Raw genomic sequence first — 54,869 nt, forward strand, 5'->3', positions numbered from 1 at the left:
CCAGAACTCGATCTCGCCGAAGAGCTTGACCGAGATCAGGTTGGCGACGAAGAGCACGACCAGGAAGACCAGCGCCGAGAGCCACTGCGCGTATCAGCGCGTACGCAAGGGACTGGGGCGGGTTACTGGCCGTCCTGCCCCGCCGCCTGCTGCTCGGCGACCGACTTGTGGACCTCGTCCATGTCCAGGTTGCGGGCCTGCCCGATCACGTCCGTGAGGGCGGCCTCGGGCAGCGCGCCCGGCTGGGCGAAGACCGCGACCCGGTCGCGGACGATCATCAGCGTGGGGATCGACTGGATACCGAAGGCCGCGGCCAGCTCGGGCTGCGCCTCGGTGTCGATCTTGCCGAAGACGAGATCGGGGTTCTCGTCGGCGGCCTTCTCGTAGACCGGGGCGAACTGACGGCACGGCCCGCACCACGACGCCCAGAAGTCGATCAGGACGAAGTCGTTGTCCGTGACCGTCTGGTCGAAGTTCTCCTTGGTGAGCTCCACGGTGCTGCTCATGGCGTGATTCCCTCTTCCTCGGGTGCGGGGGTGAGCCGTCCCGCACAACACGGTCGTCCGGTCACGTATTCCGCGCGCATACCCGTGTGGCCTCCCCGCACACCACCCACCACACTGTTCCCATGACGGAAACGGAATCCATCGCGTACGACGTCGTGGTGCTCGGGGCCGGGCCCGTGGGGGAGAACGTCGCCGACCGCACCCGTGCGGCCGGTCTCTCCACCGCGATCGTGGAGAACGAGCTGGTCGGCGGAGAGTGCTCCTACTGGGCGTGCATGCCCAGCAAGGCCCTCCTGCGCCCGGTCATCGCCCGCGCCGACGCCCGCCGCGTACCGGGCCTGGCCCACCTGGTGCAGGGCCACCTCGACACCGCCGCGGTGCTCGCCCACCGCGACTACGAGACCTCGGGCTGGAAGGACGACGGCCAGATCCAGTGGCTCGACGGCATCGGCGCCGATCTCTACCGCGGCCACGGCCGCCTCGCCGGACCCCGCACGGTCACGGTGACCGGCCCCGACGGCGGACAGCGGGTGCTCACCGCCCGGCACGCCGTCGCCGTGTGCACTGGCACCAGGGCCGTCCTGCCCGACCTGCCGGGCCTCGCCGATGTACGGCCCTGGACCAGCCGCGAGGCGACCAGCGCCAAGGCGGCGCCCGGCCGGCTGATCGTGGTCGGCGGCGGGGTCGTCGCCGTGGAGATGGCCACCGCCTGGCAGGCCCTCGGCTCCCGGGTCACGCTCCTGGTACGGGGCAAGGGACTGCTGCCCCGCATGGAGCCCTTCGCCGGTGAACTGGTCGCCGGCGCGCTCACCGAGGCCGGCGTCGATCTGCGCACCGGTACGTCCGTCGCGTCGGTCACGCGCGAGAACGGCACCGTCGTGGCCGTCACCGAGGGCGGCGACCGGATCGAGGCCGACGAGATCCTCTTCGCCACCGGACGCGCCCCGCAGACCGACGACATCGGACTCGACACGGTAGGCCTGAAGCCCGGCTCCTGGATCTCGGTCGACGACAGCCTGCGGGCGCCCGACAGCGACTGGCTGTACGCGGTCGGCGACGTCAACCACCGCGCCCTCCTCACCCATCAGGGCAAGTACCAGGCGCGGATCGCGGGCGCCGCGATCGCCGCCCGCGCCGCCGGTGTGCCGCTGCTGGAGACCGATCCGTGGGGCGCGCACGCCGCCACGGCCGACCACGCCGCCGTGCCCCAGGTCGTGTTCACCGACCCCGAGGCGGCGTCCGTGGGCCTCTCGCTCGCCGAGGCGGAAGCGGCCGGGCACCATGTCCGCGCCGTGGACGTCGAGTTGTCCTCGGTCGCCGGCGCCGGACTGTACGCCGACGGCTACCAGGGCCGCGCCCGCATGATCGTCGACCTGGACGACGAGACCCTGCGCGGCGTCACCTTCGTCGGCCCCGGAGTCGGCGAACTGATCCACTCGGCGACCATCGCCGTGGCCGGCCAGGTCCCCATCGACCGCCTCTGGCACGCGGTCCCCTCCTACCCCACGATCAGCGAGGTGTGGCTGCGCCTGCTGGAGGCCTACCGGGGCTGAACACCCCTGCCGCCTAAGGCAGTTCGAAGCCGAGCGCGGCCGACGCCAGGACCGGCGTCGGCTGCGTCCAGCGCTCCGCCATCGCCTCGTTCGAGGAGAGCGAGCGCAACTCGGCGCGGTCCAGGTAGAGCAGGCCGTCGAGGTGGTCCGTCTCGTGCTGCACGATGCGGGCGGGCCACCCCGAGAACACCTCGTCCACCGGCCGGCCGTGCTCGTCCTGCCCGGTCAGCCGGACCTCGGCGAACCGCGCCACCACGGCCTGCCAGCCCGGCACGCTGAGACAGCCCTCGAAGAAGGCGGCCCGGCCCGCACCGACGGGCTCGTACGACGGGTTGACCAGCACCCGGAACGGCTGCGGCACCCGTCCGCGCGCCACCCGTACCTCCTCCGGCACCGGCGCCGGATCCTCGATCACCGCGATCCGCAGCCCCACCCCGACCTGCGGAGCGGCGACCCCCACCCCCGGAGCGGCGTGCATCGTCTCCCGCAGCGCCTCGACGAACCGGGCGAGCAGCGCGGGCTCCAACTGGCCCTCGAACGGCTCGGTTCCGCGCCGCAGTACCGGGTCACCGGCCGCGACGATGGGCAACGGGCCGCCGACGGCGAGGAGTTCCTCGACGCGCTCGGCAAGGGGAGTGCGATCACTCGGAGATGACATCGCGCCAGCATGCCACGGCCACCCGCTCCGCCCGCACGTGACGCACGCCACGCGAGCCCCCGGGAACTGGACCCCGCTCGGCCCCGACCACTGGAGCACCACGGCCACGCACCGTCCCCTGCCCCCGGAGAGCCCCGATGTCCACCGCTCCCTCGCCCACCAAGGACGAGGCCCCGCAAGAACCCGCCCCGGCCCCCACCCCGAACCCCTGGGCCGCGCTCCGCCCCCTCGTCCTGCGGCTGCACTTCTACGCCGGAGTGCTCGTCGCCCCGTTCCTCCTCGCCGCCGCCACCACCGGCTTCCTGTACGCCGGCGCCTTCCAGGCCGAACGGATCGTCTACGCCCACGAGTTGACCGTCCCCGCCGGCGACCGTGAACTGCCCGTCTCCGCACAGGTCGCCGCCGCCCGCAAGGCACACCCCGAGGGCACGGTGTCGGCCGTCCGCCCCTCCCCGGAAGCGGGCGCCACCACCCGGGTCATGCTCTCCGGCGTCAAGGGCGTCGACGCCGGCCACACGCTCGCCGTCTTCGTCGACCCGTACACCGGGAAGGTGCGCGGCGCCCTCGAACAGTACGGCTCGACCGGCGCCCTGCCGCTGCGCACCTGGATCGACGAGTTCCACCGCGATCTGCGCCTGGGCGAGACCGGCCGCCTCTACAGCGAGTTCGCGGCGAGCTGGCTGTGGGTGATCGCGGGCGGCGGTCTGGTGCTGTGGTTCTCCCGCCGCCGCGCCCTGCGCAGAGTGCGCGGCACCGGCGGGCGCCGCCGCACCCTGGGCCTGCACGGCACCGCCGGCGTCTGGGCCGCCGCCGGGTTCGTCTTCCTCTCGGCTACCGGGCTGACCTGGTCGACGTATGCCGGCGCCCACATCGACCAACTGCGCACCTCGCTGGGCCAGTCCACACCGTCCGTGTCGGCGGCGGCGGCCGGCGACCACGCGGGCCACGGCGGCTCGGCCCCGACCGGCACCGCAGCCGGCGGCGTCGGCCTGGACACGGTCCTGGCCGCCGCCCGCGCCGAGGGGCTGAGCGACCCCGTCGAGATCGCCCCGCCCGCCGACGCGGAGTCCGCCTACGTCGTCCAGCAGGTAGGGCGCAGCTGGCCGGAGAAGCAGGACGCGGTCGCCGTCGACCCCGCCACCGGGAAGGTGACCGACCAAGTGCGCTTCCAGGACTACCCGTTGCTCGCCAAGCTGACCCGCTGGGGCATCGACCTGCACACCGGCGTCCTCTTCGGAGTGGTCAACCAGCTAGCCCTCATGCTGCTCGCGCTCGCCCTGATCCTGCTGATCCTGTGGGGCTACCGCATGTGGTGGCAGCGCGGCCGGGGCTCCGCCTTCGGCCGCCCGATCCCGCGCGGCGCCTGGCAGCACGTGTCCCCGCTGCTCTTCGTCCCGCTGCTGGCGCTGACCGCCGTCGTCGGCTACTTCGTCCCGCTGCTCGGCCTGCCCCTCGCCGCGTTCATCGCGGTGGACGTCGTCCTGGGCGAGCTCGCCCACCGCCGCGGCAGGCGCACGTACGCCAGGACGGCGCAGGAGAAATAGCGAGGCCGGGGCCCGGTCCCTCCCGGAACCGGGCCCCGGCGCCGCCTCCGGGTGTCGCACCGAGACTGGTGGGTGCCCAGAGCCGTCGTGCCTCAGACGCGCTCGAAGTCACCCGCCAGAGCCGAGGCGATCCGCAGATGGGGAGCCGCCTCCTCGTGCCTGCCCTGCCGCTCCAGCGTGCGGCCCAGCATCAGCCGGGCATACCCCTCCACCGGGTCACGCTCGACGAGGACGCGCAACTCGGCCTCCGCGCGCCGCAGTTGGGCCGAGTGGTAGTAGGAGCGCGCCAACAGCAGCCGCGGTCCGGTCTGTTCCGGCACCTCCTCGACGAGTCCGCCCAGCACCCGCGCCGCGGCGGCGAAGTCCTTGGCGTCGAAGAACAGTCGAGCCCGCTCCCAGCGCTCCGCGGCCGTTCCGTGGTCGTAGTACGTCGTGTCCACTGTTGACCTCCTTCGAGGCCGTCAACCGCACCAGGTAGTTGAATATTCCACTACCTGCTGTCCGGTCACCTGCTGTCCCACCACTCACTGTCCCGCTACATGCTGTTCCACTACTCCGCTACGGCGGCCAGCTCGGCGTCGGCCCGCTCGGTGACGAGCGTCAGCACCCGGCCGGCGGTCACCAGGTCCTCGGCCGGGATGTCGGCGTAGATCCGCGCGGAGATCACGCCCGTCTCGGCGGCGACGCGTTCGTACAGCTCACGACCGGCGTCCGTGATCCGTACGCCGGACGAGTCCACGGCGATCAGCCTCGCCGTCACCAGCCCGTCGAGAACCTCCCGCACGCCGGTCTCATCGGCCCTCAGGGCCGCCGCGACCTCCCCGGCGAGCCGTTCACGCTCGACGGGTCCTCCGGCGACGGCGACGAGCCGCAGGGTGATCTGCTGCTCGAACACGAGGCCGTGCCGGGTCAGCACGCTTTCGAGGACCGCGCGGCCGGCGTAGTGGGCGAGGCCGATGACACGGCCGTCGGCCTGGGGTGCTGACGTAGTCATGACTGCTCCTTCGCGTGCTCGGACAGGGAACGGCTCAGGGGTCGGGCAGCGGATCGAGTACCGCGTCGAGGGGTGCGTCGAGCAGGGCCGCCAGGTCCCGGCCGAACTCCCGGGCGCGCGCGCTGTCGAGACCGCCGAGCGGCGCCAGCAACTGCTGGAGGAGGGCGTGCACCACCTTGATCGCCCGCAGGGTGACGGCACGGCCCTGTTCGGTGAGCGCGAGTTGAACCGCGCGAGGGTCCCGCGGGTCCTTGGCACGCTCGACGAGCCCGGCGGCTTCCAGGGTGCGGGCGAGCTTCGACACGTAGAGCGGTTCGAGTCCGGTGTGGTCCGCGAGGCGTCGCTGGCTGGGCCGCTCCCCGGCGCGCTGCATGCCGTACAACGAGGCCACCAGGGAGTACTGCGCGTGGGTCAGCCCGAGAGGCGCCACCGCGCGGTCCACCGCGACCCGCCACTTCGTCGACAGTCGCCAGACCAGGAAACCGGGCGTCGCACCCTCGGATGTCGTACTCATGGCAATACAGTACATGGCTACTATGTCCATGGCTACTATCCGGTGGGCGACTGACGGACGGTGGGACGGACCTGACGGAACGGAGCGGCGCGGTTAGGTTGGGGGCCATGAGCAATCTTGATCGCGAAGCGGTTCCGGCACTCTGCGGAGGCCGCGGGTTCGTGGTGGCGGAGCCGGTGCGTGAACTCCTCAGCCCGCGCCGGGTCAAGCTCGGCGAGTCCACCGAAGTCCGCCGGCTGCTGCCCAACCTGGGCCGGCGCATGGTGGGCGCCTGGTGCTTCGTCGATCACTACGGCCCGGACGACATCGCCGACGAGCCCGGCATGCAGGTGCCGCCGCATCCGCACATGGGCCTTCAGACGGTGAGCTGGCTGCACGAGGGCGAGGTACTGCACCGCGACTCGACGGGCAGTCTCCAGACCATCCGCCCGCGCGAGTTGGGCCTCATGACCTCCGGCCGGGCGATCAGCCACTCCGAGGAGAGCCCCGCCGCGCACGCGCGTCTCCTGCACGGCGCGCAGCTCTGGGTCGCGCTGCCCGACAGTCACCGTCACACCGACCCGCACTTCGAGCACCACGGCGACCTGCCCGTCGTCACGGCACCCGGCCTGCGGGCCACGGTCGTCCTCGGCGAGATCGACGGCGCCGCCTCGCCCGGCACGACGTACACCCCGATCGTCGGCGCGGACCTGGCCCTCGCCCATGGCGCGGACGTACGCCTGCCGCTGCGACCCGACTTCGAGTACGCCGTCCTCGCCATGTCCGGCGAGGCCCACGTCGACGGCGTACCGGTCCTGCCCGGCTCGATGCTCTACCTCGGCTGCGGCCGCACCGAACTCCCGCTGCGCGCCGAGTCGGACGCGGGCCTGATGCTCCTGGGCGGCGAGCCGTTCGAGGAGGAGCTGATCATGTTCTGGAACTGGATCGGACGGTCCCAGGAGGAGATCACGCAGGCTCGTGCGGACTGGATGACGGGCACGCGGTTCGGTGAGGTGAAGGGGTACGACGGGGCGCCGCTGCCTGCTCCTGAACTGCCTCCGGTGGCATTGAAGCCGCGAGGGAGGGTGCTCTGACCTGCTGAGATGCGCCAACGGGTTGGCTGGCACGGGGGTGCGCGGACGATCGTCTCCGTGGATCATTCGTTGACGTTCAATGTCGCGCAGTCCGCGACCCCCAGCTCGGACAGCACCGCCCGGAGCCGCTCGAGGGCCGCGGTCGTGTCCGGCTCTCCGCGATTTCAAGGTCACGATGGCAACGACCCCATGCCGCTGCCCGCGCCGGTGACCTCGCCGTCGAGCTCGGACGCCGTCTCCAGAGCCCCCTCGACGTCGTCACGATCGATCGGCAGCCCCACGAAGAGGATCTCGACGAACACTCCGGTCCTCCCTCTGACCCCGGCGAACCACAGTGGTCAGAGCACCTGGCTGCTCGCCGGTCGACCGTTCGCCAGCGCCTCGGCCTGCCAGCCGAGAAGGATCGCGCGGAGCGCCAGTTCGGCGAGGCGGCGGGCGCGATCGCTGCCTACGTTGCCGAGGTAACCGAGCGACGCGATGCCGTACAGCGTGCCCCAGAGGATCTCGCAAGCCTGGTCGAAATCGGCCAGGACCACGTCGTGTGCAGCCGACCAGGTGGTGAGCAACTCCTTGAGGACGTCGACGACCGGTTCCGCGAGGCGCCGGCGTTCGTCCGCGTCGACCACCGGGTCGTTCATGACCTGGAAGAGGTGGGGGTGCTCGCCGGCGAACCGGACGTACTGCGACGCGATGCGCATCATGCGCTGGTCCGTATCGGACTCCTGCGCGGCTCGGCGGAACTCGGTCAGCATCAGGCGGTGACCGTACGCGACCAGCTCCAGAACGAGCGCGTCCTTGTTGGCGAAGTGCTGGTAGACGACGGGCGCGGAATATTCGACGTCGGTGGCGATGCGCCGGATCGTCAGAGCCGCGACGCCCTCGGTCTCGAGAACGTGCAGCGCGGCCTCGATGATCCGCTCCCGGGTGTTCGCCCGTTCGCGGGCCCGTCTCGTGCTGGTCGACATGGTCCGTCACTTCGCTTCGATGGTGTCCTCGAACACTAGTCACCGCCTTGACCGCGCCGCCGACGCGCGTCATAGTTAACGCCGTTAGGAATTCTAACGACGTTAGGAACGAGTAGTAAGTCATGATTTACCGCATCAACAGGGTCACGATGAAGGCCACTGCGACGCCCGAGCAGATCGAGGCGGCGCTGGGGAGCTGGCGCAATCAGGGCCGGTCGAACCCCGCCATCAAGTCCTTCGTCGTCGGCCGCGACCACGGCGGCGACTACACGTACAGCGCGGTGTTCGTCGTCGAGGATCTTGACGGGCTGTTCGCCTACCTGACGCACCCGACCACCTACCAGACCGACCACCTCGGGCTGCACCTGGTCGAACGGCTGGAGATCTTCGACGTCAGTGACGACGACGACACTGACCTGAACGCCAAGATCCAGGAACTGCACCGGCGCCGCAACGAGCTCAACCCGCAGATCGCCGGCATGCTCGCCGACGTGCCCACCTATACCGGCTCCGGCGTGGACGACTGACCGAGATCCCGGAGAAGGAGAAACCGTCATGGCCAAGCACGTCATCATCGGTGCCGGTTCCATCGGTACCAACGTCGCTCGTCTGCTCGCCGAGCGCGGCGAGAGCGTCCGGATCGTCACCCGCAGCGGCTCCGGCCCCGAGCACCGGCTGATCGACCGGGTCACCGCGGACGCGTCCGACCCGTCCCGCCTGACCGAGCTGTCCCGCGGCGCGGAAGTGATCTACCACTGCGCCAATCCACCCTCATACACGGGGTGGGAGCGCCTGTTGCCGCCCCTGCAGGCAGCGGCCATCACCGCCGCCAAGGCGAACGACGCCGTCCTCGCGCTGACCGGCAGCCTTTACGCCTACGGTCCGCAGCCCGGTGGCCGGATGAACGAACACACCCCCATGGCCGCCACCGGGCACAAGGGCCGCCTGCGCAGACGCATGTGGGAACGGGCCCTCGCCGGGGGGATCCGCACCGTCGAGGTCCGCGGCTCCGACTACATCGGCAAGGACGCCAACGGCATCTACTCCCTGCTCATCAAGTCGGCCCTGCAGAAGGGGAAAGCGGCCTGGATCACCGGCCACCTGGACATGCCGCACACCTTCACCTTCAACGGCGACATGGCACAGGCCCTCATCACGCTGGCCTCGGAAGAACGCGCGTGGGGCCGACCCTGGCACGTGCCGTCTCCGCCGGCCGTCACCATTCGCGAGCTGGCGCGGCGCTACGCCGTCGCGGCTGGCCGGCCACCGGTCAAACTTATCCAGATACCGCGCTCCGTGACGCGTACGGCCGGGCTGATCGTGCCGATCGCCCGCGAGATGGCCGAGATGGACTACCAGTGGTACGCGCCGTTCCACATGGACGCGACGGAGACCGCCGACACCTTCCGCCTGACCGCCACCGACCTCGACACCGCCGTCCGCAACGAGGTCAACTGAACTCCCACCGCCACACCTGCAGGCCGACGGCGTGGCCGCCGACACCGTGAACGTTCGTGGACACGGCACTGGCAAGCTCGTGTACGACAAGCGGTGAGGCGTCGAGGACCTCGGTGGGGTCTGTGCTCACGTCTGTCGTGTGGAGTGGAGGTCTGCGGTTTGTTGGTGCGACAGCAGGCCGGCGACGGCTTGGACGGTGTCGCTCATGTGCTCGCGGCGGCCGAGCAAGCGGTCGACGAACACCAGAAGATGTTTCGGCCCGCCGCGCACGGCCCGTTTCCGCGGTCGGGAGGCGGGGGTCGAAACGGGTGGGTTCGCATGTTGCGGTGTCGCGTATTCGCGAGCCGCTCGACGCGCCGAACACGTGAGTGATCGCTGGGGGATCGTGGCGGCCGCGGGCGACTACCAGAGCCAGCGGTCGAGGAACTCGGCCCAGATGAACCCGTTGCAGCCGTCGAAGGCAGGTGGATCGATCTTCTGGAGTTCGTCAGCGAGCATGCTGAGCTCGGCCAGGGCTTCGTCCTCGCGGTTATCCGGGCCGCTGAGGATCGTCGGACTCGCTGACGTGCAGGCCGTAGTGGTGCAGGGTCCGCAGCCACAGGTCGATGGAGGAGTTGGCGAACCGTGCCTCGTCTTGCGGAAGGATGTAGTGGACCGTGCGTGTCCCGGGTTCGACGCCGAACGACCATTCCAGAACGATATGTACTCGATCAATCAGTAGTGCCTTCTGATCCTCGGGGATCTGCCAGCCCGACACGCCTGCCGAGTCTGCCCTTGTGGCGTTCCCGGTGCCGGCCCAGGCGGCGAGTTCGTCAGACGTTGTCATGTGATTTTCGGCCGCCGATCACACGGCGACGGCCATTTACTCTGCCGCCGACCTCACTGCTCCGGAACCCCTACCGGGCGAAGACATCGCGAACCGGAGGCGATGCGGGTCCTCGGGACGTGCCGAAGGAGGGCACGCCCCGCAGGGCGACATTCAGGCCTGGACACCGTGCCGCTTCGACCAGTCAAGGACGTACTCGGCAACTTCTCGCCAGCCCTGGTCAATGGTCAGGGAATGACCACGGTCCGGGAACTGCTTGAGCTCGGTGACGGCGGACGAGCCGCGGTACAGGCGGTGGGCGGAACGGGTCACCACGTCCGGGACGGTGTGATCGGCCTGCCCAGAGATCAGCAGCAGCGGACCGCGATCGGAGCGGTCCGTCGCCACCTGCGCGGGTGACCGCCGACTGAAGTTGGCGAAGGCTGCCTCGAAGAGCGGTCGGCCAGGCGACGGAATCGTGTACCGGTCGAACAACGCGTCGGATTCGGCCTGCGGCAACGCGTTCCCGAAGCCGTATCTGAACTGCTCGGCAGTCAGCGAAACCGCTCTGTTCCGGTTGGCAGGATTCCCCAGCACCGGGAAGCCGGCTCGCAACTGAGCGAACGGAAGTGCTTTGACCCCCTTGATCTGGGCCGGATCTATGGCGACCGCGGCGCGGCCGAATCCCTGGCCGAGCAACTTCTGCGCGATCAGCCCGCCGGAGGAGTGACCGATCAGCAACGGTTGTTGGTCCAGGCCGCGTACGACACCGGCGTAGTGTGCCGTGACGTCGTCGATACCGATGCCGGCCACCGTCTCGGGCCGGGCTCTGGCCGCGGCCACGGTCGCGGCCTCGCCGGGCCAGCCCGGCGCGACAGGATCGAAGTCGTGCTCGGAGAACAGGTCCTGCCATGGCTGCCACGATGAGGCGTGCAGCCACAGCCCATGGATGAAGACGACAGGTACGTACGACGCCGACGCGGTCTGCTCCTGAGGAGTGCGGACGGAAACTCGCGGTGCTTACCAATTCGGTCTTGGCTGCCGTCCGTGCTTACTGAATCCGTCAGATGACTCCCGGGACCGGCCACCGGAACGACCACGGGGACCAGTCCGATACGGGCAGTCCACTCGCCCAATGGTCGGCGTGCTTCACCCCGACGTTCCGGGGGAGGTTCCCGGCGACTTCCGCGTCGCGCTCGGTGCCCGCGACCAGGCCCACCAGGGTCAGGGGGCCGGGCTGCTCGCGCCGGTGACCACCGTGGTGCTGCGACGGCCCCGTGCCTCCCTTCCGCAGGTCAACCGGACGACCGACCGGGTCGGCCTGGCGCACCGCGCGAGGGATGATGGTGAGGGAATGACGGAACGTGAAGTCAGGAGGTTCCATGGCGAAGCGGGTGCACCGGCCCCGTGAGGACGCGGAGTTCAATTTCATCATCGGGATGAGCGGAGTTCCGGTCCTCGCATACTTCACCGGGGCGTGGCCCAAGGCAGTCGAACCCTGCCGGGTGATGGACCTCGTCGTGGGTGGCATCGCCGACGACTACGCGGGCCGCCTGACGGTCGTCCGCGCCGACATCACGCGTTGTCCGGCCGCGACCGAGCGATACGGGATCACCGGAGCCCCGTCCTATGTCCTGCTGAAGGAGGGAGAGGCGGTGGCGCACGGCACTGGGTCCATGACCATCGCCGACGCACCGAAGTTCCTGGACGGCCACCTCTGAGCGGCCGGGTCATCTGTGACCCATGGGTTCACCGGAGCACGTCGGGCAGGATTCCGGAATACGGTGTCTCGTACGGCGATCCTCGAAGGCAACCGCTGACAGAGGTGGGGCCGCGCCGTCTGAACGCTCAAAGTCACTCAGTAAGGGTGAGTGAGCGTAGGTCAGCGTCCAGCATGCGGATCAGCTCACCAACCCGTCCGCCTCCACTCGGCGCCGTCGGAAACCGTTTGAGCACGTCAACGACGATCGGAGTCGCACGATGCAGCGTCCGCTCAAGGTGTTCGGCAGCAACGTTCCCGTCGTCATCGGCGACGAGTTCGGCCGCTCTGGCCGCGTGGGCGCCGGCTCCGAGAATGTGCTTGACCTGGGCGGCCTTGGCCAGCGGATGCAGGTAGGCGGCGCCTGCCGCTGACATCGCTGCCCGAGCGGCCTCACGCGCAGCCGCACTGTCCGCGCCGTTGGCTGCCTTGAGTGCCGCCCACGCTCTGTCGCGTAGAGCCTTCCCTCGCTCACCACCTCGAGCGAATGCCCACGCGGCGTCGACAGCGTCGCGAGGCCGCGAGTCGTCCGGCTGACCGCCCTCGAATACCTCGAGCACCACTTCCGCGCACGCTGCGGCGAACGCGGTGACCTCGCGAAGATCTTGCTTACTCAGAGCGACCTCGCTCAGTTCCCCTGTCATGAGCCCATCCTCGACCATCGCGCTGGACAGCCCGGGGGCTGAGGCGGATTTGGGCCGGCCCCATGCCGACCGGCTCCCCGAGCAGCACGCTGCATACGTCGACTCACCACGAGGCACCACAAGATCAATCATCAGACAGGACCTGGATGAGGCGGCCGCCGGCCGCTCGGGTGGCGGCCTGCTTGAGCCTGCTGAGCAGCGGCACCACCTCGACGTGGATCACCCCAGGGCAGACTGCCCAGCTGCTCGGTGACGTAGCTGAAGAGTTCCGCGCTGTCGCGGCAGGTCACTGCGGCCACGATGTTCGCGGAGCCCGTGACCGCAGCGACCCAACTGGTCTGTCGCGGAGATCCTGATCGAGCGCAGTTCGGGTGGATCAACAAGCCGAACGGGCGCTCCCCGGTGGCGCGCTGTGCGACAGCGGATCCGGCTTCGGAGCCTGCCGGGTGAGGACGCTGACCAGCGTCTTCACCCAGCGGGGCGGCTGGCGAACCGGCGCGGGCGGGAGATGGACGTCGATGCGTTTGCGATTGACCCCACTGCGGCTCTTGGACGAGCAGGACACCCCGCACGCGCTCGCTGAGCCCCGGGCGGCGGCCCAGACGGCCGCAGACGCAGTGCCGTACGCAGTGCCGTATGCATGGCAGGGGCGCCACTGTGCCGAGTACCGGCGCAACGCGAAGGAAGACACCTGCCGCAGCCGGCCCCGCACCCGCTGCGCTGCGTTCAGGGCGGCCCCATGCCTGTCTGGCAATGCCAAGGGCCGTATCGGTGGCGTCTATGAGGGCGGTGCGGGACGTGGTCTAGGACGCGCCGTCGCCGGCAGCCTCGCTGCGGTGTGGCTCCAGACGATCGACTGCTTGCTCGCTCCATGCCCGGATGACTGATGCCTGCTCGGGGGTCAGTGAGTCGAGGAAGTGACGCCGGATGTTGCCGCCGTGCACGAGGACGGCACTCTGGGCGGCCCGGCGCCCCTCGGTGGTCAGCCCGATCCCCGCGCGGCGACCATCGGCCCCCTGCTGGGTGCGTCTGACGAAACCGCGTTTCTCCATGCGCGTCAGCTGATGGGAGACACGGCTCTTGTCCCAGTCGAGCGCCTCGGAGAGCTCGCCGACACGCATCTCGCGGCCGGCGGCCTGCCACAGTGTCACCAGCACGCTGAACTCGGCCTTTGAGATGTCGCAGTCACGCTGCAGAGCACGCTCCAGTTCCCTGGTGAGCAGGCGCTGCGCCCGCATCCAGGCATCCCAGAACTCCCATTCCTCGGAGGCCGCCCGTGCTCACGGTGGAGCCGACTATGAACTCATCGACCTCGCCGACCACAAGCTCGGCAACCTCGACGAGCCCGGCAACCCGAACCTCCAGCAGTACCAGCACGACCACACCCGCGACTGGGGCGCACTCATCGACAGCTTCGATGGCTACGTGTTCCTCGTCCCCGAGTACAACCACTCCTACCCCGGAGCCCTGAAGAACGCCCTGGACTACGTCTACCGGGAGTGGAACGACAAGGCCGCCGGAATCATCAGTTACGGCGGCTGGGTCGCCGGGGCCCGGGCCGCCGAGGCGCTGCGGCTCGTCCTCGCCGAACTCCAGGTAGCCACGGTCCGCGCCCAGCCCACCATCTCGACACACCCCTCGTTCCACACCGGCACCTTCGTCCCCCAGGAGGGCCTCGACACCGCCGTGGGCGGCATGCTCGATCAGGTGATCGCCTGGTCCGCCGCGCTGCGCGGGGTGCGCCAGGCCAAGACGCAGACGACCACGGCTGCATGAGGCCCGGTTCGTGGCCCATCACGTGACAGGACGTGGCGGGCTGACGGACGCTGCATGGAAGGCGCTGAAGGCATAAAGGCCGCTGGGCGTCGACGGAGCCCTACTACGCCACCAAGGCGGGGATCCAGGACCGGGTACGGGACGCGGGCTTCGCCCACTACACGCTCATCAAACCCCGTTTCTTCATGGACAACTTCCTGCCGTCCATGGCCTTCCTGTTCCCCCGCGGTGTCGAGGGAGGCCTGGTGAGTCTCGTGAAGCCAGGGACCCGGCTGTCCCTGGTCGCAGTCGACGACATCGGCTCGGCCGCGGCCTTCGCCCGGCCGGAGCGGTTCAACGGGGTCGAACTGGAGCTGGCAAGCGACTACTTGACGATGACGGACATCGCCGCCACCCTCTCCCGCGCCCTGGGTGCGCAGCTCACCGCACCCGACATGAACCTGGAGGAGGCGACCGCCGCCGGGATGCCGCACATGGGCGCGGCGCACGACCGCATGAACGTCATTGGCCAGCCCGCGCGCCCGGAGTTCGCCCGGGCCCTCGGCATCCCCCTCACGACCTTCGAGGGGTGGACCCGGCAACACCTGCGGGCCGCGGCCTGACCCCCGACGCCTCCTCAGCTCCGCGCCCCGCGTGCCGCGACGGCGCTGGACCGGCCGGCCGGGCAGTGGCTGTACAACCCGCGCCGCCCGGGTGCCGCTGGCGGACCGTCACGAAACGCGCCGCAACCGTCCCGCGATCCGGGCTATGACCTGGTCGAACATCGCTTGCCACCGGACAGGGCCTCGGCTACGGCCGTGCGGCCACCGCGCGATCTACGGGAGTCGGCATAACCCTCGAAGGTCACGCGATGGTTGTGCTCGCTCCCCGCCAGGTCCGTAGCAAGATCGCGAACCCGGACTGCGGTATCAGGAGGGATCGAACAGAGTGACTACGCTCTGCGGTGCTTCCCGGCCGAAGAAGTTCTCCAGGTTCTTCGCCGAGCGGGTGGCCTCCGGCCCGGCAGGCCGGGGCGCGCCGCACGTTGTGCCCGCGCCGCGCGAGCCTTGAGAAGGGGGCGTTCTCACACTGGTCGGCGGCTCGGTCCTCTGTCCAGCGGCTGCGCCACAAGCCCGTGCGTGTGGCGGTGTGGCTAGCACTCCGCATCGTGCGGCGCGATGACTTCGCGCTGCGCGGTCTGTGCGACGCGCGCGAGCAGTGTCCGCAGCTGCTCGGTGTCCTTGGGGCCGAGGTCGGTGAGGAGGCGCGCTTCGGCGGCGCCGAGGCTTTGCCGTACTTCCGTGAGGCGGGCGCGTCCGGTGGCGGTGATGAGGACCTGGCGGGCGCGCCGGTCGCGCGGGTCCGGCTTACGGGTCACCAGCTCGTGGGCTTCGAGGTCGTCGAGGAGGTAGGTCATCACGGTGCGATCGAGACTCACCTCTTTGGCCAGAGCGAGTTGTGACGGCGGCTCACTGCCGCCGGCCAGTGCCACCAGGACCAGGTAGCCGCGGGCTCCGCCGGGCAGGTCGGCGACGGAGTCGGTGGCGACGCGGCGGAACGCCGCGGAGACCATGCGGATCGCCCAGCCCAGGTCGGTGTCCAGCGCCAGGGATTCCGCCTCGGCGCGCGGCTTCTTGCTCTCGGACATGGATGCGCTCACCCGCATACCGTACTACATGCGCTCGACGGCAGACGTTCTTGCGAACAGAACATCTGCCATGCATAGTGGATCGTGAAGGACGCCGGGCGTGATCCGTACCGCGCGCTCTGAGCACCCCAACAAGGAAGATCACTATGAGCGCCAGCACCGCTTTGCAGGGCCGTACCGCACTCGTCACCGGAGCAACGTCAGGCATCGGCAAGGCCCTCGCGCGGAACCTTGCCGCCCAGGGCGCGAATGTCGTCCTGCACGGTCGCGATCAGGCCCGTGGCGAGGCCCTGGTCAAGGAGATCGAGAGCGAGGGCGGCGGTGCCCGTTTCATCGCCGCGCCGACCTCACTGACGCCGAAGACACGTTGCGTCTGGCCGCCGAGGCCGGGGCGGTGGACATCCTGGTCAACAGCGCGGGCCTGTACGAGTTCGCCCCGACGGCCGTGAACGACGCCGGGAGCTTCGACCGACAGGTCGCGGTCAATACGCGCGCCCCGTTCCTGCTGGCCGGCGCGCTGGCACCGGGCATGGCCGAACGCGGCCACGGCTCGATCGTGATCGTCGGCTCCAGTGCGGCCCGCATGCCCGCCCCCATCGGCGCCCCCTACGGCGCATCCAAGGCCGGCGCGGAGATCCTCACCCGCTACTGGGCGACCGAGTTCGGCCCGTCCGGCGTGCGGGTCAACACCGTCTCGCCCGGTCCGGTGCACACCGAGGGCACCAAGGCCATGCTCGGCGAGCACACCGCGATGCTGGACAAGACCCACGCTCGCGGCCGCGCCGGAGACCCCAGGGAGATCGCCGACATCGTCTCGTTCCTGGTCAGTGAGGCCAGCTCCTACGTCAACGGCGCCGTCCTGTCCGCCGACGGCGGCGAGCTCAGCGCCATGCCCTCCTGAGGAGCCTCGCCATGAACGTCTTCATCATCGGCGCCACCGGCTTCGTAGGCGGCACCCTGGCCCGGCACCTGTCCGCCGAAGGTCACACGGTCACCGGCCTGGCCCGCACCGGGAGCGCTGCCGCCACTCTCGACTCCCAGGGCATCACCCCCGTGGCAGGCGACCTGGGCGAGCACCGTGCCGCCGTCGTCGAGACGGCTCGGACCGCCGACGCGGTCCTCTATGCCGCCCAGGCGGGACCGGAGCAGGAGACCGCAAGCGTTCAAGATCTCACCCGAGCCCTGTCCGGCACGGACAAGACGCTGATCTTCCTGTCCGGTAACGGAGTGCTGGTACAGCGCACCGCCGGCGCCTGGAGTCCGGATGTCTTCGCCGAGGACGACCCGTTCACGCCCGAACCCCTGGCCGACTACCGTAAGGCCGCCGAGGATGCCGTCCTGGCCGCTGCCCAGGACGGGCTGCGCGCGATGCTCCTCCGGCCCGGTCTGATCTGGGGGCCCGGCGATCACGGGCACGTGTCGATGGTCTACCGGTCGGTGGCCGCGACAGGAGCAGCCTGCTACGTCGGGGAAGGGCTGAACACCTACAGTCACGTCCACGGCGACGACGTGACCCGCCTGTTCTCCCCCGCCCTGGAAAAGGGCCGGCCCGGTGGGCTGTACCACGCCGTGGCCGGAGAGACCCCCAACCGCTGGATAGCCGAACGCGTCGCCGCCGACCTCGGCGTCGAGACACGCAGCCTCCCCCCCGAGGAGGCCACCGGCGTGTGGGGCGAATTCGGGGCCCTCATCATGGCCGTCTCCGGCCGCATCCGCGCTGTCCGCGCACAGCAGGAGCTGGGCTGGCAGCCTCAGCACACCGACATGCTGACGATGATCGGCGAGGAACGCCTGCGTCGGTTGGCCACCCCCACAGGGTGACCACGACTTCGCCACCGCCACGTGTCACCCGTGATGGCGCGGCCTTCCACCTCGAAGCGCCTCGGTACGGCCTTCCCCTCAGCACCCCTGTCGACTACTTGTCTTCGATGAAAGGCCCCTGTCATGAGTACTGTCGACTGGCTTCCCGCCGGCTTCTCCGTGCAGCGGATCGACACCAACGACACCCGCCTGTCGGTCGCGGTCGGCGGCAGCGGTCCTGTCCTGGTCCTGCTCCATGGCTGGCCCCAGACCTCACGCGCCTGGGCCCGCGTCATGCCGGACCTCGCCCAGAACCACACCGTCGGCGTGCCCGACCTGCGCGGCACCGGCAACAGTGACCGGCCCAAGGGCGGCTACGCCAAGACCAACCAGGCCGACGACATACGCGGCATCCTCACCGCCCTGAACCTCACGGGCCTCGTCGCTGTCGCCGGCCACGACATCGGCTCCATGGTCGCCTTCGCCTTCTCGCCGTCGGCTCTACCCACTCCGGCACCTCCACCGCGCAGGCCCTGGCCTCTTACACGGACGACGTGCAGGGCGCGGTCGCCCTGACCGGGCACTTCGTCGCCGAAAAAGACCCCGACTGGTTCACCAAGGCGGTGACCGCGTTCCTCGCATGACGTCCGACCCGCCACCCGGTTGTCCGGTCGACTCCGTGTGCAAGTTTCTTCTACGGATGGGAAATCATGAACATTCTGCTGTGGGTCATCGCCGCACTGCTCGCCGCGGCTTTCCTTTTCTCCGGCCTGTTCAAGCTGGCCCTGCCCCACGAGAAGTACGTCGCCGCCCAGGACTGGGCCGAGGATGCACCGAGCTGGGCTCCCCACGCGATCGGCGCGCTGGAGGTACTGGGCGCGATAGGCGTGGTCCTGCCCGCCATGGCCAACACGGCGCCGCTTCTGGTCCCGATCGCCGCAACCGGACTGGCCCTGGTGATGATCGGCGCCGTGGCGATGCACCTGCGACGCGGAGAGATCCCGGCGCTGGCACCCAGCGGAGTACTGCTGATCCTGGCCGCGATAGTGGCAGGGGGCCGGTTCGGGCCGTACGCATTCTGATCCGGTGAAAGAGCGGCACGGTCCTGGCCGCGCCGCTCCTCGTTCCCGGCGACACCGCACCGCATGCGGTCACTTGTCGCCGAACTCGCCTTGCCCAGAACCGGTGTTCAGACTGTCGATCACCTGACCCTCGGGCGGGGCGACTTCGCCTCTTCCGCTGTCGCGAGCCTCTGAGGATGAGCGGACCGTCCCTGACCATTTGGGTGCGTCTCGTCCAAGTGGTCGCCCGGTGACGGGAGTTGCCACTCAAACCGCTGATGCGCCGGCCCCGCTCAGCCCCGTCGTGGCGTCGCGGCGGTGACAAGGGTGCCGGCCGCGGTGCGTCGCCCCGGCTCGATCTGCTGACTGAACGCCTCCAGGGCGACGGTGCTGTTGGCTCGGGAAGACCGCCATCTTCCCGAGGCTCTGGGCTCTGACGAGGGCTTCACCCGCAGGGCTTCCCTCGGGCGCGTGCATCAGGCGTACGTGTCCGTCGCCCGATCCGCGCCGGTCCACCGGGGCCACAGCGCCGTGGGTACCGTCGGGCAGAGTCACCCACAGCTGGAAGTCGTCGTACCGGACGAAGTCAGCGCCCTTGACGGGCCACGGGTAGTGGTGTTCGCCGGGAACCTTGGGCAGGACGCCCTGGTGGTTGCCATGGCCCATCGGCACGCACGCGTTGAACAGGGAGTCGGTCCACTGCTCGACGCCGTCGGCGTCCGTGATCGGCGTGCGCAGCAGCCTTTCGGTGCTCTCGTAACCCAGTTGCGCCAGGGCGGGCAGGGTGTCCGGGAAGGCACCGACAAGCTCGGCGGCCTCCCGTCGCAGACGGTCCACCTTCGCCGGGTCGGCGCAGAACTGCATGCTCCACTCGATGCCGACCCGCGCGCGGTACATCCGCCAGCCGCCGGCCCCCTTGACCCACAGACTGCCGCCGTGGTGCATCTCCCAGTGTTCGGTGCTGGGGGGCTGGGGCCCGTAGGGGAGGTCGTCCTCGTTCATCTCCGCGAGGATCTTGTGCGCGACCTTCTCCGCGGCCTGGAAGAACGTCGACTCAAAACGCGGGGGATGATCGACCAGCTGTATCTTCCAGGGGTGGTTCTCCGATTCGGTGCCGCCGAGTATCAGTGTTGCCGGGGGTCCAGAACCGGTTGCCGAAGGTGAAGCGGTGTCGGTCATGGTGGGCCTCCTCGCGCCGGTGACGCGGACTTGCGTCAGACCCGCAGTGCTTGCGCCTCTTCTTCCATCGTGCGCCCGCAGTCAAGGCCGGGCCAGTCGGCGGGCAGCTGTCACTTCTGTCCAAGTCCCGCCGTAGGTCGGTCAGTTGGCGTGTCCCAACCGCGGTCCTGGCGGGCACACCTGCCGCGCCCTCGGCTCGTCCCGCAGGCTGGAACACAGCGGCCGCCGGGCACTCTCGGCAACTCGGGGTGCCGCACTCCTGTCGAGCCACTCGCCCGTACCCGGCTGAATGCATGGCGCTCAGGGAAAGGCAGTTGAAGGACGGGCCCGGGCGCGCTGTGGTCAAGTTGAACGAGCAACCGTACGGTTGAGCCGTCAAATGTAATTCTCCGTCAACGACTTGCCCGTAGTCGAATGGCATTCGTGTACATCTCAGGATGCGACAGCGCAACCCAGGGCGGATGATGGAGAAGGCGGAAGTCCGCTCCTCTTCGCTCGCGCAGCCGAGGGCGGCACGGCGCTTGGTGGAGCATCGGCGAAACTCTTGAACGGTTCGTCACCAATATCGTTGTCTCGGCAATCACATGAGGTCGTGCAGAAGTGAAGCACGGTGGTGCACCTCGACATCGCGACCGAAGTGGCCGCGCACGCGGGGGAGTTGGGGCCCTGGGGGGACACCTACCGGGTTCGCGCCATGGTGGGAAGCAGGGCGTCACTCGGGGTGCGGGGCGTCGGCACCGAGCGGATACTCGAAGGAGACTCGGTTTTCGCCTCTTCGGTGATGCGCACGAAGCAGACAAGGAAACCGCCCGCTGCACGGCTGAGCCGGCATCCCGGAATTCCGCCGTCCCAAAGCGCGGAGCAGGTGTTGTCGGGCGCGGCAGACGCGATTGTCGGGGCACAGCGGAATGCGCCCGCTTGGTGATCAACGCCGTCGATGAGCCGTTTTCGGCGTGGACATCCGACGAAGGCGAGCTCCAGCCGGGGCGGCGTGCTTGTCCTGGAACACGGAGAACAATCCACGCACCAACTTCCGATGAGTGAGACTCCATCTCTCTTCCTGTACGCGAGGTGTCACATGATCAGGACCAGCCACCTCAATTGCATCATCCCCCCACACATGCTCGAAAAAATAATGGGCAGCGACGACAGCGACATGCGCCAGGTCGTGCTGAACACCTTGCTGACCACCGCTCGGTTGCGGGGTGAGCGCAGTGTCCGGGCGTCCTTCGCCGGCGTCGCCACCCCCGGCGATGGCCGACGGACCGTCTTCGACTGCACGCACAGCATCCTCCTTCCGTCGGCTGTTCTCGCCCGGTCGGAGGACGCACCGGAACCCGCGGACGCGTCCGTCAACCGTGCGTTCGACGGACTCGGAACGACACGCGACTTCTACAGGACGGTGTTCAACCGCAACTCGATCGACGGCGAGGGGATGCGCCTGGACGCGTTCGTCCACTTCGGCGAGAAGTTCAACAACGCCTTCTGGGACGGGCAGCAGATGATTTTCGGTGACGGGGACGGGAAGCTGTTCTCCGACTTCACCGGATCCACCGACGTGATCGGGCACGAGTTGACGCACGGAGTCACTGAGCTCACTGCGGGCCTCAAGTACCACAACCAGTCCGGGGCGTTGAACGAATCCATGTCGGACGTCTTCGGGTCGCTGGTCAAACAGTGGTCGCTGAAGCAGTCGGTCGATGAGGCGGACTGGCTGATCGGTCCTGACATCTTCACTCCGGGAATCGGCGCCGACGCCCTGCGATCGATGAGGGCGCCGGGGCACGCGTACGACAACGAGCTGTTCGGCAAGGACCCCCAACCCGACCACATGGAGTACTTCGTCAGCCTGCCGGACACCGAGAGGGGCGACCTCGGCGGGGTGCACGTCAACTCCGGCATCCCGAACAAGGCGTTCTTCCTGATGGCGACGCGCCTCGGCGGATACGCGTGGGAGGCTCCCGGGCTCATCTGGTTCGAAGCGCTCAAGGCCTCCAACTCCGAGACCCAGTTCCAGGACTTCGCGAACACCACCTACCGGAAGGCCGCGGAACTGTTCGGCGAGGACAGCGCCGAACAGCTGGCCGTGCTGGCGGCCTGGCAGGACGTAGGCATCCAGATCAGCGGGATCCTGGCAGGCGTCGCCCGGGCCCGAAGCCTCGCCGCCGACCGGAACGGCGGCACCAGCGGGGACGAGGGCCTGACACCGATGAGTCAGCAGATCGGCGCACTCGCCGCTCAGGTGACGGGGCTGGCCAAGGACGTGACCGCGCTGAAGGGCAAGTGACCGACGGCGGTGGACGCGGGCGAAGCCGAGCGGCGACGACACTGCCGGTCGGCCGGCCGGGAGGGTGTGCCCGATGAAGGTGACCTGGGAAACGTACGGAGGTCAGGCGGCTGCTGTCCGCCTGGGCCTCCCGCCCCAGTCGCTGAACTCCGATGCCCTGCCCGAAGACTCGGCGGAGGAGCTGGACCGGCTGGTGGCGGCGGCCGTTCCTGAGGCCGAGGAGAAACGGCCCAGTCGCGCCAGGGACGCCATGAGCTACACGATCACGGTGGAGGACGGCGGCCGCTCGACCGCTGTGACCCGGTCCGACGCCACCATGACCCCGGCATTCGCGGCCCTGCTGAGCTGGCTTGAGCAACACGCCGCGCAGCAGTGACAAGCTGGTGAGCGCCGCCCGCACGCAGCCGGGTGCAACTCCTGTGCGCCGTACGGTGTGTGAGGGGCCCTCATCTTGCTGACGGACCCCCACACGAGTGAGTCGGCAGCGCTGGAACTGAGTGGATTCTGCCGCTCATGGCATTCCGCACCGTCGGCCTCCTGAGATGCGACCAGGTTGTCAGAAAGGCACGATGAAGAGGGGACTCTCTCTTCTTGGAGGTGATGAGGATGCGACGTGTGTTCACCGCCGCAGCGGCCCTGGCTCTTCCGATTGCCCTGGCGGGCGCGCCGTCTGTTGCTGCGTCCAGTGGAACTGCTGCGCCTTCGGCTTCCGGTGTTCAGGTCGTGCACCGGTCGACGAATCAAAGCCATCTTTTCTCCCAGGGCCCGGATGACATCTGCAACTACACCAAGAGCCGCCCGACCCTTCAGCAAGGTTCGTCCGGGCGTGCGGTCCAGCAAGAGCAGTGCTACCTGAATCAGGCCATCGGCGCAGGCCTGGACGAGGACGGGGTCTTCGGGCAGCGCACAAGGTCCGCGACGAAGGAATTCCAGCAATGTTCCCGTATCGTCGTCGACGGGCTCGTCGGAGCACAGACTTGGTCCTTCCTCTCCTTCTGGGCCAACTCACCGGACGCTCCGTTCTGTTGACGGTCCCCACGGTGCGGCTGAGGCGCGGGTTCCTGAGCTGGGGAAGCACCCGAAGGACTGCAACGCAAAGGACTGCAACGGCCTTTTCTGGACCGTGGTTCGGTGACAATCGCCGTAGCACTGATGGCGATGTCGAGATCCCCGGTGCCGGCCTCTGAAGTACTCCGGCCGTGCGTGGCCGACCCTGCGCGAGACGCCCGGCAGGCTTCCTCAGACAGCGTGGTGACAGGTGACACCGCGCTGCCGCTCGGTCGTCCGAGAGCAGTTGCCGGGCCGCCACGGACAGTTAAACCTGTGGTCGCGCGGCCAGGCCGGGAACAGCCGGGTGGGCCGGCACTGTTGCATCGACCGAGGGACCGGCGCCGCAGGTGCGGGTCGCGGTACGCCCACCGCGCACTTGGACTGAACGTATTTCCGCAGGAGGACTGCTTCATGACTGACCGGCCGTTGACGCTCATGGCCGTACACGCCCACCCCGACGACGAGGCCACCGGAACCGGAGGCGTCCTCGCGCGATACGCGGCGGAAGGCGTCCGTACGGTTCTCGTGACGTGTACCGACGGCGGTTGCGGTGACGGACCGGGGGGTGTCAAGCCGGGCGATCCCGGCCACGACCCGGCGACGGTCGCCTCGATGCGCCGAAAGGAACTTGAGGCCAGCTGTGCCGCCCTGGGGGTCAGCGACCTGGAGATGCTGGACTACGCCGACTCCGGGATGGCGGGCTGGCCGAACAACGACGCCCCGGGATCGTTCTGGGGCACCCCCGTGGCGGAAGGCGCGGCCCGGCTCGCGGAACTCATGCGGCACTACCGGCCCGATGTCGTCGTCACCTACGACGAGAACGGCTTCTACGGCCACCCCGACCACATCCAGGCCCACCGCATCACGATGGCGGCGCTGGAGATGACCACGCTGACACCGAAGGTGTACTGGACCACGATGCCCCGCTCATTGATGCGGCGGTTCGGCGAGATCATGCGCGAGTTCGGTGCGGACATCCCGGAGCCGGATTCTGCCGAGGCCGCCGCGTTGGCGGAGATCGGCCTGCCCGACGACGAGATCACCACATGGGTGGAGACCACACCGTTCAGCGGTCAGAAGTACGACGCGCTCGCCGCGCACGCCAGTCAGGGCGAGAACATCTTCTTCCTGAAGATGGGCAAGGAGAAGTTCGGTGAGCTGATGGGCATGGAGACCTTCGTACGGGTCCTGGACCCCACCGGCACGGCGCTGCCCGAGAACGATCTCTTCGCCGGCCTCCGCTGATCCGGCCGCCCGTCCGCCCGTTCGATCGGGAGAGCGCATCGACTGAACAGGGTGATACCGGGTGCCGGTCGGACAGTCGTCCAGATCGACGGAGTCAGTCAGCTCGGGGAAGGTTTCCGGGAGCGGTGCGGGAACGCCTGCCCGAGCGGCCGACCCGCCGCAGGAAGGCGTTCCCCGGTGCGCGATACTCTCCCGATGGGTTCCCGCACTTCCCCGATCAGCCCGCCGGTCACGATACGGAGGGCAGTCGCGCGGGATGCCAAACGGCTCACGCGGCTCGTGCGTCGCTCAGGCGCGTACGAGGGTAAGTACGCGGCCGCAGTGGCGGGCTACCAAGTCGGTCCTGATTACATCGAGACCCACCGGACCTTCGTGGCCGTCAGCGCCGACGGGCAGGAAGGTCCGCAAGGTCCGCTCCTCGGCTTCTACTCGCTCGTTCTCGCTCCGCCGGAGCTCGACCTGCTGTTCGTCGCCGACCATGCGCAGGGACGCGGTATCGGTCGGCTGCTCGTCGCGCACATGCGGTCCGAGGCTCGTGCCGCCGGGCTCGACCGAGTCAAGGTCGTGTCGCACGTTCCCGCCGAGGACTTCTACCACCGCGTCGGTGCGGTGCGGACCGGGACCGCGTTCGCGAACCCGCCGGCCGTGCCGTGGGACCGTCCCGAATTCGAATTCCGTATTCCTTCGGAATGACGCGGTGGGCCGGTTCGCAAGGCGTCGGCTTCGGCTGCGTGGTGGCCGGCATGCGCGAGCCGCTGGACGCCGCGCGCTCCGTGTGTGCCGCCGTCTCTGCCACGGCGGGGGAGTCGCCGGCGGCCTCTCCTGGCGACTCCCTCCCGTCCGGCACGCCCACCGTGACACCGCGCCCGGCAGACCGACGCCGGGCTGATGATGGCCCGCGCTGGGGATATCCCCAGTTCGATCCCGGGGGTGCGCCGGATCGGCCCCGTTGAGGGGCGAATCTAGCGTTCAGTCATGGCTCTGACTCTGCGAAAGCACCTCGCCATGGCGGCCGGCGTCGCCACGCTGCTCGCCACCGGGGTGGCCCCCGCCGTCGCCCAGCCCGCTGATCCCTCCCGTGGGGGGCAGTTACGCCGCGACACCGAGGCGATCCGGACCCTCGGCATCAGCGGTGTGCAGGCCCGCGTGATCGAGCCTGACGGCAGGCAGTCGGTCGCTACCACGGGCACCGCCGACCTGAACACGGGCCGCCCAGTTCCCGCCGACGGTTACTTCCGTATGGCCAGCACCTCCAAGACGCTGGTCGCCACCGTGGTCCTCCAACTGGAGGCCGAGGGCAGGCTGTCCCTGAACGACACCGTCGACCGATGGCTGCCCGGAGTGGTGCGGGGCAACGGCAACGACGGCAGCCGGATCTCCGTCCGCCAACTGCTCCAGCACACCAGCGGCATCCGTGACGACCTGCCCGGATACGCCACGCCGCAGGAGTACTACCAGCAGCGCCACACCGTCTACGAACCCGAGCAGCTGGTCGACCTCGCCATGGCCCACGAGCCGGAGGACTTCCTTCCCGGCGACGGCTGGGCGTACTCCAACACCGGCTACGTCCTGCTCGACATGATCATCCAGAAGGCCACCGGTCAACCCGCCCACCAGGAGATCGAGAACCGCGTCCTGCGCCCGCTCCACCTCGACCACACCAGGTGGATGGGCACCTCGCCCACCCTGCCCCGGCCCCACGCCCAGGCCTACCAGCTCTTCGGCCCCGGTTCCCGGACGGACGTCACCGACCAGATACCAGTGGACTACGAGAACCTCTCCTGGGTCACGACCACGCGGGACGAGAACCGCTTCCTCCGCGCGCTGCTCGACGGCCGCCTGCTACCGGCACGGCAGCTGGCCCAGATGAAGCAGACTGTCCCGGTGAGCGCGGAGGTCCAACAGCTGTGGCCCGGCGGCCGTTACGGGCTCGGTCTGGTCGAACGCCCCCTGAGTTGCGGAGGAACCTACTGGAGCCATGAGGGCGGGGACGGCGGCTACATCACCCTCAACGGCGTCACCGACAACGGCGGGCGAAGCGTCGTGGTCTCCATGTCCGAGGCGCGTGGCGACAGCCTGGAACACATACTGGACCAGGAGAACGCGGCCAGCGCCCTGATCGACCACGCACTGTGCGCCGGGGCTCCAGCACGTGAGTGATCGCGTCGGTGCGGCCAGTGGGTGGTGCACTCGGCGCTGCGCTCCCTGGTGTTGCGCATCAGCGTTGCGCAACCCTTCGTCTTTCATGGCTGTCGGGCTCACCTCGGCGACACCTCGTCTTCGCCGCCAGCCTCGCCCCGCCCACAAGCGAGTCACCTCCAACAGGGGATCACGTTGTTGGCCGGGTGCTGGACTTGACGGCCCGCGGCTGGTGACGACACGGGCTCCCCGCTGCGCCGCTGCCTGCGCCCCATCACGCTCGGCGAGCGGATCGCCCTGGTCTCGTACGCTCCGTTGCGTCGCTGGGCCGCTACGAGAGGTGCGGATCCGGGCGCGTACGACGAACAGGGTCCCGCCTTCATCCATGCCGAGGACTGCGGCGGGTTCACCCCCGGCGAGAACTACCCCTTCGCTCGGCCAGGCGCACTGCGTACCGTGCGCCGCTATGACGCCCGGGGTCATAGCGCGGGTGGCCGCCTTCTGGAGATCGCAGCCGACGCCACGACTGGCTTCGATGCGGCCTTCGACGACGCGTTCCACGATCCGGACGGGGTGCTCCGGCACGTCAGAGCAGTGGAATACGGATGCTTCCACTTCGAGGTACGACGGCCCTCCGCCAAGGAGCAGTAGCAGCCGCACCATTCCCGCGGCCAGACCAAGGACCACCCAAGCCGCCACATGATCAACGGCTTCTGTCAGGACCACCGAGGCGATCGTTCAGGTTCGGCGCCGACACCTGGACCCTGGAAGCCGCCGCACGTGGCATTCGCCACGAGAGGAGGCAGGTGGCGTGGCGACTCCCCCGCATGCTTCTGCACGGCTCCACATGCGCCGGGCAAGGGACTGCGGTACTCCTCGAAGGAGAGACGTACCGCACTCGGTATCTCGGCGACGTTCGGAGCATGCGTGCTATAGAACTCGTTCGCCGTGATCCACCGTCGTATCCAGCTCGTACGAGACGGAGGCCGCCGCCATGCAACAAGCCGTCACCGTGGGCCTCGACGGTTCACCCCAGAGCCTCGCCGCCGCCCGTTGGGCCGCCGACGAGGCCGAGAAGCGCAGACTCACGCTGCGTCTGCTGCACGCGTGGCCCCTGCTGGCGCCGGAGCCCGCGCACGCTTCCCCCCAGGTCGACCAGAACTACTGGGCGAAGCGTCTCGTGCACACCGCGAAAGCCGAACTGCAAGCCCGCCACCCGGGCCTGAGCATCGTCGGAAGTCTGGTGGCCGACGATGCCGAGGAGGCGCTGCTCCAGGCGGCGTCGGAGTCCGAGTTGCTGGTGCTGGGTTCCCAGGGGCTGGAGGGCGTCGAGAGCTACTTCCTGGGCGATGTCAGCATGCCGGTCGTGGCCCGCGCGGCGCGACCGGTCGTACTCGTCCGCGCCGAAACTCCCGTACAGGAGGCACATCCCGCGCCTGCGAGCCGCGTGGTCGTCGCCCTGAAACTGAACGGACCCGCCGACGGCCTGCTCGACTTCGCGTTCCACACCGCCGCGGCCAGAGGAGTATCGGTGCTGGCCGTCCACGGCCGAAGCGTGCCGCTGCACGCACGCGTGCCCTGGGGAGTGGACCACGCCGCCACCGACGAGATGACGCGGGACGCGCAGCGCGAGCTGAGCAGGGTCCTCCGCCCCTGGCGCGAGAAGTACCCGCAGGTGGACGTGGCCGACAGCATCCGTCTGGCGAGCCCCGCCAAGGCCGTGGTGCGGGCTGCCGAAGGCGCCGTACTGCTGGTCCTCGGCCGGCGGGCACACCGGCACGGTGCCGCGCCCCACCTCGGTCCCCTCACCCATGGCGCCATCCACCACGGACGCTGCCCCGTCGCCGTCGTACCCCATGACTGAGCCCGGCCACCCCGGTCCGCCGCCCGCGCGCGCGGAGGTGTGCGAGACCCACACCGCGATCGTGTTCTTCGCTGGGGACCGCGCCTACAAGGTCAAGAAACCGGTGGATCTGGGGTTCCTGGACTACACCACGTGGGCGGCGCGCAGGCTCGCGTGCGAACGCGAAGTCGCCCTCAACCGCCGTTTCGCCCCCGACGTCTACCTGGGCCTGGGGGGATTCACCGGCCCGGACGGTCAAGCACCGGAACCTCTCGTGGTGATGCGACGCATGCCCGCGGACCGGCGTCTCTCCCGCCTCGTACGGGGAGGGGCCGTCCTGGACGACGTCCTGCGGAACGTGGCCCGGCACCTCGCCACATGGCACGCGGACGCGCCCCGCGGACCCGAAGTGGACGAGCAGGGCTCGCGAGACGCCCTTTCATCGCGCTGGGAGGCCAGTTTCGCCGAGATCCACGCGTCGGCCGACGACGGCTCCGTACCGGCGGGCATGACGGAGACCGAACATCTGGTGCGCCGGTATCTCGCGGGCCGTGAGCGGTTGTTCGCGGCCCGGATCGCACAACGGCGGGTGGTCGACGGCCACGGTGACCTGCTCGCCCAGGACATCTTCTGCCTCGACGACGGCCCCCGCGTCCTGGACTGCCTGGAGTTCGACGACCGGCTGCGCTACGTCGACGGCCTGGACGACGCCGCCTTCCTCGCCATGGACCTGGAGCAACTGGGAGCCCCGGAAGCCGCCGCGTACTTCCTCGCGGCGTACGGGCAGTACTCCGGCGATCCCGCTCCGGCGTCACTGTGGCACCACTACGTCGCCTACCGCGCGTTCGTCCGCGCCAAGGTCTCGCTGATCCAGGCCCGCCAGGGCGCACCGGGCGCGGAGGCGGCGACCCGCGGGCTGGTCTCCACGACGCTGCGCCACCTGCGCACCTCCGCCGTCGGCCTGACACTCGTCGGCGGGCTGCCGGGCAGCGGGAAGTCCACCCTCTCCGGCGCGCTGGCCGACCGGCTCGGGGTCACTCTGCTCAGCAGCGACCGGGTCCGCAAGGAACTGGCGGGCATTCCGCCGGAGCAGTCCGCGGCGGCCGGCTACGGCGAAGGGCTGTACACACCCGAGTGGACCGCCAGGACCTACGCCACCCTGCTCGACCGGGCGGACACGCTGCTGTCCGCGGGCGAGTCCGTCGTGCTGGACGCCACCTGGTCGGACCTGGCGCAGCGTGAAGCGGCACGGCAGGTGGCCGAACGCACCAGCGCCGAGCTGGTCGCCCTGCGCTGTCACGTCCCGGACGACGTGTCGGCGGCCCGCCTGAGCAGCCGCGCCTCCGGCCCCTCCGACGCCGATCTCGACATCGCCACCACCATGGCGGCCCGGGAACCCGCGTGGCCCGAAGCCGTCGCCGTCGACACCAGCGGCCCGTTGGAGTCCGCGGTCGCCCGGTCGCTGGCCGCCGTACGTCCCTGGGGCACCGGCCAGGCCCCGGTCTTCCGCCGCCCGTACATGGAGCCGGACTGACGGGGACCCATGGCGGCGCGGGGTCGGGTTGCGAGAGCTGCCCCCTGGCGAGCCGGAGCACGTGCGTGGTCGCGTCGGCGGACGCGGTGGCGCACCGGCGGCCGGTCTGCGGTGTCGGGCGCAGTCTTACGGCCGCGGCAGCGGCGGCGCGGAACCCGTCTCGTCGTGTACGACGAAGCCGCCGCGAGCAAGGGCGGCGACGCGGCCGCTGGCGCGGCGGACGGACGCGTCGCCGTGCAGACCTGGCTGGGCCGCAGTGCAGTTCGTCGTCGCCGGTAGGGCCGCTCACCGAGATCGCGTACTTCCCACCCGCGAGTCTTGCTCAGCCGGTCTTGCGACCCCAGCTCGGCCCCACCGAGTTCCACTCCTTGCCCCAGGAGTCGACGCGCCGTTGGTCCAGCCGGTACCGCAAGGCCGCTCCGGTGCCCAGCCCCGTCCCGGCGAAGGCGAGCGCGGCTGTCAGGCCGAGGACGAGAGATTCGAGCCTCGCGGCGGTCGGGCTCGGCGGCTCGGTGGTGAGACGGCCGGCGCCGTCCAACCAGACCACGACCCCGCCCCCGGCTTTCTGCCCCGTCTCCACCAGTGTGCTGCCGGTGCGGCGGGTGCCGTCGCCGGCCGTCCAGCCGATCCTGGCCTCGATCCGGTCGCGCTCTCCGCCGGCCGTCGTGGTGGATGGCGCGACGTCCGTGAGGAGTACGGCCCGTACGGAGTGCCGGTCGGCGCGCTGTCCGGCGAACACCTCGTCGGCGGCGTGGAATGTCACCAGACCGGCGAGTGCGCCGCCCACCGCGATGACCGTCCACATGACCAGGACGATCCAGGCTTCGACGATGTCGTCGCGTCGGCGCAACGGGTTGCTCCGCAACCGCCACAGCCGCTTCTTCGTCCGCTTGCCCCTGCCCATGGTCCGCACCTCCTCCTCGTGGTCACCATCACGACGGTGTCAGCCAGGAACATGGAGTGGCTTGGGCCGAACAGGTGCTGTCGGGTGCCGGTCGGTACGGTGCCGGGCCCTGACGGGCCGTTCAGGCCGCTCCAGCGACGACGCCGCCGGAGTTCGGCGAACGTCCACCGCGTGCCCCCGCGCCGACAGCGGCGAAGTCGTGAGGAGGCCGACCGCACAGCGCGGCTACCTGACACAGCGCGCCTCCATGACGGTTGTCCCGGCGATCACACGCGCCGAGGAGCGCGGGCCGCCGAGGGTGTGACTCTCGGCTTGGCCCGAGCCGACTGGACGGGCGGGCCGCGCATAAGGGCTGATCGGACCCGCCCAACCCGTTCGGGCCTGGTCACTCGGCCCGAGCGAGGACTTGGCCGCCATCCCGGACGTACGTGCCGTGCCGGCTGAGCGATCGAGAGAGCGAACGCCAGGAGGACTTCCACTTCCACGGTACGGGACAGTCCTCCTCGGAGGAGGGCCCGGAGAGACGGCGGTGGGACACGGTGCACCTCCGGTCCCGGGGCGATGGGCGGGTGCGCGGCGGTCGCCCCGGTATCTCCACCCTCGGCCTCGCGGCCCGGCACCTGCCGTGCCGAGGGCCGGTGTGCGATGAGGGGTCCGGTAGTCGTGGCAGTGGACGGTTCGCGGACGGATCTCGCGGTGGTGCAAGTCGCCGCGCGCGAGGCCCAACAGCGAGGGGTGGAGGGGGAGTTGGCCGGCCGTGCGGTCTGCCTGCCCTGGCCCGCCCTACGGCACGATGGCCACCGGGCACCGCACCTTCTCCAGTACGGCCCGGACCGTGGAGCCGGGCGACGCGTGCCGTCCCACGACCACCAGGGCGGAGCTCTCCGCGGCATGGGCCAGCGCCTGGGCCGGGCTGAACAGCAGCACATCCTCCAGCACGTCCACGTCGGGATACTTCGCGCGCCACGGACGCAGCGCCTCGGACAGCTGGGCCACCTCCTCGTCCTCCCACGTGGCCCGCTCCTCCTCCGGCACGCCGAAGGGCCACTGCGCGGCGCTCGCGGGCAGCGCCCAGGCGTGTACGGCGTGCAGTCGCACGCCTCGTAGCCGCGCCTCCTCGAAGGCGAAACCGAGTGCGCCGCCTGCGGCATCCCGGGCATCGACGCCCACCGTCACGGTTCCGGCCGGGGGCGTGGTGGTGGGTGCCCGGGGCACCAGTACCAGCGGCCCGGTGCAGCCCTCGATCAGGTCCGACGCGGTCGAGCCCAGCCGGCTTCCGCTCGGCCGGCTCTCTCCGCACAGCCCGAGCACGACCAGCGCCGCCCCCGCGCACGCCGCCCGCAGGGTCGGAGCGGGCGCCCCGGCGACGCTCACGGGCCGGACCTCCAGCCCGGGGTGGTGCGAGCGGAGTTCGGCGACCACGTGGTCCGCCACCGTGTCCGGGTGGGACGGCCAGTGCTCCACGGGGTCCAGGTTCTCCGGCGGCGCCGCGTGCACCACCTTCAGGGGCAGCCCGCGCCGCAGTGCTTCACGGGCTGCCCAGGCCGCAGCGACATGGCTGCGGGCCGACCGGTCGACACCGACGATGATCGCTTGTTCCATGACGAACCGCCTTCCAGTTCCGATCCCCTCCCCACCCTGACCGGCGAAGACAGAGGCCCGCTGGGGCCGAACGGTCCCCAGAGCAAGACCTTGCGGCCCCCATCCGCCGGCCGCCCCTCGAACCGCGCGCCCCGCACGGGCCAGTTGCTCGCCCGGGTCCTGCGGGAACTCCTCGCCCGCCCGTCTCGCCGCTCGGGCCAGGCTGACCGAGCGCACTTTCTGCCATCCTTTCGCCGAACCCGGCGTCCGGCTCATCGCCGAGACCCCCGCCCTTCAAGAGCGCTCCCATGCCAAGCGCGCCTCCCTGCTGAACGCGCTGCATGGACACCCTCGCTACTCGCTACTCGCCGCTGGATGCAGGAACCGTCCGTTCCCCTTCACGACCCTCTGTCCGGTTCGGCGACCGGCGGGTACGGTCGGGCGGTCGGGGCCTCAGCGGAACAGCGAAGCCAGTTCGACGCGGGAGCGCACCCCGAGGCGGACGAAGATGTTCCGCAGGTGGTACTCGACCGTGCGGGTGCTGAGCACCAGGAGGTCGGCGATCTCCCGGTTGGTCGCGCCGCGGCTGACGAGGTCGCAGATGCGTGCCTGCTGCGCGGTCAGTTCCGTGCCGCCGCGCGGCGGTGGCCGGTCCGCGCCGTCGCCGGCCGCCCGTGACTCCCCGGCCGCCCGGAGCTCGTCGGCGGCCCGTTCGGCCCAGACCCGTGCCTCCGCCTGCCGGAAGACGGCCAGCGCGTCCCGTAGCAGCCCGCGGGCGGCGCCCGGGCGGCGTGCCTGGCGCAGCCGGTGGGCGAAGAAGAGCTCGGTCTTGGCCCGTTCCAGCGCCGCGTCGCCGCGGTCGTGCAGCCGCAGCGCCTCGCGGAAGTGCTCCTCGGCCGCTGCGTGGCCCTCGGCGAGCAGCCCGTGGCAGCGGTGCGCCAGGGCCCGCCGGGTGGTGCTGCCCGAGGCCACGGCCCAGTTCTCGAACCCCCGCAGCGCTCCTGCCGCCTTGTCGCGCTCGCTGCACCGGACGGCGGCCTCCACGAACTGCGGCGCCGCCATGCCCCTGATCGCCAGGTTGATCTGGCCGGCCCCCGCCGTCATGTGGCGGAAGCGGTCCAGCGCGTCCGCGGGCCTGCCCTCGACGAGGTCCACGACGGCCGCCACCCAGCAGTTGAACGCGCTCGGCCGGCCCAGTTCCCGGGCCGCGACGTCATGTGCGGCCGTCCGCAGCCGCAGGGCCGCCGAGATGCCGTCCCCCTGGAGCGCGGAGAGCAGGGCCAGCACCGCGAGGTGGTCCACCGCTACGTTGCGCTGCCCCAGGGAGCGGGCGAGCCGCAGCCCTTCCGTAGCGGCGTTCTCCGCGGCGGCGTGCCGGTCGAGCATCAGCGACGAGAGTGCCTGGTAGACCAGCACGCCCGGCACCAGCGAGACGGCGCCGGCCTCCCGGGCCTGGTGCTCGGCGGTCAGGGCCAGGGTGTGCGCCCGGTGCGCGTCACCGAGGGTGTACGCCGCCTGGCTGGCCCACGTCGTGGCCTCGGGGTCGCGGACCGCGCCGGCCAGCCGCACCACCCGCCGCAGCGCCCGGCTCGCCTCGTCGTGGTGGCCCCGGAAGGTCGCCGCCATCCCCGCGAAGTGGGCCGAGACGAGGCGGACGGCCGGAGGGTCGTCGGGTGTGCCCAGCCGGCGGGCGCGCTCAGCGAGCGAGAAGTAGCCGGCGAAGTCCCCGGCGAGGCAGGCCGCCTCGCCGGCGAGTATCAGGGCCCGCGCCGTCAGTTCCGGCCGTGAGCGGGGGAGTGCGCCCACCGCCGAGGACAGGTCCGTCCGGGCGCGGGCGGGCAGCCCGTCGCGCAGCTCGATCTCGCCGCGCACCATCATGCGCAGGCCCCGGGTGACGGGGTCCGGATCGCGCGGCAGGACGCGGTGCAGCAGGCCGCCGGCGTACGCGGACTCGCCGGCGGCCAGCCGGTCGGCCGCCGCGGTGACGAGCCAGCGGGACCGGGTCTCCGGGCGTACGGCCACCTCCGCGGCCCGCTCCAGCGCGGCTGCCGCCGCCCGTTGGTCGCCGGTGCCGCGGGCGGCGGCCGCGGCCTCGTCCAGCTCCCTGACCAGTCGCGGCGACGGCCTGGAGGCCGCCGCGAGCCGGTGCACCGCTCGGGGGAGCCGGGGGGCGGTGTCGGTGAGGACGTGCGCGAGGGCGGTGTGGGCGGCCTGGCGGTCGGCGAAGGCGGTCTCCGCCGACAGGCAGTTCATCAGGAGGCGCCCCGGCACCGTCACGGTGTCCCCGTCCACGGCGACCAGTCCCGACGCGCGGGCCTCGTCGAGCGCCCCGGGGCCCGTGCCGGCTCGCGCCGCGGCGGCCAGCAGCACCCGGGCGGGCAGCCCGTCCCCGACCAGCGCCAGGCACACCACCGTGCGCGCTCCGTCGCTCAGCAGCCGCAACCGCCGTCGGTGGCGGGTCCGCAGGCGGCCCCAGGCCGGCAGCGCGGGCGCCGCGTCGGCGGGCGCGTCCGCCAGCGCGGCGGCCAACTCCACCAGGGCGAGCGGGTTGCCTGCCGCGAGGTCCAGCGCGCAGGCCGCCGCCCGCGCCGCGGGCTCGACGCGGCACCGGTCCCGGAGCAGCCGTAGGGCGCCGGACCGGTCGAGCGGCGTCGGGCGGAGGAGGGTGGCGACACCGTCCAGCGCCTCCTCGGCGGTCGAGCCGGGGTCGGCGGCGAGCACCACCGCCACCGCTCCGCTTTCCAGCCGGGCCAGCGCGAATTCCAGCGCGCGCAGTGACGCCTCGTCCAGCCAGTGCGCGTCGTCCACGCACCACAGCAGCGGCCGGTTCGCGGAGGCGGCCGTGAGCACGCGCAGCAGCGTGAGCCCGGCCCCGTACGCCTGCTCGGGGGAGGGGAGGCGGCCGGTGAGGATCCGTTCCAGCGCGCCCGTCTCGGCGGCCGGCAGCGCGCCCGCCCGGTTTGCCAGCGGGGGGAGCGACCGGTGCAGTGCGGACAGGGGGAGGCGGGCCTCGGACTCCGCGCAGTCGGTGCGGCAGACGGTGAAGCCGTCGGCCGTCCGGGCGGCCTCGGCCAGCAGCGCGGACCGTCCCGACCCGGGCTCGCCGACGACCAGGACGGCTCCCGGATGCCCGGCGCGCGCCTCCGCCATGGCACCGGCCAGCACCGCGCGCTCGGCCTCCCGCCCGTACAACGGACGCGGGAGCGCGCCGTGTTGGTCCGGCTCCGCCCTCATGACGTCAGTGTTACGCGCAGGTTGCCCGGCGCGGAAGAGGGTTCGCGCTTGTTCGGTCCATGACATTTCTGCCGACCGGCGGGCGCGGCGGTTACGCGACGGACGAGGCGGTGGACCGAGCCGCGTCACAAGACCGGTGATTCCACCGGTCCGTGCCCACCGGCCTCCCCCCGACACTCCAGAAGTCCCCACTCCAGGAGCCCCCACTCCAGAAGGAAACCCCATGCGACGGATCCTCACTGTCCTGCTCAGCCTGCTGGCCGCGGTCGGCCTGGGCACTGTCGTGCAGGTGGGCAGCGCCAGCGCCGCCACCACGCACACCCCGGTCGTCTTCGTCCACGGCTACAGCGGCAGCGCCAGCAACTGGACCACCGCCGAGGCGCTGTTCCAGGCCAACGGCTACAGCGGCAACGAGCTCTACGCCTTCCAGTACGACTGGAGCCAGTCCAACAAGACCAGCGCGGCCAACCTCGCCACCTACGTCCAGCAGGTCCTGGCCAAGACCGGCGCCCAGCAGGTCGACATCGTCAACCACTCCATGGGCGGCCTGGTCAGCGACTGGTACGTCAAGCAGCTCGGCGGCCAGCCCTACGTCCGCCACCTCGCCTCGATCGCCGGCGCCAACCACGGCACCACCTTCGCCGGGGCCTGCCTGATCAACACGTCCTGTGTCGAGATGTACCCCGGCTCCAGCTTCCTGGCCACGGTCAACGCGGGTGACGAGACCCCCGGCACCACCAAGTACGCCACCTGGTACTCGCCGTGCGACGGCGTGATCATCCCCTACACCAGCACCGAGCTGAGCGGCGCCACCAACAACCTGGTCGCCTGCCAGACGCACATCGGCTACCTCACCGACACGGCGACTCTCACCGCCGTCGAGCACTTCCTCGCCACCTGACCCACCACGGACCGACGGGAGTCCGGCGCCCGGCCCACACGGCCGGCCGCCGGACTCCCGCATGCGAACCGCCCGGGGGCGGAACGGCACATCGCGGCGCTCGGCCTGACCGCGACGATCCAGCTGGCCGGCCCGCAGACGGCCGGGGTCTTCGCCCGCGCCGCAGGCCGCCCGGTGCGCTTCCGCGCCCAACCGATCGAGGAGTTCCGCGCCCGCAGAGAGGAGATGACCGCGATGTTCGACTGGTTCAACACCGTGGGCTACCGCGCCGATGCGGCGACCCTGCGCGCACACCACCCCCAACTGACCACCCTGGCCACGTGGTGCGTGACCACTGGTCGGCACCGGCGGAACCGGCGATCGCCAGCTGAGGACTCGGCACGCAGACAGTGCCAAGTGAGGCCCGCACCAAGCCAGTTGGTGCGGGCCTCACCGCGTCGTGGGCCGTCACCGGGGAGGCGACGGCTCAGACAACGATGCCTGGTCGGTCAGTCCTCATCCGGGTCGAGTACGCGGCCCTTGAGTTTGACGGCCGCGGGCGCGGCCCGCGCTGCGGCGGACACCCACGGGGCCGGCGGCGCGCGACCGTTCAGCCGCCTGCCGCCTGCCGCCTGCGCCCTTGGGCGGTACGCCCGCCGTCGGTTACCGGCGGCTCAGCGGATGCCGAGTGCGACGAACTGGGTGACCGCGTCGTCGGCGAAGTTGTCGTCGCTGACCAGAACCAGGGTGCGTTCGCCGTCTCGCAGGGTCGGACCCCACGTCATGCCCTCGGTGTTGTCGCACGCGACGCGTGCTGCCGCACGAGGCTGGGCGTGGTGTGGGCGGATGCGCGCACCCGGTCTCCGCCTCGGCCTTCAGCTCTCGATGCCCTTGCAGGGACTGGGGATTGACCCCCGCTCGGCCCCGATTGCATGACAGTAACTGTTCGAGTGAAAACCATGCACTTGTTGTTAACGGTGGCGGCTTCTACCTTCTAGATGCGGGGTGCGGACAGCAGCCGGAAACACCCCGCCTCTACCGAATCCAAGGAGTCCGCCATGAGCACAGCCATGCCTTTCGACCTCGACGCCACGCTCCTGTCCGCGGTGACCACCGTGGTGGAGGACGCCGGAGTCACCCTGCGGGAGCGCTACACGACCCACGCCCGAGGCGTGAGCCTGGAGGAGGTCGTCGGCGAGATCTACGCGAACGACGACGCGGTCCTCGCCGTGATGCGTGAGCCGCTGCTGCGGGCGAGGCCCGGGTCGCAGTGGGCCGAGGACGAGCTGGCCGGCGGAGCGCTGCCGCCGGGGGAGTGGTGGGTCGTCGACCCGGCCGAGGGCAACATCAACCACGTCCACGGCATGCCGGACTGGGGCCTCACCGCCACCCTGGTGCGCGACAACCAGCCGGTCCTCACGGTCGTTCACCTGCCGCTGACCGGCGACACCTACACCGCCACCGCGGGCGGCGGCGCCCACCTCAACGGCCGTCCGTTGACCGTGTCCGCGAAGAGTGACCTGGGTGCCGCACTGATCGGCACCGGCCAGGCCCGGCCCGGCGAGACCACCGACACCTTCCGCCGCATCGGCGCATCCGTCACCGCGATGCTCACCGCCGGTCTCGTCGTGCGCGTGTCCGTCCCGGCCACGCTGCAGCTCATCCACGTCGCCGCCGGACGCATGGACGCCTTCTGGCAGTTCTCCGACGTCCGCTCCGGCCTCGTCGCCGGTGCCCTGCTGGTCACCGAGGCCGGAGGCACCGTCACCGACCTGGACGGCAAGCCCTGGAACGCCGCCAGCCGCGACTTCCTGGCCGCCGCCCCCCACCTCCACACCGCCGCGCTCGACGTCCTGTCCTCGATCTGACCGGCCCCGACCCTCTCCACTCTGACCAAGGAACCACGCATGACCGCCACCGTGCCCACGGACGTCGCCGAGCTGACCGAGATCCTGGCCTACACCGACTTCGCGACCAGCGCTCCGGCATCCGTACAGGAGGCCCTGGGCCTCGGCACGTTGCACGCCGGCTCCACGCGGGCACTGGCCGTCCGTGAGGACCCGAGCCACTTCTTCAACCGGGCGGGCGGCTTCGGCACCGACCGTCCGATCACCGCCGACGACCTGAACCAGGTGTGCGACTTCTACCGGGAGCAGGGGGTGGCGCGGGGCTCGCTCATGATCGCACCGTCCCTGCTGCCGCCCGACTGGGCCACCACCGTCTCGAAACTGGGCCTCACCCGGGGCAGCGGACACACCAAGCTCGGCCGGCACCTCGAAACGGCGCCCACCACCACCGACGTTCCCGTCCTGGCACCCGGCTGGCGGGTCGGCGTCGTAGAGGTCGAGCGGGCCCACGAGTGGGCCACCGTCATGATGACCACCTTCGGGTTCACCACGCCGGACATGATCGAGATGGCCGCGTCATTCGTGGGCGGCGCGAACTGGACGCAGTACGCGGTCTGGGCCGGTGAGCGCATCGTCGCGGTCGGGAGTGTCTTCTTCAACGGCGAGTGCGCCCACATGTTCGCCGCGGCCACGCTCCCGGACGCGCGCGGCCGTAACGCCCAGTCCGCGCTGATCGCCGCCCGCCTCCGCGCGGCCGCGGCCGAGGGCTGCCGGTGGATCGTCGCCGAGACCGGCGTCGAGGGCCCCGGCGCACCCAACCCGTCCCTGCGCAACCTGGTGCGCGCCGGCTTCGAGCCGATGTACGACCGGGCCAACTGGCTGTGGCACGCGTAGACCGAAGCCACGGTCCGTAGTGCGGGCAGGTGCGGGCGCTGGAACGGGCCGGTGGCCGCGCACCGCATCTCATCCACTCAGGGCGGGCCTCGTCAGAGGCCGAGGCCGGCTCCGGCTGCTGCCCCCCGTACCCGAGACGATCCTCAGACTAGGACAGCCATGACCACGCTTTCCACAGCCCCAACCACCCCACCGCAACGGGCCAACCGGGTCCGCTGGAACATCCCGGTCCGGCTGCGCAAGAGCATCCTGGTCACCCATGTCGTCTCGGCGGGGTCCTGGATCGGCATCGATGTCATCTCCATCGTCCTGGTGGCGATCGGCTGGGTGCGCGCCGGCGACGACCGCACCGCCGCCTACCGCGCACTGGCCGACTTCTTCGTCGTCCCCCTCCTGCTGTCGGCCCTCGTGGCAGGGACGCTCTGCCTGATCACCGGCCTCCTGCTGGGGTTGGCGACCAAGTGGGGACTCGTACGGTTCTGGTGGGTCGCCGTGAAGCTGGTCCTGAATGTGATCGCCTGCGCGATGATGCTGGCCTTCCTGGGCCCCGTCACCGAACTCGCCACGGGTGCACAGCCGTTGCAGGACATCTGGTTCGTCTCGTTCCTCGCCGCCACCGCCCTGGCGCTCCTGAGCTTCGCCACCGTGCTCTCGGTCTTCAAACCGTGGGGCCGGGTCCGCAAGTAACGCGGCCCGGACGATCGAGGCAGGCCACATGAACAACGACCGTTACACCAAACGGTTCTGACGACCTGTCAGATTCTTGTCCGTCATATCTCCCGGAGGTACCCGCCATGTCCACTCCTGCCACGCCCACTCCTGCCACGCCGAGCACGGTCACCGACGACGCGGCACTGCTTCCCGCGGTCGCGGAGATCGCCGAACGGATCGGCGCACGCGTCCTCGCCCGCTACTCGCCGGATGCCCGACCGGCCACCCGCGACGACATCATGAGCGTCTTCGGACCCATGGAAGAAGAGGCCGCAGAGGGCGTCCAGGCCGCACTGGCCGCGATCCGGCCGCAGGCCACCTGGCTCGGCGAGGACGAGGAGGAAAAGCTCCAAGGCGAGCTGCCCGCCGGCGAGTGGTGGATCAGCGACCTCGTCGAAGGCGCAATCAACCACCTGCACGGGCTGACCGAATGGGGCACCACCATCACCCTGGTCCGCGACAACCAGCCGGTGCTCGGTGTGGTGCACCAGCCCATCGGCAACGTCACCTATACCGCCGTGCGCGGCGGCGGCGCCTACCGTGACGGGACCCGGCTGCGGGCGTCCGCCAAGACCGACCTCAAGGTGGCGATGATGACCACCAGCCAGGACGGCGGCGAGGACCAGGCGCAACGCCGGCACATAGGCAAGGCGTTCGCCGCCATGCTGGACAGTGCGTTGCTGGTACGCAGCACGATCCCCACCACCTTCCCGCTGCTGGGCGTGGCCACCGGCCAGTACGACGCCTACTGGCAGTTCCAGCCCGAGATGTCCGGCGTGGGCGCTGGTGTGCTGCTCGCCACCGAAGCCGGCGCGATCGCCACCGACCTGCACGGCCGGCCCTGGCGGTCGGGCGCCGACCTGCTGGTCGCCGCGCCGGGTGTGCACGCCGCCGCCCTGAACGTGCTGTCCAGCACCACCTGAGCCGCCGCGGCGATCGCCAGCCGACGGCACCGTTCACACCCCGAAGCACCGCCTCCCCGTAAGGGAATACGACCATGCATCTCACCGTTCTGGGCGCCTCGGGCGCCACCGGCCAGTACCTCCTCCAGCAGGCCCTCGACCGTGGACACACCGTCACCGCGATCGCCCGTGACCCCGACCGGCTCGTGGTCACCGGCCACGAGGACCAGCTGATCAGAGTGCGTGCCGACGTGCGCGACACCGACGGCATCGGCCGCGCCCTCAAAGGCGCCACCACCATCATCTCGGCACTGGGTATCCCCGGCCGCGACCAGGTCGGTGTGCTGACCGCGGGCGCTCGCGCCGCCGTCGCGGCCGACCCCGACCGCATCCTCTGGATGGGTGCGTTCGGCACCGGCGCCTCCGCCGGCGCGGCCGGCGGCCTGACGCGCACCCTGCTCCGGGCCATGGGTGCCGAACTCACCGACAAGGTCACCGCCGACACCACCGTCCTCGACGCCGGGGGCGCGGTCTTCCACTGCGGGCCGCTGTCCGCCGGACCGCTCAGCGAACACCGTCGCACCGAACCGCTGAGCCGGGCACCCCATCGGCTGTTCCCCGCCCGCGTCAGCCGCGCCAACGTCGCCGCCGCGATGCTCGACGCCGCCGAAGCGCCGGACCTGCCCGGCGGCACCTACATCCCCCTCGACCGCTGAACCGTCCTACGAGGGCGGCACCTGCTCGGATCGGTCATCTCGCCGCAGCCTGGGTCACTGCCCCGGCTGCGGCGATGAGCGCGGGCGACGCAGGTCGGCCCGTGACGGCGGGGCCGTCTCGGACGCGGACGCCGTCCTGGTCGCGGTACCAGGCGCACAGATCGCGGACGCCCTGAGCGGGGTGACGGGACAAAGGGCTTGAGGGGAAGATCGCGGTCGACGCGACCGACCTCATGCCCGCACGTCATGGCGACTTCGCGGCATACGCCGACGAGGCGAGGTCCTTCACCCACGCCGGGTGCAGCGCTAGGGCATCGCGGGCGTCAGCCGACAGGGAAGCTGTCCGCGCCGAGGACGTTCAGCAGAGCCAGCTTGTCGTAGCTGTCGGTGCCCGGAATCGCGGTGAAGACGAGCAGGGACTGCGCCTGGTCGGGGTCGTGCAGGTTCTGGCAGAACAGGTCGATGCGCCCGACCTGCGGGTGCACGAACCGTTTGGCGTTGCTCCAGAACAGGCCGACCTCCTGCCGGTCCCACAGGGCCGCGAACTCTGCGCTCTGCCGAAGCAAGCTCGCCACCAGACGGGCGGCCTCCGACCGAGGCCCTTCCCTCGTGGACGCGCCCCGCAGGAGCGCGACGTTCACCCGGCTGTTCGGAGGGTGGTCGTCAGGGAGGTACCGCTCACGGGCGGCCGGATCGGTGAACCAGCGGTAGGGGGCGCTGCGCGCTTCCCCGGTGTAGTGGGTCTGTTCTCCGAGCAGGGCTACGGCGGGAGGCGTCTGCAGCAACGTCTCGCCCAGGGAACCCATGACCTGAGCCGGGGTGTCCTGAAGCCGGTCCAGGATGCGCATCAGCCCCGGGTTGACGTGCTCGCTGCGCAGCCGCCGGTGCGGTGTGCGGTGCCCGCACAGGAGAAACAGGTGATCGCGTTCGTCGGGGGTGAGGCGCAGCCCGCGGGCGATGGCTGCCGCCATCTGCTGCGAGGGGTGCGGCCCACTACCGCGTTCCAGGCGGGCGAAGTAGTCGGCCGACATGTCGCACAGCTCGGCTACCTCCTCCCGTCGCAGTCCGCGGGCGCGCCGACGCGATCCGCGGCGCAGTCCCACGTCCTCCGGTTGCAGGGCCTCCCGCCGGGCGCGCAGGAAGGCGCCCAAGGACGCGCGGTCCAAGGTGTGCTCCATGGGTTCCGCCTGAGGTCGAGTGCGGGTGGGACGTCGGTCGGCGCCGCCGTACGTCCACCATCGTGGCAGCCGCGAACGGCCTTGACCACTGACTGCGAATCAGTGGTTGAGCGAGTCCTTCCTCCGCGCCGCGGGGTGGCGTCCACTGGTTCTCGCGGCACGGCGCCACGCGCCCCGCGACGACCGGGGTGCGCGCTGACCGGCACCGCGACGACCGATACGAGAGGGACCCCATGGCCAAGTGGACGGCTGCCGACCTGCCGGGAATGACGGGGAGGGCAGTGCTCATCACGGGAGCCGGCAGCGGCATCGGGCTGATCACCGCCCGTGAGTTCGGGCGCGTCGGTGCCCGCGTCGTGCTGGGGGTGCGCGACACGGAGAAGGGCCGCCGGGCGATCGCCGGGATGCCCGGCGACTTCGACGTGCGACGCCTGGACGTCGCCGACCTGGGATCGGTGCGGAGCTTCGCGGAGGCGTGGACCGGCGACCTGGACATCCTCGTCAACAACGCGGGTGTCATGGATGTCCCGGCGGCGCGGACCGCGGACGGGCTCGACCTACAGACCGCGACGAACTACACCGGCCCCTTCGTCCTGACCAACCTGCTCCTGCCGTACCTGACCGACCGCGTCGTCAGCGTGACCAGCCAACTGCACCGGCAGTCCGCGCTGGACGTGGACGATCTCGACTGGCGGTCGCGCGGGTACCACCCGATGCACGCCTACCGGGACTCCAAGCTCGCGGTCGTGCTGTTCTCCCTGGAACTGCAGCGGCGCCTGACAGCGTCGGGCAGCCCGGTCCGGTCGGTGCTCGCCCACCCCGGCATCGCCACGACCTCGCTGGCCGCGCACTCGTCGGCGAACGTCATCAACCGTTTCTCGTTCCTGCTCAACGACCCCGAACACGGGGCCCTGCCGACCCTGTACGCCGCGACACAGGACGTGCCCGGTAACGCCTACGTCGGCCCGGACGGCTTCGGCGGCATCAAGGGCCACCCCGCCGTCCGCAAGCCGGGCAAGGCAGGCCTGGACGAGACAAAGGCCGGCGACCTGTGGCGGGCGACCGCCGCGCTCACGGGAGCCGGCCGATGAACCACCTGTAGACGGCCGCCCACGCCGACACCGTCGTTGCGTTCGCCTCCGCCGGTCGGACCGTCGACCTCGGCAGGCAGATCCGCGTGACCCACGCCGTGACCGGCGACGTGTCCCACCCCTGCGCCGCTCCTCGTGTCCGCCCGGTCCGACAACACGCCGAGCGTGTCCGGTACCTCGTGGAGGAGCGGGCACTCGTTCACCTACCGCGCCTTCCCGGCATGGCGCGCGCACTCGACGCACGGCCACGACCGGCCTGGTACGTCCCAAGGCCACCGGCCGTCCGACCTCCCCTGCCCTCCCTCCCCTCCCTCCTTCCACCCACCCTCACACCGAACACAACCGGAGAAACCCCATGAATCCCACAGGCAACACCGTCCTCGTCGCCGGAGCGACCTCCGGCATCGGCCTCGGTCTCGCGCTGCGGCTGCACACGGCAGGCAACCGGGTCATCGTCTCCGGGCGCCGCGAGGACAGGCTGGCTCAGATCGTCGCGGAGAACCCCGGCATCGAGTCCGTCGTGCTCGACACCACCGACGCGGTCGCCATCCAGGACGTCACCGCGCACCTGCTGCGACGCTTCCCCGACCTCAACGTCCTGGTCGCGATGGCCGGCATCATGCTGCCGGAGGATTTGCACAGCAGTGGCTTCCTGACCACGGCGGAAGCGACCGTGGCGACCAACCTCCTCGGCCCGATCCGCCTCGTCGCGGCCCTGACCGAGCACCTCGCCACCCGGCCGCAGGCGACGATCATGACGGTGTCCTCCGGGCTGGCGTTCGTCCCCCTGCCGATCACCCCGACCTACAACGCCACCAAGGCCGCCATCCACTCCTTCACCGAAAGCCTGCGCGTCCAGCTGGCCGACACGGTCATCGACGTCCTGGAACTGGTGCCCCCGGCGGTGCGCACCGCCCTGATGGGACAGGAGGAGGCGGACAACGCCATGCCCCTCGACGCCTTCCTCGACGAGGTCATGGACATCCTCGGCTCCGATGAGCGACCCCCGAACGAGATCCTCGTCAAGGCGGTCGAACCCCTGCGCTTCGCCGAGGCCCGCGGACAGTACGCCGACGTGCTGCGCATGCTGGCCGCCCATTGACAAGCGGTGTCCGGGCCGCCGGAGCCGGTCCGGATCGGCGAGGACGGGCCGGCACACTCGCCCCCGGCAAGGGGGAGCGAGGACGCGGACAACTTCCTTTGAAAGTAGCGGAGTTGTCGGAACCGGGCTGAGCGGAAGTTCCCTCAGCGGGCGGCCGTAGGTGGTGGGAGGCGCATGCGGGCGAGGTCCGGGGGGATCGGGGTGTCCGGGCGGAAGAAGGGTGCCGAGGGGCCGTCCGCGGCGGTGGCGGGGGCGTCGGTGAGGCGGAACCGGTCGCGCAGCCGGCCGTAGAAGTCGGTGGGGTGGAGGCGGATGAGACGGACGCGCTGCGGGGCGCGGAAGACGCCGATCCAGTCGCCGGGGTCGAGGACACCGCGCAGTTGGCCGTCGATGCTGACGGCGGCCTGGCCCGAGTGGGGCAGCACGCGCAGGGCGACCGGCTCGTCGGGGGCGGCCACGACACTGCGGTCGAACGTCATGTGCGGGGCGATCGGGGTGAAGACCACCGCGTCCATGTGCGGCGAGAGAACCGGGCCGCCGGCGGCGAAGCTGTAGGCGGTCGAGCCGGTGGGGGTGGCGACGGCCAGCGCGTCGGCCGAGTAGGTCGCCAGCAGCCGGCCGGCCAGATAGACGCCGACGCCGACCTGCCGGTCGCGGGCGAGTTTCTCCAGTACGACGTCGTTGAGGGCGGTGACGTCCAGGGCGCAGCCCCAGCCGTCGCCCTCCGTGGTCTCGGGCCGGACCTGTGGCGGCGGCAGGGCCGGTCCGCGGCCGTAGCGCAGCAGGGACTCCATCTCCGCGGGGATCTCCAGGGGCCGGGAGGCGCGCATCGTCAGCGTCATCCGCTCCTCCACCTGGGCGCGCCCCTGGTGGACGACGTCGAGGGCCTCGTCGATGTCCTGGGCCGGGACCTCGGTGAGGAAACCGACCTTGCCGAGGTCGACCCCGAGCACGTCGGCTCCGCTCCTGACGGCGATGCGGGCTCCGCGCAGGAAGGTGCCGTCCCCGCCGAGGGTGACGACGAGATCGGGGTTGCCCGCGGCTTCGGCCTCCTCGCGTCCGCTTCGGCGCCGTTGGGCCTCGCCCCACACGTCGATCTCCGTGCAGCGGACACCGTGCGCCTCGCTCCAGGCGTGCACGGCGCGCGCCGCTTCCTGGGCCGTCGCCCGCCCTTGGTGGACGACGAGGCCGATGCAGCAGACGGGCATGAGGTTCCTCCACCGGGTGCGGTCGGGGCGCGGGACCGGGCTGACACGATCCTCCCGCGCGGGTGCCGCGGCCGCACCCGCCGGGTCAGTCGTCGGAGCGGGCGACGAGCTGGGTCGGGTTCACGAAACGCAGGGCGACCAGCAGCAGGACGGCCATCGAGGCGGTGTAGATGACGGCCATCGCGTCCACGGACTGGGTGGCGCGGATGCCCGCCGAGTTCACCGCCGAGAAGAGCGCGACGATCAGGGTCTGGCTGGACGCGCCCGAGGTCAGGAAGGTCAGTTCGAACATGCCGAAGGTGCGTACCAGCACCAGGATTCCGGCGGCCAGCATGCCGGGCAGGAGCAGCGGCGCCAGGATGCGGGTCAGGACGGTCAGGGTGGACGCCCCGCACATGCGCGCCGCGTGCTCGATCTTCGGGTCGATCTGCTCGATGAACGGCGTCATGGTGAACACCACGAAGGGGATCGACGGCACCAGGTTGGCCAGCACCACCCCGGTCACCGATCCGGCGAGCTGGAACTTGTACAGCACGGTCGCCAGGGGAATGCCGTACGCGATGGGCGGCACCAGGATGGGCAGGACGAACAGCGTCGTGACCAGCCGCTTGCCGGGGAAGGTGCGGCGGGCCAGCGCGTAGGCGGCCGGTACGCCCAGCACGAGGGAGATGACGACGACCGTCAGGGTCACCTCCAGCGTGGTGGCGAGCACCTGGCCGAGGTCGAACTCGCGCCAGGCGTCGCCGTACCAGTGGCTGGTCCAGCCGCCGGGCAGCCAGCTGTCGAACCAGTGGCGGCCGAAGGAGTTCAGCAGCACGGTGACGATCACGCCGAGCAGGTTGACGAAGAAGAAGGCGAGGGCGGCCCAGGTGAGCCAGGCGCCGGGCCTGAGCACCAGCCGACGGCGTACGGGTGCCTGGGGTGCGGCGGGGGAGGTGGGCGCGGTGTCGAGCAGGGCGGTCATCCCTTGCCTCCCGTGGAACCCGTGTACAGCCGGGACCGCAGCAGCGTCACGGCGCCGAGGACGGCGAACATCAGCACCGTCATGATCATCGCGTCCGCGCAGCCCTGGGCGTAGTCGAAGCGTTGCAGGGCGGACTCGTACGCCTCGATGGAGATGACGTGGGTCGAGCCGTCCGGGGAGCCCACCATCATGGCGGAGGGGAAGACGGCGAACGCCATCACGAAGGTCAGACAGAAGGTGGTCATCAGCCCGGGCATCAGCAGCGGGAGGGTGACGTACCGGAACCGCTGCCACCAGCCCGCGCCGAGGGTGGAGGCGGCCTTCTCCAGGCTCGGGTGGATGCCGGAGAGGTAGGAGTGGGTGAGCAGGTAGGCGAAGGGGAAGCCGCTGATGATCAGGGACAGCAGCACGCCCGTGTAGTTCATGGTCAGTTTGACCGGGGAGGACGCGAGGCCGAGCAGGTGCAGGGTGCGGTTGAACCAGCCGGCCGGGCCGTAGAACTCCAGGATGCCCTCCGCGGTGAGCACCGTGCCCAGCGTGATCGGCACCACCAGGACGGCCAGCACCAGCCGCTTCCCCCGGAACTCACGGCGCATCCGGTAGGCGATGGGCACCGACGCGCCGACGTTGATCAGCGCGGCCGGGATCGCCAGCGAGAAGGTGGCCCAGAGCGACTTGCGGGCGAACGGGTCGGAGAAGAAGTGCCGGTAGGCGCCGAGCGCGCCGCCCGCGGCCGGCTGGAAGGAGAGCTGGAGGCCGTAGAGGAAGGGGTAGCAGAAGAGCGCGATCACGGCGAGCGCGGCGGGCAGCACCAGCAGCAGTGTCCGGTCCACGCCGCGCTCCGCGAGCCGATGCCGCAGGGCCGTCCGGACGGTCGCGGGGGTGGCGACGGCCGGGCCGCTCACGGCGTGACCTCCTCGGCGGGTTGCCCCAAGTCCGGGAAGAAAAGGGCACGTTCGGGGTCGACCGCGACGGACAGCGGGTCTCCCGGCCGCACGTGCCGACCGGTCTTGAGGTGCAGGCGGTGACCGTCGCGGGTGACCGCCTCCACGTGCTGGACGCGGCCGTGGTACTCGACGATCTCGGCGACGGCCTCGGCCACTCCCTCCTCGCCCTCCTCGGCGATCCGCAGATCCTCGGGGCGCACCGCCACCGTCACCGACTGGCCTGCGTGCGGGTCCAGTTCACCGACCGGCGTGCCCCGCAGCCGGATACCCCGGCCCTCCGCCAGGGCGCCGTCGGCGTCGGCGGAGACGACCCGGAGGGGCAGCAGGTTGCGGTAGCCCATGAACGCGGCGACATGCGCGTCCGCGGGGTGTTCGTACAGTTCGGCGGGGGTGCCGATCTGACTGACCCGGCCCTCGCGCAGCACCACCAGGCGGTCGGCGAGCGACAGGGCCTCCTCCTGATCGTGCGTCACATAGAGGGTGGTGAGCCCGAACTCCTGGTGGATACGCCGGATTTCGCTGCGCATCTCCAGCCGCAGGGCCGCGTCCAGGTTGGAGAGCGGCTCGTCCATCAGCACCAGCGGCGGCTCCATGACGATCGCGCGGGCGATGGCGACCCGCTGCTGCTGGCCGCCGGAGAGCCGGCCCGGATGCTTGTGCGCCTGCTCGGTCAGATGGACCAGGCGCAGTACGTCCTCCACCCGCCTGGCCGTCTCGGACCTGGACACCCCGCGCATCTTCAGCCCGAAGGCGATGTTGGCGCGCACGGTCAGGTGCGGGAAGAGGGCGTAGTTCTGGAACACCATGCCGAAGCCGCGCTTCTCGGGAGGCAGGGTGTCGATCCGTTTCCCGTCGAGGAGGATCTCCCCGGAGGTCAACGGCAGCAGTCCGGCGAGGCAGTTGAGCGCGGTCGTCTTGCCGCAGCCGGAGGGGCCGAGCAGGGCGACGAACTCGCCGCCCCTGACGGTGAGTTCGAGCGGCTGGAGAGCGGTGTGCGCGCCGTACGCCCGGCTGACACCGCGCAGTTGCAGCTCGTCGAGCTGGGAGCCCGGGCGTCGGGCCGCCGGGGCCACGGCGGGTTCCGCTTTCGTCATGTCGGTCACCGGACTCACTTGGTCGAGCCGATCTTCTTGTCCCACAGGTCGAACGCGGTGACCTGGGCGGTGGCGGGCAGCGAGTTCTTGGCGGGGCTCGCCGATATCCAGCTGTCGAACTCGGTCTCGCCGTACTTCTTGAGGGTCGCCCGGGAGGCGGCGGGGGCCTGGGCGAGGGTGACGTTCTTGACCGCCGGGCCCGGATAGAAGTAGCCCTGATCGAAGGTGACGGCCTGCTGTTCCGGAGTGAGCGCGAACGCCAACAGCCGTAGCGCGGCGATCAGTTCGTCGTCCGAGACACCCTTGGGGATGACGCCGAACTGGGCGTCGGTCACCCACGTCATGTTGTCGTACTTGGCGACCTTCATGCCGGACGGTACGGTGCCCAGCGCCCTGGGGTTGATGTACCAGCCCATGGTGCTGGCGATGATGTGCACACTGCCCTGGGCCAGGTTGGTCATGGTCGCCGACGTCTTGGCCGGGTAGTCGGCCGTGTACTTGTTCAACTCCGTGAGGAACGCCCAGGTCTTGGCCCAGCCGTTGGTCGGGTCGGTCGGGTCCGAGTCGCCGAGCAGGTACGGCAGACCCATCAGGAAGGTCCGGGCCGGTCCCGAGTTGCGCGGCTGGGCGTACTGGAACTTGCCCTTGTTGGCCTTGGCCCAGTCCAGCAACTTGTCCGGCGTGGTGGGGACGGAGGACACCTTGGCCGGGTCGTACTCCAGCAGCGGTCCGCCGGGGGTGGTGACCAGTTCGATGCCCTGGTCCTGGGCGAGGGCCGCCATCGAGGCCGCCGCGCTGCCGTAGTTGGACATCAGACCCGGGAAGAAGTGGCCGTAGTACGGCTTCAGGTCGTACCAGAGGCCCTTCTGGATTCCGGCGGCCAGCCCGTCGGTGCCGGTGAGGACCAGCTGGATCTGTACGTTCCCGGCCTGCTGCTGCGCCTGCACCTTCGGCGCGAGCTCCGGCGCGGTGCCCGTCGTGGTGGTGACCTTCGAGACGATCTCGGGGTGCTTCGCCTTGAACGCGTCGATGATCGGCTGGGTGAGCGCCAGGTTGCCCGCGACGTCCAGGATGTTCAGGGTGACCGGCTTCGACGGCTTGGTCGCCACGCTGCTGGGGGCGGCCTTGCCGCTCGTGCCGTTGTCGGGGGCGCCGCACGCGGCGAGTACCGGAGCGGCGGCCGAGGCGGCGGCGAGGGTGCCGAGGAGACGGCGGCGGGAGAGACTTCTGTCGAACTCGGGCATGACGGTGGCGGCCCTTCATCAGTGACGGTCGCGAGCCGGGGCTTGCGAGGGATGGGTGACGCTGTGCCGTAACGCATCTGCGGGGAGAAGGAGTTGACGGAATCCGCACCGGCGCGGTCGGCCGGGGGGAGGCGGCCGGAGCGGGTCGGGGCGGTCGTGCCGCGCGGGCCTACTCCGCCTCGTTCTCGGGGAAGTTGCGTGCCATGAAGGCGCTGATGTGACCACGCATCAACGCCCGTACGTTCCGGGAGTCGCCGGTCTCGGCGGCCGCCAGGATCTCGCGGTGTTCCCGGGCCTCCTGCTCCCAGGACGGCATCCGGGCCCACGCCGCGCTGGACACCAGCGCGGTCTGGTCGCGCAGTTCGTCCAGCGACTTCACCAGCAGCGCGTTGCCGCAACCGGCGTACAGGGCGCGGTGGAAGGCACGGTTGGCCAGCGAGCGGTCGGCCGCGTCCTCGGCCCGGTCGGCGGCGGCCAGTGCGGCGCGGGCCTCCTCCAGCGCCTGACGGGAGAGGGTGGAGCGGCCGGCCGCCACGGGCTCCAGCAGCAGCCGCATGTCGTAGACGGCCCGCGCCAGTTCCTCGTCCACCTCCCGCACGGTGACGCCCTTGTAGGGGAGCATCACCACCAGCCCCGACCCGGCCAGTGTCTTGAGCGCCTCCCGCACCGGTGTCTTGGACACCCCTATGCGTTCGGCGAGTTCGGCCTCCACCAGCGCCTGACCCGGCCGCAGTTCGCCGGTCAGGATCGCGTGCTTGATGGTTTCGAGCACCGCCTCGGTACGCGAGGGCGGTAGCGCTCGGGAGGGTGAACTGCCGTGCGGGGCGAGGATGTCGGCCACGGTGCGGGCTCCTGCGGTGCCAGAGGGACGCGTATGCGCGATCCCGGCCCTCGAAGGCGTATCCGAGATCTCATATACGATGCGCCACGAAGCTAGATTCGCCGCATGCCAGCGTCAAGATGCCCGACGGTAATGAATTTCCTTTGCGCCCAGGGGAGTTCGGGTCATATATGAGATCCCGTCGGCCGGGTACGGGAGCGGAAGGCGCGACGGCAGGTGGCCGGGGGCGCGCGCGAACCGGGCGGAGGACGTGCGGGCGCGGTGTGGCGGCGGCGCCCATGCCGAGGGCTGTCGCGACGGACGCGACGCTGTCGTCAGTGGTCGCCCGCAGTGGGCGGTCGCCGGGAGCGGGCACCGGCGTGGTGATCGATGAGCCGAACGGCCGGGCGGGAGCACTGGCGGGTGGGTGCGCGTGGACGGCCGACCGTCGTCCACACGCTCCGCTCACCCGTCAGGCGGCGCGGTCCTTCTCCAGTTCCCGCTTGAGGTTGTGCAGCGTCCGGTCGATGTTCCGGGTCTGGAAGTCCGCGAACGTCCGGCCCGAAGTGGCCACCCGGTCAAAGGCGTTGGCCACCCACGTCGGCCACGCGCGCCGGTCGTCGGTCCAGGTCTCCGTCACGCGAGTACCCTCGCCGGCCGGCTCGAACCGGTACTCCCAGGTGGCGATCGGCGAGCGCAGTCGCGGGCTGCGCACCCCGATCGCGCGGACACGGAAGGCGAAGCGACGGCCCGGATCGGCCGCCGTCACCGTGCACAGCGTCACCCACCGGAACCGACCGCGCTTGTTCCGCCCGACGAACGTGGAACCCAGCTCGGCACTGCCACCCGCCGGGCCGTCCGTCGTACCCAGGTTCTCCGGACTCCACCGGCCCATGTCGCCGGGACGGCTCACGGCCTGGTACGCCGCATCCGGTGAGACGTCGATGACGACGCTGCCGCTCACGCTGAACACTCGGGCCACTGCACTGCCTCTCGACGGACGACGGAACTCGAAGCTACTGCCGAGTACGCATCATGGCAGGCGACCACCAGAAGCCGGAGGCCGGGAGTGGTGCGGCGTCGGTCACCGGCTGCGGACGGCCGGCGCGGTGATCCGCCGGTGTCCGCTCCGTCGGGTCCCTTCCCGTCAGTGCCGCGTGAACTGGACCCCGGCGGGCTGCACGGTGTCCGGCTTCAACACGGGTGTCGCGACGGTCAGTTGCTCCCCGTAGATGTCCGTGACCCGGATCGCGCCACCGCATCCGGTGCCGTTCTCGGAGAGGAAGTAGTCGTAGTCGGCGCGGGGCAGCGCATGCCAGCCGCTGCCGGAGCGGACCTCCAGCCGGGCCACGGGATTGCGGTGGCCGATGACCTGGACACCGCACCAGTAGCGGGTGGAACCCGTCTTGTAGCGCAGGGACATCGGGCCCGGATCGGCCGGGCTCTGTAGCGTCCAGGTGATCGGGATCTGGCCGCGCGAGGGAGCGGCGAGTTCGGCGAACGCCTGTGGGCTCAGGTCGAGTTGGCCGGGTGCGCAGGGTGCCGGGCACTCGTTGGTGATCCGGACCGTGACGGAGGCTCCGTCCGCCGCGCGGACCAGCACATAGGCTCCGCAGGCCTTGGACGACTCGTAGTCGGCGGTGTTCATCGCCGCCGTCATGACGTCACTGGTGGGGCCGAAGGTACAGGCCCCGTCGCCGTTCCCGGTGTCGTAGAAGGTGGCGACGCCCTTGTAGGTGACGGCGGGCCGTATCCGTCCGGCCAGCGGGGCGGTCGCGGACACCGCCCGGGGAGCGGCAGTCGTGCGCGTGGCCGACGGCCGCGGCGAGGGGCTCGCCGAAGATGCCTTCGCGGTGGGGGACGCCGATGTGTCCGGGGTCGGGGTGGCGGCCGGCTTCGGCGTGGCCGAGGGGGCCGGGACCGACGCCCGGTCGCCGGCGACGGGCCTGGCACCGGCACGGTCCGCGTCGGCCCGTTGGACGCCGCTCGACGCCAGTACCGCGTACGCGAACCAGGCGACCGCGCCCGTGGCGATCACCGCCAGAGCGGTGCCTGTCATCATCCGGCGCCTGCGACGCCGCGCGGCCTGTCTCGCTGCCCTCATGCCCGTCCGTTCCAGAGATCGTGTCGATGGTGCGCCCTACGCCACTCAGTGGCCACCGGGGGCGGAAAGGTTGCCGGGAGGCGAGGGGTTTCTCTGTTCGTCCCGCCCTTCCAGTCCGTCCAACCCGTCCAGCACGTCCCTGTGCGTGGCCCCCGGCGGCCGTACGGCGATACGAAGTTTGCTAGGGCTTGGGCGAGTTGGTACCCCCGCTCGTCTGGACTGTCCGTACAAGGCATGGACATGTAGTCTGACCTTTTGGTGTACGGAGGAGAAGCGTGACCACTACCCCGCCCCTCACTCTCGACGACGTCCGCGACGCGGCGGCACGGCTCAAGGGCGTCGCCCACGTCACGCCGGTGCTGCGCTCGCGCACCCTCGACGAAATCGTCGGCGCCGAGACGTATCTCAAGTGCGAGAACTTCCAGCGCGTCGGAGCCTTCAAGTTCCGCGGCGCGTACAACGCGGCCTCCCAACTGACACCGGAGCAGTTGGCCCGGGGCATCGCCGCCTACTCCTCGGGCAACCACGCCCAGGCCGTCGCCCTCGCCGCCCGCGAACTCGGCACCACCGCCGTCATCGTCATGCCCGAGGACGCCCCGGCCTCCAAGATGGCCGCGACCGCCGCGTACGGCGCCGAGATCGTCACCTACGACCGCTACACCGAGGACCGGGCCGCTCTCGCCGAGGCGCTGGCCGCCGAGCGCGGACTCGCCGTCATCCCGCCCTACGACCATCCGCACATCATCGCGGGACAGGGCACCGCCGCCCTCGAACTCATCGAGGAAGTCGGGGAGTTGGGAGCCGTGCTGGCACCGGTGGGCGGCGGCGGACTGATCGCCGGCACCGCCACCGCCGTCAAGGGAGTGCACCCCGGGACGCGGGTCATCGGCGTCGAGCCGGAGAGCGGGGACGACACCAAGCGGTCCCTGGAGGCGGGGCGCCGGGTCACCATCCCGGTGCCGCGCACCATCGCCGACGGCCAAGCCGTGCACACACCGGGCGAGTTGACCTTCGAGGTGACACGGCGCCTCGTCGACGACGTCGTCCTCGTCACCGACGACGAGATCCGGGCCGCGATGCGGTTCGCCTTCGACCGGCTGAAGATCGTCGTCGAGCCGAGCGGCGCCACTCCGCTGGCCGCCCTCCTCACCGGCCGCGCGGGCCGGCTCCCGCACCGGGTCGGAGTGATCGTCTCGGGCGGCAACATCGACAGCGAACGGTTCGCCCAACTCTGCGGCTAGTGCCGCGGCAGGCAACGGTTGCCCGTGAAGGAGCGGCGTCAGGTGCGTGCTCTCGGTGGGCCGGCCGGAAGTCCTCGTACTGGACGTACTCGGGCTTTCGGCCGGTGCGGCGAGTGGGGGCACCTCCCACGCCCTCAAGGCAGTGGGGGAGCGTGCATGGCGTCGCGACGGGGCGAATGTTGCCTGTTGCGGC

Annotated in this window: 53 protein-coding genes and 3 pseudogenes; 30 read left to right on the plus strand and 26 right to left on the minus strand. The window is 70.6% G+C overall.

Translation table 11 applies throughout. The features are described 5' to 3' along the window. Positions 1-122: 122 nt before the first annotated feature. Positions 123-506, minus strand: a complete 384-nt coding sequence (trxA, locus tag ABZT12_RS17750) for a thioredoxin (protein WP_356384614.1) — start codon at positions 504-506, stop codon at positions 123-125. Between the two features lie 122 nt (positions 507-628). Between trxA and ABZT12_RS17755 the strand changes: the two genes are divergently transcribed. Beyond that, on the plus strand, positions 629-2,059 hold the full coding sequence (locus ABZT12_RS17755; RefSeq protein ID WP_356384617.1) for an NAD(P)/FAD-dependent oxidoreductase: 1,431 nt from the start codon (positions 629-631) through the stop codon (positions 2,057-2,059). A 13-nt stretch (positions 2,060-2,072) separates the two neighbouring features. On the opposite strand, the gene ABZT12_RS17760 is transcribed toward ABZT12_RS17755, so the two are convergent. Further along, positions 2,073-2,717, minus strand: coding sequence for a peptide deformylase (locus ABZT12_RS17760; protein WP_356384620.1), 645 nt, complete (start codon positions 2,715-2,717; stop codon positions 2,073-2,075). 137 nt (positions 2,718-2,854) lie between these two features. On the opposite strand from ABZT12_RS17760, the gene ABZT12_RS17765 reads away from it, so the two are divergent. After that, positions 2,855-4,261: a PepSY domain-containing protein gene (locus tag ABZT12_RS17765; RefSeq protein WP_356384623.1), complete on the plus strand. Its 1,407-nt coding sequence runs from the start codon at positions 2,855-2,857 to the stop codon at positions 4,259-4,261. A 92-nt stretch (positions 4,262-4,353) separates the two neighbouring features. Here ABZT12_RS17765 and ABZT12_RS17770 read toward each other — a convergent pair whose 3' ends face one another. The 3 genes from ABZT12_RS17770 to ABZT12_RS17780 all read right to left on the minus strand — a co-directional run bounded on the left by ABZT12_RS17770 (position 4,354) and on the right by ABZT12_RS17780 (position 5,769). Then, positions 4,354-4,701 carry a tetratricopeptide repeat protein gene (locus ABZT12_RS17770; RefSeq protein ID WP_356384626.1) on the minus strand — a complete coding sequence of 116 codons (348 nt, stop codon included), beginning with the start codon at positions 4,699-4,701 and terminating at the stop codon, positions 4,354-4,356. A gap of 110 nt (positions 4,702-4,811) precedes the next feature. Next, positions 4,812-5,255, minus strand: coding sequence for a MarR family transcriptional regulator (locus ABZT12_RS17775; RefSeq protein ID WP_356384629.1), 444 nt, complete (start codon positions 5,253-5,255; stop codon positions 4,812-4,814). A gap of 34 nt (positions 5,256-5,289) precedes the next feature. Then, positions 5,290-5,769, minus strand: a complete 480-nt coding sequence (locus ABZT12_RS17780) for a MarR family transcriptional regulator (RefSeq protein WP_356384632.1) — start codon at positions 5,767-5,769, stop codon at positions 5,290-5,292. Between the two features lie 107 nt (positions 5,770-5,876). Between ABZT12_RS17780 and ABZT12_RS17785 the strand changes: the two genes are divergently transcribed. Next, positions 5,877-6,842 carry a pirin family protein gene (locus tag ABZT12_RS17785; RefSeq protein ID WP_356384635.1) on the plus strand — a complete coding sequence of 322 codons (966 nt, stop codon included), beginning with the start codon at positions 5,877-5,879 and terminating at the stop codon, positions 6,840-6,842. Between the two features lie 170 nt (positions 6,843-7,012). Here ABZT12_RS17785 and ABZT12_RS17790 read toward each other — a convergent pair whose 3' ends face one another. Further along, entirely contained in the window at positions 7,013-7,144 is a 132-nt protein-coding gene (locus tag ABZT12_RS17790) for a hypothetical protein (protein WP_356384638.1), read from the minus strand. 36 nt (positions 7,145-7,180) lie between these two features. Continuing rightward, the gene (locus ABZT12_RS17795; RefSeq protein ID WP_356384641.1) at positions 7,181-7,807 is read right to left on the minus strand and encodes a TetR/AcrR family transcriptional regulator; all 627 of its coding nucleotides are present in this window, start codon (positions 7,805-7,807) and stop codon (positions 7,181-7,183) included. A 122-nt stretch (positions 7,808-7,929) separates the two neighbouring features. Here ABZT12_RS17795 and ABZT12_RS17800 point away from each other — a divergent pair, with 122 nt between their 5' ends. After that, positions 7,930-8,334 (plus strand): Dabb family protein, encoded by a 405-nt coding sequence (locus ABZT12_RS17800; protein WP_356384643.1) that lies wholly within the window; start codon positions 7,930-7,932, stop codon positions 8,332-8,334. A gap of 28 nt (positions 8,335-8,362) precedes the next feature. Beyond that, the gene (locus tag ABZT12_RS17805) at positions 8,363-9,265 is read left to right on the plus strand and encodes an NAD-dependent epimerase/dehydratase family protein (RefSeq protein ID WP_356384645.1); all 903 of its coding nucleotides are present in this window, start codon (positions 8,363-8,365) and stop codon (positions 9,263-9,265) included. A gap of 529 nt (positions 9,266-9,794) precedes the next feature. On the opposite strand, the gene ABZT12_RS17810 is transcribed toward ABZT12_RS17805, so the two are convergent. Further along, complete coding sequence (locus ABZT12_RS17810) at positions 9,795-10,091, minus strand: hypothetical protein (protein WP_356384647.1); 297 nt, start codon at positions 10,089-10,091, stop codon at positions 9,795-9,797. 153 nt (positions 10,092-10,244) lie between these two features. Then, complete coding sequence (locus ABZT12_RS17815; RefSeq protein WP_356385018.1) at positions 10,245-11,021, minus strand: alpha/beta hydrolase; 777 nt, start codon at positions 11,019-11,021, stop codon at positions 10,245-10,247. A gap of 431 nt (positions 11,022-11,452) precedes the next feature. Between ABZT12_RS17815 and ABZT12_RS17820 the strand changes: the two genes are divergently transcribed. Further along, entirely contained in the window at positions 11,453-11,791 is a 339-nt protein-coding gene (locus ABZT12_RS17820) for a thioredoxin domain-containing protein (protein WP_356384648.1), read from the plus strand. 133 nt (positions 11,792-11,924) lie between these two features. Here ABZT12_RS17820 and ABZT12_RS17825 read toward each other — a convergent pair whose 3' ends face one another. Further along, positions 11,925-12,473 (minus strand): putative immunity protein, encoded by a 549-nt coding sequence (locus ABZT12_RS17825; protein ID WP_356384651.1) that lies wholly within the window; start codon positions 12,471-12,473, stop codon positions 11,925-11,927. A gap of 803 nt (positions 12,474-13,276) precedes the next feature. After that, positions 13,277-13,711, minus strand: a complete 435-nt coding sequence (locus ABZT12_RS17830) for a MarR family transcriptional regulator (protein ID WP_356384654.1) — start codon at positions 13,709-13,711, stop codon at positions 13,277-13,279. Here ABZT12_RS17830 and ABZT12_RS17835 point away from each other — a divergent pair. Further along, positions 13,689-14,249: an NAD(P)H-dependent oxidoreductase gene (locus ABZT12_RS17835; protein WP_356384657.1), complete on the plus strand. Its 561-nt coding sequence runs from the start codon at positions 13,689-13,691 to the stop codon at positions 14,247-14,249. The genes ABZT12_RS17830 and ABZT12_RS17835 overlap by 23 nt on opposite strands. Before the next feature lie 83 nt (positions 14,250-14,332). Next, a pseudogene (locus tag ABZT12_RS17840) lies at positions 14,333-14,851 on the plus strand (NmrA family NAD(P)-binding protein); the annotation flags it as partial. Positions 14,852-15,381: 530 nt separating this feature from the next. Here ABZT12_RS17840 and ABZT12_RS17845 read toward each other — a convergent pair. Continuing rightward, complete coding sequence (locus ABZT12_RS17845; RefSeq protein WP_356384660.1) at positions 15,382-15,888, minus strand: MarR family winged helix-turn-helix transcriptional regulator; 507 nt, start codon at positions 15,886-15,888, stop codon at positions 15,382-15,384. A 134-nt stretch (positions 15,889-16,022) separates the two neighbouring features. Between ABZT12_RS17845 and ABZT12_RS17850 the strand changes: the two are divergent. From ABZT12_RS17850 to ABZT12_RS17865, 4 genes and pseudogenes are all read left to right on the plus strand, one after another. Continuing rightward, positions 16,023-16,777, plus strand: a pseudogene (locus ABZT12_RS17850) (SDR family oxidoreductase). An 11-nt stretch (positions 16,778-16,788) separates the two neighbouring features. Continuing rightward, positions 16,789-17,697: an NAD-dependent epimerase/dehydratase family protein gene (locus ABZT12_RS17855; RefSeq protein ID WP_356384663.1), complete on the plus strand. Its 909-nt coding sequence runs from the start codon at positions 16,789-16,791 to the stop codon at positions 17,695-17,697. Between the two features lie 123 nt (positions 17,698-17,820). Further along, positions 17,821-18,252 (plus strand): alpha/beta fold hydrolase, encoded by a 432-nt coding sequence (locus tag ABZT12_RS17860; protein WP_356384666.1) that lies wholly within the window; start codon positions 17,821-17,823, stop codon positions 18,250-18,252. Positions 18,253-18,386: 134 nt separating this feature from the next. Further along, entirely contained in the window at positions 18,387-18,758 is a 372-nt protein-coding gene (locus ABZT12_RS17865) for a DoxX family protein (protein WP_356384669.1), read from the plus strand. A gap of 246 nt (positions 18,759-19,004) precedes the next feature. Here the strand turns inward: ABZT12_RS17865 and ABZT12_RS17870 are convergent, their stop codons facing one another. Beyond that, a complete protein-coding gene (locus ABZT12_RS17870) occupies positions 19,005-19,916 on the minus strand; it encodes a DUF6424 family protein (protein WP_356384672.1) in 912 nt (303 codons plus the stop codon). Positions 19,917-20,994: 1,078 nt separating this feature from the next. Between ABZT12_RS17870 and ABZT12_RS17875 the strand changes: the two genes are divergently transcribed. From ABZT12_RS17875 to ABZT12_RS17915, 9 genes and pseudogenes are all read left to right on the plus strand, one after another. Continuing rightward, positions 20,995-22,203 (plus strand): M4 family metallopeptidase, encoded by a 1,209-nt coding sequence (locus ABZT12_RS17875; RefSeq protein WP_356384675.1) that lies wholly within the window; start codon positions 20,995-20,997, stop codon positions 22,201-22,203. Between the two features lie 73 nt (positions 22,204-22,276). Continuing rightward, positions 22,277-22,579, plus strand: a complete 303-nt coding sequence (locus tag ABZT12_RS17880; RefSeq protein WP_356384678.1) for a protealysin inhibitor emfourin — start codon at positions 22,277-22,279, stop codon at positions 22,577-22,579. 239 nt (positions 22,580-22,818) lie between these two features. Continuing rightward, positions 22,819-23,232 (plus strand): peptidoglycan-binding domain-containing protein, encoded by a 414-nt coding sequence (locus ABZT12_RS17885; RefSeq protein ID WP_356384681.1) that lies wholly within the window; start codon positions 22,819-22,821, stop codon positions 23,230-23,232. A gap of 432 nt (positions 23,233-23,664) precedes the next feature. After that, a complete protein-coding gene (locus ABZT12_RS17890) occupies positions 23,665-24,498 on the plus strand; it encodes a PIG-L family deacetylase (protein WP_356384684.1) in 834 nt (277 codons plus the stop codon). Between the two features lie 195 nt (positions 24,499-24,693). Further along, the gene (locus tag ABZT12_RS17895) at positions 24,694-25,191 is read left to right on the plus strand and encodes a GNAT family N-acetyltransferase (RefSeq protein WP_356384687.1); all 498 of its coding nucleotides are present in this window, start codon (positions 24,694-24,696) and stop codon (positions 25,189-25,191) included. 282 nt (positions 25,192-25,473) lie between these two features. Then, a complete protein-coding gene (locus ABZT12_RS17900; protein WP_356384689.1) occupies positions 25,474-26,658 on the plus strand; it encodes a serine hydrolase domain-containing protein in 1,185 nt (394 codons plus the stop codon). Between the two features lie 213 nt (positions 26,659-26,871). Further along, positions 26,872-27,288, plus strand: a pseudogene (locus ABZT12_RS17905) (DUF1203 domain-containing protein); the annotation flags it as partial. A 343-nt stretch (positions 27,289-27,631) separates the two neighbouring features. Next, the gene (locus ABZT12_RS17910; RefSeq protein WP_356384692.1) at positions 27,632-28,501 is read left to right on the plus strand and encodes a universal stress protein; all 870 of its coding nucleotides are present in this window, start codon (positions 27,632-27,634) and stop codon (positions 28,499-28,501) included. Next, positions 28,494-30,014, plus strand: coding sequence for an AAA family ATPase (locus ABZT12_RS17915; protein ID WP_356384695.1), 1,521 nt, complete (start codon positions 28,494-28,496; stop codon positions 30,012-30,014). The genes ABZT12_RS17910 and ABZT12_RS17915 overlap by 8 nt, the downstream gene beginning before the upstream one ends. 322 nt (positions 30,015-30,336) lie before the next feature. On the opposite strand, the gene ABZT12_RS17920 is transcribed toward ABZT12_RS17915, so the two are convergent. The 3 genes from ABZT12_RS17920 to ABZT12_RS17930 all read right to left on the minus strand — a co-directional run bounded on the left by ABZT12_RS17920 (position 30,337) and on the right by ABZT12_RS17930 (position 35,733). Further along, entirely contained in the window at positions 30,337-30,918 is a 582-nt protein-coding gene (locus ABZT12_RS17920; protein WP_356384698.1) for a hypothetical protein, read from the minus strand. 783 nt (positions 30,919-31,701) lie between these two features. Further along, positions 31,702-32,520 (minus strand): universal stress protein, encoded by an 819-nt coding sequence (locus ABZT12_RS17925; RefSeq protein ID WP_356384701.1) that lies wholly within the window; start codon positions 32,518-32,520, stop codon positions 31,702-31,704. Between the two features lie 432 nt (positions 32,521-32,952). Then, entirely contained in the window at positions 32,953-35,733 is a 2,781-nt protein-coding gene (locus ABZT12_RS17930; protein WP_356384704.1) for an AAA family ATPase, read from the minus strand. Between the two features lie 223 nt (positions 35,734-35,956). Here ABZT12_RS17930 and ABZT12_RS17935 point away from each other — a divergent pair, with 223 nt between their 5' ends. After that, positions 35,957-36,634 carry a triacylglycerol lipase gene (locus ABZT12_RS17935; RefSeq protein ID WP_356384707.1) on the plus strand — a complete coding sequence of 226 codons (678 nt, stop codon included), beginning with the start codon at positions 35,957-35,959 and terminating at the stop codon, positions 36,632-36,634. 653 nt (positions 36,635-37,287) lie between these two features. Here ABZT12_RS17935 and ABZT12_RS17940 read toward each other — a convergent pair. Next, entirely contained in the window at positions 37,288-37,461 is a 174-nt protein-coding gene (locus ABZT12_RS17940; RefSeq protein ID WP_356385021.1) for an esterase-like activity of phytase family protein, read from the minus strand. A 210-nt stretch (positions 37,462-37,671) separates the two neighbouring features. On the opposite strand from ABZT12_RS17940, the gene ABZT12_RS17945 reads away from it, so the two are divergent. The 5 genes from ABZT12_RS17945 (at position 37,672) to ABZT12_RS17965 (ending at position 41,683) form a co-directional block, all read left to right on the plus strand. Beyond that, positions 37,672-38,481 carry an inositol monophosphatase family protein gene (locus ABZT12_RS17945; RefSeq protein WP_356384710.1) on the plus strand — a complete coding sequence of 270 codons (810 nt, stop codon included), beginning with the start codon at positions 37,672-37,674 and terminating at the stop codon, positions 38,479-38,481. 39 nt (positions 38,482-38,520) lie between these two features. Beyond that, positions 38,521-39,354 carry a GNAT family N-acetyltransferase gene (locus ABZT12_RS17950; RefSeq protein ID WP_356384713.1) on the plus strand — a complete coding sequence of 278 codons (834 nt, stop codon included), beginning with the start codon at positions 38,521-38,523 and terminating at the stop codon, positions 39,352-39,354. Between the two features lie 159 nt (positions 39,355-39,513). Further along, positions 39,514-40,041 carry a hypothetical protein gene (locus ABZT12_RS17955; protein WP_356384716.1) on the plus strand — a complete coding sequence of 176 codons (528 nt, stop codon included), beginning with the start codon at positions 39,514-39,516 and terminating at the stop codon, positions 40,039-40,041. A 107-nt stretch (positions 40,042-40,148) separates the two neighbouring features. Further along, entirely contained in the window at positions 40,149-40,988 is an 840-nt protein-coding gene (locus ABZT12_RS17960) for an inositol monophosphatase family protein (protein ID WP_356384719.1), read from the plus strand. A 74-nt stretch (positions 40,989-41,062) separates the two neighbouring features. After that, positions 41,063-41,683, plus strand: coding sequence for an NAD(P)H-binding protein (locus ABZT12_RS17965; RefSeq protein WP_356384722.1), 621 nt, complete (start codon positions 41,063-41,065; stop codon positions 41,681-41,683). 323 nt (positions 41,684-42,006) lie between these two features. Here ABZT12_RS17965 and ABZT12_RS17970 read toward each other — a convergent pair whose 3' ends face one another. Continuing rightward, complete coding sequence (locus ABZT12_RS17970) at positions 42,007-42,861, minus strand: helix-turn-helix transcriptional regulator (protein ID WP_356384725.1); 855 nt, start codon at positions 42,859-42,861, stop codon at positions 42,007-42,009. A 233-nt stretch (positions 42,862-43,094) separates the two neighbouring features. Between ABZT12_RS17970 and ABZT12_RS17975 the strand changes: the two genes are divergently transcribed. Both ABZT12_RS17975 and ABZT12_RS17980 read left to right on the plus strand, forming a co-directional pair. Next, the gene (locus ABZT12_RS17975; protein ID WP_356384728.1) at positions 43,095-43,952 is read left to right on the plus strand and encodes an SDR family NAD(P)-dependent oxidoreductase; all 858 of its coding nucleotides are present in this window, start codon (positions 43,095-43,097) and stop codon (positions 43,950-43,952) included. A gap of 355 nt (positions 43,953-44,307) precedes the next feature. Then, positions 44,308-45,054, plus strand: a complete 747-nt coding sequence (locus tag ABZT12_RS17980) for an SDR family NAD(P)-dependent oxidoreductase (RefSeq protein WP_356384732.1) — start codon at positions 44,308-44,310, stop codon at positions 45,052-45,054. A 143-nt stretch (positions 45,055-45,197) separates the two neighbouring features. On the opposite strand, the gene ABZT12_RS17985 is transcribed toward ABZT12_RS17980, so the two are convergent. The 8 genes from ABZT12_RS17985 to ABZT12_RS18020 all read right to left on the minus strand — a co-directional run bounded on the left by ABZT12_RS17985 (position 45,198) and on the right by ABZT12_RS18020 (position 53,390). Further along, on the minus strand, positions 45,198-46,262 hold the full coding sequence (locus tag ABZT12_RS17985) for an NAD(+)/NADH kinase (protein WP_356384735.1): 1,065 nt from the start codon (positions 46,260-46,262) through the stop codon (positions 45,198-45,200). An 85-nt stretch (positions 46,263-46,347) separates the two neighbouring features. After that, complete coding sequence (locus ABZT12_RS17990; RefSeq protein ID WP_356384738.1) at positions 46,348-47,226, minus strand: ABC transporter permease; 879 nt, start codon at positions 47,224-47,226, stop codon at positions 46,348-46,350. Continuing rightward, on the minus strand, positions 47,223-48,131 hold the full coding sequence (locus tag ABZT12_RS17995) for a sugar ABC transporter permease (RefSeq protein WP_356384741.1): 909 nt from the start codon (positions 48,129-48,131) through the stop codon (positions 47,223-47,225). Before ABZT12_RS17995 ends, ABZT12_RS17990 begins: the two co-directional genes overlap by 4 nt. Then, positions 48,128-49,267, minus strand: a complete 1,140-nt coding sequence (locus ABZT12_RS18000) for an ABC transporter ATP-binding protein (RefSeq protein WP_356384744.1) — start codon at positions 49,265-49,267, stop codon at positions 48,128-48,130. Before ABZT12_RS18000 ends, ABZT12_RS17995 begins: the two co-directional genes overlap by 4 nt. Positions 49,268-49,281: 14 nt before the next feature. After that, on the minus strand, positions 49,282-50,511 hold the full coding sequence (locus ABZT12_RS18005; protein WP_356384747.1) for an extracellular solute-binding protein: 1,230 nt from the start codon (positions 50,509-50,511) through the stop codon (positions 49,282-49,284). A gap of 169 nt (positions 50,512-50,680) precedes the next feature. Beyond that, on the minus strand, positions 50,681-51,352 hold the full coding sequence (locus tag ABZT12_RS18010) for a GntR family transcriptional regulator (RefSeq protein ID WP_356384750.1): 672 nt from the start codon (positions 51,350-51,352) through the stop codon (positions 50,681-50,683). A 451-nt stretch (positions 51,353-51,803) separates the two neighbouring features. After that, positions 51,804-52,313 carry an SRPBCC family protein gene (locus ABZT12_RS18015; RefSeq protein WP_356384753.1) on the minus strand — a complete coding sequence of 170 codons (510 nt, stop codon included), beginning with the start codon at positions 52,311-52,313 and terminating at the stop codon, positions 51,804-51,806. 165 nt (positions 52,314-52,478) lie between these two features. Then, positions 52,479-53,390 carry an expansin EXLX1 family cellulose-binding protein gene (locus ABZT12_RS18020; protein ID WP_356384756.1) on the minus strand — a complete coding sequence of 304 codons (912 nt, stop codon included), beginning with the start codon at positions 53,388-53,390 and terminating at the stop codon, positions 52,479-52,481. A gap of 320 nt (positions 53,391-53,710) precedes the next feature. Between ABZT12_RS18020 and ABZT12_RS18025 the strand changes: the two genes are divergently transcribed. Next, positions 53,711-54,676, plus strand: a complete 966-nt coding sequence (locus ABZT12_RS18025) for a pyridoxal-phosphate dependent enzyme (protein WP_356384759.1) — start codon at positions 53,711-53,713, stop codon at positions 54,674-54,676. Positions 54,677-54,869 lie beyond the last annotated feature (193 nt).

Origin of the sequence: Streptomyces sp. NPDC005423 (genome assembly GCF_040606415.1) — a bacterium.
In the GTDB taxonomy this organism is placed as follows: Bacteria; Actinomycetota; Actinomycetes; order Streptomycetales; family Streptomycetaceae; genus Streptomyces.

Excerpts from the sequence above, each read along its gene's own strand:
- trxA (WP_356384614.1), bottom strand. The coding sequence starts at position 506 with ATGAGCAGCACCGTGGAGCTCACCAAGGAGAACTTCGACCAGACGGTC.
- ABZT12_RS17755 (WP_356384617.1), top strand. The coding sequence starts at position 629 with ATGACGGAAACGGAATCCATCGCGTACGACGTCGTGGTGCTCGGGGCC.
- ABZT12_RS17760 (WP_356384620.1), bottom strand. The coding sequence starts at position 2,717 with ATGTCATCTCCGAGTGATCGCACTCCCCTTGCCGAGCGCGTCGAGGAA.
- ABZT12_RS17765 (WP_356384623.1), top strand. The coding sequence starts at position 2,855 with ATGTCCACCGCTCCCTCGCCCACCAAGGACGAGGCCCCGCAAGAACCC.
- ABZT12_RS17775 (WP_356384629.1), bottom strand. The coding sequence starts at position 5,255 with ATGACTACGTCAGCACCCCAGGCCGACGGCCGTGTCATCGGCCTCGCC.
- ABZT12_RS17780 (WP_356384632.1), bottom strand. The coding sequence starts at position 5,769 with ATGAGTACGACATCCGAGGGTGCGACGCCCGGTTTCCTGGTCTGGCGA.
- ABZT12_RS17785 (WP_356384635.1), top strand. The coding sequence starts at position 5,877 with ATGAGCAATCTTGATCGCGAAGCGGTTCCGGCACTCTGCGGAGGCCGC.
- ABZT12_RS17795 (WP_356384641.1), bottom strand. The coding sequence starts at position 7,807 with ATGTCGACCAGCACGAGACGGGCCCGCGAACGGGCGAACACCCGGGAG.
- ABZT12_RS17800 (WP_356384643.1), top strand. The coding sequence starts at position 7,930 with ATGATTTACCGCATCAACAGGGTCACGATGAAGGCCACTGCGACGCCC.
- ABZT12_RS17805 (WP_356384645.1), top strand. The coding sequence starts at position 8,363 with ATGGCCAAGCACGTCATCATCGGTGCCGGTTCCATCGGTACCAACGTC.
- ABZT12_RS17810 (WP_356384647.1), bottom strand. The coding sequence starts at position 10,091 with ATGACAACGTCTGACGAACTCGCCGCCTGGGCCGGCACCGGGAACGCC.
- ABZT12_RS17820 (WP_356384648.1), top strand. The coding sequence starts at position 11,453 with ATGGCGAAGCGGGTGCACCGGCCCCGTGAGGACGCGGAGTTCAATTTC.
- ABZT12_RS17825 (WP_356384651.1), bottom strand. The coding sequence starts at position 12,473 with ATGACAGGGGAACTGAGCGAGGTCGCTCTGAGTAAGCAAGATCTTCGC.
- ABZT12_RS17830 (WP_356384654.1), bottom strand. The coding sequence starts at position 13,711 with ATGCGGGCGCAGCGCCTGCTCACCAGGGAACTGGAGCGTGCTCTGCAG.
- ABZT12_RS17855 (WP_356384663.1), top strand. The coding sequence starts at position 16,789 with ATGAACGTCTTCATCATCGGCGCCACCGGCTTCGTAGGCGGCACCCTG.
- ABZT12_RS17860 (WP_356384666.1), top strand. The coding sequence starts at position 17,821 with ATGAGTACTGTCGACTGGCTTCCCGCCGGCTTCTCCGTGCAGCGGATC.
- ABZT12_RS17865 (WP_356384669.1), top strand. The coding sequence starts at position 18,387 with ATGAACATTCTGCTGTGGGTCATCGCCGCACTGCTCGCCGCGGCTTTC.
- ABZT12_RS17870 (WP_356384672.1), bottom strand. The coding sequence starts at position 19,916 with ATGACCGACACCGCTTCACCTTCGGCAACCGGTTCTGGACCCCCGGCA.
- ABZT12_RS17875 (WP_356384675.1), top strand. The coding sequence starts at position 20,995 with ATGATCAGGACCAGCCACCTCAATTGCATCATCCCCCCACACATGCTC.
- ABZT12_RS17880 (WP_356384678.1), top strand. The coding sequence starts at position 22,277 with ATGAAGGTGACCTGGGAAACGTACGGAGGTCAGGCGGCTGCTGTCCGC.
- ABZT12_RS17890 (WP_356384684.1), top strand. The coding sequence starts at position 23,665 with ATGACTGACCGGCCGTTGACGCTCATGGCCGTACACGCCCACCCCGAC.
- ABZT12_RS17895 (WP_356384687.1), top strand. The coding sequence starts at position 24,694 with ATGGGTTCCCGCACTTCCCCGATCAGCCCGCCGGTCACGATACGGAGG.
- ABZT12_RS17900 (WP_356384689.1), top strand. The coding sequence starts at position 25,474 with ATGGCTCTGACTCTGCGAAAGCACCTCGCCATGGCGGCCGGCGTCGCC.
- ABZT12_RS17910 (WP_356384692.1), top strand. The coding sequence starts at position 27,632 with ATGCAACAAGCCGTCACCGTGGGCCTCGACGGTTCACCCCAGAGCCTC.
- ABZT12_RS17915 (WP_356384695.1), top strand. The coding sequence starts at position 28,494 with ATGACTGAGCCCGGCCACCCCGGTCCGCCGCCCGCGCGCGCGGAGGTG.
- ABZT12_RS17920 (WP_356384698.1), bottom strand. The coding sequence starts at position 30,918 with ATGGGCAGGGGCAAGCGGACGAAGAAGCGGCTGTGGCGGTTGCGGAGC.
- ABZT12_RS17925 (WP_356384701.1), bottom strand. The coding sequence starts at position 32,520 with ATGGAACAAGCGATCATCGTCGGTGTCGACCGGTCGGCCCGCAGCCAT.
- ABZT12_RS17930 (WP_356384704.1), bottom strand. The coding sequence starts at position 35,733 with ATGAGGGCGGAGCCGGACCAACACGGCGCGCTCCCGCGTCCGTTGTAC.
- ABZT12_RS17935 (WP_356384707.1), top strand. The coding sequence starts at position 35,957 with ATGCGACGGATCCTCACTGTCCTGCTCAGCCTGCTGGCCGCGGTCGGC.
- ABZT12_RS17945 (WP_356384710.1), top strand. The coding sequence starts at position 37,672 with ATGAGCACAGCCATGCCTTTCGACCTCGACGCCACGCTCCTGTCCGCG.
- ABZT12_RS17950 (WP_356384713.1), top strand. The coding sequence starts at position 38,521 with ATGACCGCCACCGTGCCCACGGACGTCGCCGAGCTGACCGAGATCCTG.
- ABZT12_RS17955 (WP_356384716.1), top strand. The coding sequence starts at position 39,514 with ATGACCACGCTTTCCACAGCCCCAACCACCCCACCGCAACGGGCCAAC.
- ABZT12_RS17960 (WP_356384719.1), top strand. The coding sequence starts at position 40,149 with ATGTCCACTCCTGCCACGCCCACTCCTGCCACGCCGAGCACGGTCACC.
- ABZT12_RS17965 (WP_356384722.1), top strand. The coding sequence starts at position 41,063 with ATGCATCTCACCGTTCTGGGCGCCTCGGGCGCCACCGGCCAGTACCTC.
- ABZT12_RS17970 (WP_356384725.1), bottom strand. The coding sequence starts at position 42,861 with ATGGAGCACACCTTGGACCGCGCGTCCTTGGGCGCCTTCCTGCGCGCC.
- ABZT12_RS17975 (WP_356384728.1), top strand. The coding sequence starts at position 43,095 with ATGGCCAAGTGGACGGCTGCCGACCTGCCGGGAATGACGGGGAGGGCA.
- ABZT12_RS17980 (WP_356384732.1), top strand. The coding sequence starts at position 44,308 with ATGAATCCCACAGGCAACACCGTCCTCGTCGCCGGAGCGACCTCCGGC.
- ABZT12_RS17985 (WP_356384735.1), bottom strand. The coding sequence starts at position 46,262 with ATGCCCGTCTGCTGCATCGGCCTCGTCGTCCACCAAGGGCGGGCGACG.
- ABZT12_RS17990 (WP_356384738.1), bottom strand. The coding sequence starts at position 47,226 with ATGACCGCCCTGCTCGACACCGCGCCCACCTCCCCCGCCGCACCCCAG.
- ABZT12_RS18000 (WP_356384744.1), bottom strand. The coding sequence starts at position 49,267 with ATGACGAAAGCGGAACCCGCCGTGGCCCCGGCGGCCCGACGCCCGGGC.
- ABZT12_RS18005 (WP_356384747.1), bottom strand. The coding sequence starts at position 50,511 with ATGCCCGAGTTCGACAGAAGTCTCTCCCGCCGCCGTCTCCTCGGCACC.
- ABZT12_RS18020 (WP_356384756.1), bottom strand. The coding sequence starts at position 53,390 with ATGACAGGCACCGCTCTGGCGGTGATCGCCACGGGCGCGGTCGCCTGG.